The following is a 56,025-nucleotide window of genomic DNA, read 5'->3' on the forward strand; positions in this document are numbered from 1 at the left end:
CCGGATGTGAGGTTGTATAGGCCCGAGAACCGGGCCGGTAATTGCTATGGGCTCAGACCGTGGATCCGCCGACGAAGGAGAAATTCGATGCCACGCGATTGAACAATTGACAAAAATCCTGATGTGATGGGATACGGTCCCTGCATGCTTCTTTTGACTTTTAAAATCCTGAAAAATGATGACTTTGACATAAACGATCGGGACTTGAAGCAAGGCGCGCCACGTTGTCGGACGCCGTTCGTCTAGCCCGCCTTGGCGCTGACAGTGATTGGAATGGCAATCTACGGGCCTCGATTGCCATTTGCCTACCGGACGTTTAGCATCTATAATGCGCGAATGCTTGACCGTTCGTCCCAATCGTCTTCACCAGATATTCCAGTGGATGCACTGAGCGAAGTCCTGCAAGACTTTCGCTTGAGCGGCGTTAGCTATAGCCGCTGCGAGCTCCGGCACCCATGGAGCATCGCCTTTCCGCAACAACAGCTGCTTCGTTTTCACTTTGTCAGCCAAGGCCCCTGCTGGATCCATACGGCAGCGCTCGGCTGGCAGGAATTGCGCGATGGCGATCTGGTGCTGCTGCCGCAGGGCGTCGCCCATCGACTTGCCAGTGCGCCTGATGTTGCCGACGCCTCTCTCAACGGATGTCAGGTGACCAAGTTGGGGACCAATGTTTGCGAAGTGGTGCGAGAAGGGACAGGCGCAACAAGCACCCTTTTCTGCGGCTCCATGGCCTTGGGCGTTTGTGCCCTCAATCCCCTGATCAGTTTGATGCCGCCGATCATCAAGGGTTGCGACGTGGCCGGCAATGACCCGATCGTCGGCCCCCTGCTGGCGGCGATGACGGCGGAGGCAACCCATCCACAGATGGGCAGCGCCACGATCTTGTCACGAATGGCGGACCTGATGACCGCGCGGCTGATCCGCTGCTGGGTCAATTGCACCGGCACCTCGACAATCGGTTGGCTTGCCGCCATCCGCGACCCCAATATCGGCCGCGCCCTGGCCGCCATGCACCGAGACCCCGGCCATAACTGGACCGTGGAAAGACTCGCTGCCGTGGCAGGTCAATCGCGCTCGATTTTCGCGGAGCGCTTCAGCGCTGTGTTAGGGGAAGGCGCGGCACACTATCTCGCCCGTCTGCGGATGCAGCTTGCCCGCGAGTTGCTGGGCCAGAACGGTACGTCGGTTGCCGACGTCGCGACCCGGTTGGGCTATGAGTCCGAGGCGTCCTTCGCGCGCGCGTTCAAGCGCATCACCGGTGTCTCACCAGGCGTTGTGCGTCGCACAATTCCCGGACGAATGGACATGGATTTCGGATTTCAGGGTACATAACATCCGAAAAAACTCGTCTATGAAGGTCTCCAACTCTTGGAGACCTCTCAATGACAGATACATCATTCCAGCTTGAAGGCGCGGTGACAGACACCGACGCCCCTATGTCAGTCGCGTGGAGCCTGGCCACCTGGCTCGCGGTCCTTTCGATGGCGGCCACCAGCTTTGCCTTAGTGTCGGCCGAGTTCATGCCGGCAGGCATGCTGACACCGATGGCGCGCGATCTCGGCGTCAGCGAGGGCATGGCCGGACAGGTCGTGACGGCCACCGCTTCTGTTGGCGCCGTGACGGCTGTATTGAGCAATGTCCTGATTGGCCGCCTGAACCGCAAGACGGTGCTGGTCGGGCTGAGCGCCCTGGCGGTCGGCTCCAACATTCTGGCTGCGACTGCGACCGATTTTTGGCTCTTATTGTTGGGCCGAGCCGGGCTTGGCATCGCGCTGAGCGCTTTCTGGGCGCTGTCAGTCGCCGTCGTATCAAGACTGGTCGGCGCCAATGCCACAGGCCGAGGCATGGCGATCGTCACTCTTGGCGTCTCGCTCGCCACGATTGCCGCTCCGTCGATGGGGGCACTCATCAGCGACTGGTTGGGTTGGCGCAGCGCCATGGCCATGACAGCCGGGCTGGCTGCACTGGCCATGGCGCTGCAGTGGCTCAGTCTGCCGACCCTGCCTGCAACCACGAGCAACAGCCTTGCCGACGTCTTCCGGCTGACACGGCGGCGTGGCATTCAGATTGGCATGCTTGCTATCCTCTTGCTGATGACGGGGCACTTCGCCGGCTCGGTCTATGTGCGCCCCTTCCTCGAACAGGTTACGCTGCTATCCACCGGGCCGATTGCCCTGGCGTTGCTCGGATTTGGCATCGCCGCTGTGATCGGGAACATCGCCGGTGGTCGCATGGCGGACGCCAATATCCGCATTGCCCTTGCAGTCACCGCCGCGCTAATGGCCTTTGCGGCGCTTGCTTTGGTACTGTGGGGCGAGCATATCGGCGTTGCCTTCGGCTTCGCGGCGCTATGGGGCTTTGCCTTCGGCATGGCGCCGGTGGTTCTGCCGACCAATCTGTCCCGCGCCGCGCCCGACGCGCTGGAGGCGGCAGGCAGCCTGATGGTGACCTCATTCCAGGTGGCAATCACGATTGGCGCGGTTGTTGGAGGCTATATCGTCGACACTTATGGCGCGACGGGACCCTTGACTCTGACCGCCATCCTAGCCGCATCGACGGTCGTTCTGGCCCTGCTGCAGCCCCGGAGCTAATCTTGCTCCTGTTGCGCGGGTAGGCGCATCTGCACGGCGGGTGGCAATATATGGCTGCGCAATGACCGCCGTGCACAAGGGTATCGATCCCCGCGTAACTTCGCAAACCGTTGAGCGGAATTTGATTCCGTCCGGGTTTGCGGGGCAGCGACAAGTGTTCGCGCGGTGGACGCCTTGAAAGGGATCGAACCGACTCCCTTGAGACCTAGATCGCTTCATGGCCTGGTATTCGATTCCGTTTGAACGCTCCGATCGCGGCAACCACCCCTCCGGTCAAAAGCGCGATCCCGGCAGCCTCCGTCAAAGTGGGCAGCCGTCCATGCGCCGCGAGCCCGAACACTGATCCGAAAACAGTTTCCGACACGATCAGTTGCGCGCAAAGCGTCACGGGCAATCGTTTCGCCGCCAGGGTCCAGGCGAGCGCCCCTCCGACCGACGCAAAAATGGCGAGCGACACCCCCCATAGATACAACGCAGCCGCGGCATGCCAGGACAGGCCAAGACGAGGAACTTCGAATACGCCCATCATCTGGCCGATCGGAACGAACGCCAGCATTTCCAAACCGCCGCCGGCCATGATCAACGCGGTCCAGACGGCGCCGTCCATGCCCGGACGCTCCGCGAGCGCCGCCTGGTTTGCAAGACCGAACCAGGTCCAAAGGATGACGGCGGCAATGGCAAGGGGAATGCCGACCATAAGAGACCGCGAAGCCTGAAGTCCGACCGGTTCAAAAACGCTGATATTGACAAGGGTGAGACCGATCACCGTCAGGGCGAGCGGCACGACCAATCCACGCCATTGCAGGACCGGCTGGCGCAGATTGCCGGCAATGGCCAAGACGATGGGAACGAGCCCCAGAAATGCCGGCGCCACGACCGGTCCGGCAAAGATGGCGGCGCCGACAACCGTCAGGAAATAGCCGACATAGCCAATAAACCCGAGCCAGAAGGCCGTCAGCCAATCGCGCAGTGTTAAAAGGCGGACAAGATCCCACTTGAAGGCGAGAAATCCGAACCCGATGGCGCCTGAGATGACGAACCGGAAGACGGCGAAATCGAAGACCGAATAGTCGCCGATCACATAGGGAACGACAAAGTTCATCGACCACGCCAGGGCGGCCAGCAGCGCTGCCGCGATGCCGATCAGCATGGACCTGGTCATGATCTGCCGCCATCATTCATGAGACACCGAGGCAGATCGCGCCGCCGGCGACGATGACGCAGGCAACGATCCGCTTCATCGTCAGCGCCTCGCCGAGAAACACGCGCCCGATCAGCACGGCGAACACCACGCTGGTTTCCCTGAGCGCCGTGATCGGACCGGCGGGGCCAAGAGTAAAGGCGGCGATCACCGCGCCATAGGCGACAAGCGAGACCATCCCACCGCCGATCGCCGTCCAGGTCTCGGGCGAGCCGATATCCGCCCTCAACCGCCCGCGCATCAGCATGAAGGTTGCGGTCATCAGGATGCCGTAGATCAGGAAAATCCAGATGGCGTAGCTGCGTGCATTGCCGGACAGTCGCACGCCGATCGCGTCAACGGTGGCGTAAGCGGCGATGAACAGACCGGTGAGCAGCGCAAACAGGATCGAGGCTGTCGAGGCGCGTGTCCGGCCAAGCGACAGGCTCATGATGCCAATGGCGACGAGAGCGACGCCGATCGCGCTGCCGGGGCTGAGATGTTCGCCGGCAAAGGCCAGCCCGCCCAGCGTTACCAGCAGCGGCACGCTGCCACGCACGATCGGATAGACCTGGCCAAGTTCGCCATGCCGATAGGCCGAAACGAGAAAGACGCTATAGCCAACCTGGAGGCAGGAGGAGAAGAACAGATAGGGCCACGCCGCCGGCAAAGGAAGAGGAAAGACAAGGGCCAGGGGAACAGCGACCACGGCCATCGAAAGGCTCATCACCGTTACCGTCCACAGGCGATCGGCGCCGGAGCGCAGAAAGGCGTTCCATGTGGCGTGCAGGACTGCGGCGAAGAGGGCGAGCGCAATGACCGTCGTCGTCATCACTGTTGTGCCGGAATAGCAAGAATGCTCGATGCCGCCTGGCGGACATCGCGCATGGCGGCATCGCCCTGCCCCATCTGGGCAAGCAGTGTTGCACCTTCGAGCAGCATGAACAGCGCGGTTGCCGCACTTTCCGCCCGATCCGCCGGCATCTCCGCTTCGAGTATGTCCCGCAATCGTTGCCTCAGGCCATCCTTGTGGCCTGCCACCGCCTGAAACACCGGATGCCGGGCATCGCCGAATTCGGCCAACGCATGCGCGAACAGGCAGCCGTGGAATTCCGGGCTGCGGAACCAGCGTTCATACCAGTCGAAGATGGTGGCGATCTTCTCGTCCGCCGTGGCCACCGTCGCGGCAAGCTCGTCAAGCTGCGTGTTGAAACGATCCGTCCTGAATCGCAGAACCTCGACGATCAGACCGTCCTTGCTCGGAAAATGGCGATACATCGTCATCTTCGCCACCTCGGCATCCGCGATGATGCGGTCTATTCCCGTAGCGTGAAACCCTCCGCTCTTGAACAAGGCATAGGCGGTTTCGATGATGTGCTGGCGCTTGTCGCTGGTGGCAGCTGGTGACGGCATGAGGCAAACCCATGATGATGAGACAGGTCTGTATCATCCTGCGCTGTGTTTTTAATGCCGTCAAGAGCCGCCAGGTAACAGCATCTCTGCTGCGAAACTTTTAAGCGCTGGGACCGGCGCTTTTTATGGATTTTGCCTCGGCTCTCGCCATCGCCGACAAAGCCCCAGACGTCAGGTACCGGCGATCGGTTCCCACCTGCCGTCCCGGCCGGGTGAAAACTGGGGAATATGGGCAAGGCTGTGGACAAGGGGTTCGTCGGCGCCGAGCGTCGCTTTCCAATCGGCCGCCTCGGTCAGGATCACGCCGATGCCGACGACCTCGGCACCCGCCTTGCGCACGAGGTCCAGCGACCCTTTCATGCTGGAGCCGGACGCGACGACGTCGTCAACCACGACGACGCGCTTGCCCTTCAGCAACGGAACCGCCGCGCGGTCCAGGAGCAGGCGCTGCTCGCCCTTGGAAGTGATCGACGAAATCCGCTGTTCCAGCGCGTTCGCCAGATGGAGTTTCGGCGACTTCTGCAGGATGACATAGGCGTCGAGGCCGAGAGCGCGGGTCACGTCGATGGCAACCGGAATGCCGAGCGTCGCCGCACCGACGATGATGTCGGGCTTAAGCGGCTTCAGTTTGGCCGCCAGCGCATGTCCGACATGCTCGCCGAACTTCACACCGAGATCGATCACCATCATCAGCGAAATGGCAAAGTCCGACTTGATCGCCACGATCGGCAGATCGACGGGCCAGCCGGCGACATCGACCTTCCAGTTCTGTCCGGTTTTCGGGTTTGCGGGGTCAGTGGTCATCGGTTTTGTCCTTTATGGTCATGCGGGGTTCGACCATCAGGCCGACAATGCGCCAGGTGGTCCGTTTCTGCTTGAGGTCGAAGCCGTAAATGGCAAGTGAAAATGAAATGGCATGCGCCATGCGAATAGCCTGGACCAGAAGCGGGATGCCGCGCGCGAGCGCAAACCGCAGTTTCGTTGGCAGGCTCACGTCATCGATCTCCATGCCGCGGGCACGCTGGGCATCGGCGATGCGCTCGAAATCGTCGCGCAACATCGGAATGATGCCGAAGGTCAACGACAAGACGAGCGTCACGATCGGCGGCAGCCGCGCGGCACTCGCAGCCGCCAGGATAGAGCCGGGCGTGCTGGTCTCCATCACGAAAAAGAAGGCGGCCGTCGTCGTCACCAGGCGCGCGGCCATGCCAGCCGCGATCGGCAGGGCTTCGGCCGTCGTTGCGCCCTGCAGCCACAGGTTCACCAGCCAGCTGACAATGACCATGCCCGACAGCAGCAGGGCGCCCTTGATGTAGCCGCGCAGGCCAGGGACGCCGGCAAGCCACAGGAAGGCGACGGTGAGACCGGCAAATGGCACGCCGAAGCGCCAGCCGGGCACCAGCCAGGCAACCAGCATCACGACAAAGGCAAAGGCCAGCTTGATGAAGAAATTGATTTCGTGCAGCCGGTTCATCAGACCTCTCCGGCCATCTCGCGATAGGGTGCAGGCCAGCCAAGCTGGCGGAAAGCCGGACTGTCCCAGCCCTCGTCAAGCCCGCCATCAAAGGCGATCACGCCGTCGTCGAGGATCATCATGCGTGTCGCCAAATCGTCTACGAGTTCCAGATCGTGCGAGATCAGCATGACGGATCGACCGCTTTCCTTGAGGGTGGCGATGAAAAGTTCGAGCATGCGCCGTCCCTTCAGATCGCGGGCCAGCAGCGGTTCGTCGACGATGGCGATCAGCGCGCCGGCCGCATCCGCGCAGGCAAGGCCGAGCAGGGCCTGCTGGCGAGCCGACAGGACGAACGGATTGGCCTCGGCAAAGCCCGACAGGCCGTAGCGCTCGAGCGCCGCCGCAGCCCGCGCGAGAACGTCTGGATCCGTCGAGCTGGCACTTGCGGCGGTGATGGCGAAGATGACCTCACCGGTCACCGTCATGTTGAACAAGATATGCCGCATGTTCTGCGGGATATAGGCGATCCGGCGCGCCCTGGCGGCCACGGTCCACGCCTGCGCATTGGTCCCGTCGAGGACGAGCGAGCCGGATGCGGTCTTCTCGAGGCCAAGCATCGCCTTGAAGAGGGTCGTCTTGCCGGCGCCATTGCGACCGATCAGGGCCAGGACCTCGCCGGCCCGAATGTCGACATCGACACCCCTGAGAACCGGCTGTCCGTCGGGCCGGGCAAGCCGCGTGGTAAGGCCCCGCGCCTCCAGCAACGACCGGCCGAGGATGGCCGGCGGGCGCAACTTGCGTTGGCGCAGCGGCGGCAGGAGGCCCGCGTCGCGCCAGGCCTCGTCGAGCGGCACAATCTCGGCAGGGGCAACGGGCCGCGACAGGTGGCGGTCCGACAGCAGCGCGATCCGGTCGATCACCGACAGGAGTGCCAGCGGATCTTGCTCGGACACCAAAAGCGCCGAGACGGAGCCCGCCACCGTTTGCAGAAGCGCCGCAAGCCGCGCCCGCGCGGCGGGGTCGAGGCCGGTGGTCGGCTCGTCCATCACCAGAATCAAGGGGTTTGCGGCAAGGGCCGCGGCGATCGCCACCATACGCCGCTCGCCACCCGACAGCGTCAGCACCCGGCGCCCGCGCAGCGCCTCGATCTTGAAGGCCGTGATCAGCGTGCGCAGCCGCTCGCGGATCGCATGTCTCTCGACGCCCCGGTTTTCGAGAGGAAAGGCAATGACGTCCTCGACGCAGAGATCCCAGAGCTGGTCGTCAATGTTCTGCGACACGAAGGCGATCGTGGAAAAGAGCTCGGTCTTGTCAAACGCCGCGATCGGACGGCCCATCAGCGTGACCTCGCCGGCATAATCGGGGAGCGGCAGCAGGCGCGGGATAAGGCCGGCGACAGCGGCAAGAAACGTCGTCTTGCCGCTGCCGGCCTCGCCGCAGATTAAGAGCCGCTGGCCCTCTTGCAGATGGCAGTCGGTCTCGGCGATCACGGGATCGGGACCACCGAAACCGAGACGAAGGCTGTTAATCTTGAGCACGGGATCTTTCCGGTTGGTCTCAGAAGCGCTTGAAGCCGGCCGGATGGGCGCTTTTCAAGATCTTCATGGCCGGGACGATCAGCAGCGGCGTACCGATGACCATGGGCACGATGTCGGACAGGCCGATATAGCCGAACGCCCACCAGAACGGGAAGATGCCGAGATAGGCAAGACTTGCCGACACGGCAGCGACCATGACGATGCCAACGGCAAGGCATGCGAGCGCAATCTTCACCAGAACGCTGCGGTCGAAGGCGGTCTTTGCCGGATCGAACAGGAAGCCCGGAACAAGGCCGGTCAGGCCGACCATGATCCCGTCGACGATCAGCGAATGGGCAGGAATGAAGGTGCCGGCGAGAAGCGACCAGACAATGGTGCCGAGATAGCCGCAGATGAAGCCGCTGCGCCAGCCGAGCAGGATGCCGATCAAAGGCGGAAGAAAGGCGAAGATCCGCCATTGGATGACGCCAGGTACCAGCTGGATCGGATTGGCATAGGCCCAGAGTACACCGGTGGCGGCAGCCGCCACGATGGACAGCACGAGCGGAAAGAGGGTGTTTCCTTCGCTGTGCGAGAGAGTGGTCTGTTGCATTTTCTTAGTTCCCCTTACGTTGAGATGGACAGGTCTTCGGGCATGGCGCCAGCCCTGGGGACCTCCCTATTGGTCTGTCGAAGGTGGTTGGGCTGATGAGCCGTCCGCCTTCCTCCTTTCTCATCGATGGTCCGCTCAGGTTCGGTCTGCCCCTGAAAGACCCTCGCTTTTTCTGTCTTCGTCACGCGTTCGAGAACACCGGTCTCCCTCGTGTCCCCTGACAAACTCTAGCCGGCCGACCGTAATCCAGCGTTTCGACTATCTCGATCGAACGCGGGGCTTTTCGCTGGTCGCGCCGCATATTCCGTTGTGGCATCCGGCACGGCGATGCCGTCGACGATATCGAACTGAGGGATGTGACCCAGGCTGGTCACGAGGTCCGCATCCCGGCCCAGCGCATCGCGCCAGGCGTGTCCCTCCGCAAGGATCGTGCCGGCACCCGCAACCTCGGCACCGGCACGCCGCACCAGCCGGATCGCCGCCGCCATGCTGGAACCTGTGGCCACCACGTCGTCGACGACCAGCACGCGCTTGCCTTGCAGGCGAGCGATCGAGCGCCTGTCGAGCAGCAGCCGCTGCGACCCGCCGCTCGTGATAGACCTGACGTCCTCGACCAATGCTTCGGCGAGGTGAAATTTCGGCGACTTCTGCAGGATGACATACTGGTCCAGTCCGAGACGTCGCGACACCTCGATTGCCACGGGGATGCCGAGCGTCGCGCTGCCCACGACAATGTCCGGCTTCAGCGCGGCAAACCGTGCCACCATCGCATCGCCGACCAGATCGCCGAAGCGCACCCCCATCTCGATCACCATGAGCAAGGCGATGGCGCGCCGGTCGCTGAGCGCGATGATCGGCAAATCGAACATCTCGCCGGCAATCTCGACGCTGAAGGTCTCAGGAGTGATCGGGTTCATGTCGGTCCTTCATCTGCAAGCCTCTATAGACAATCGGGAAGACGACTTTTACAAACATCAAGATCCGTCCGGTGCGTTTCCTTTTTTTCAACACAGGTCCGTCGATCTGCCATGAGCAGGCTGCTTTTCTCCCGTTTTGCCCAGTATCTCGAGGCCATCGCCCGGCTGGGATCGATCCGGAAGGCGGCGGCGGAGCTGAACGTATCCGCCTCTGCCATCGACAAGCAGCTGATCCGCGCCGAGGAGGAACTGGGGGTCGCCCTGTTCGAGCGGCTGCCGCGCGGCATGCGCCTGACCGCGGCGGGTGAGATCCTCATTCATGGCGTCAGGGGGTGGCGCAAGGATTACACCCGCATCACGTTCCAGATCGAACAGTTGAAGGGCCTGCGTCGCGGCGAGGTCAAGATTGCCGTTTCGCAGGAGACCGTGTTCGACTTTCTTCCCGGCGCAATGGCCAGGTTCATGCGCGACCATCCCCGGATCCGCAACACTGTCCTGGTTGTCGAATCCGACCAGGTTCGCCAGCTTGTCCTCGACGGGCTTGCCGATTTCGGGCTGACGTTCAGTCCGCAGCCGCTGCCGGGCGTGACCGTCACCCGCTCCGCCCCCTTTCACCTGCGCGCCGTCCTGCCGGCGGGCCGGGTATCCGCAGCGGAGACGACGCTCTCGCTTGAGGCATTCTTTCAGAATCCGACCATCATACCCGATGCCAGCACCCATCTTCGCGATGCCGTCGATGTAGCCGCTGCGCGGACCGGCACGCGGCTCCAGCCCGTGCTGACGACCAATAGTCTCGACCTCATGCGGTCGATGGTTCGAGAAGGAGCGGGATTCGGCCTGATCGCGCTGTCACAGGGCGCCGAGGCCCGACGGAACGACGGTCTAGTCTATCTGCGCCTCAGCGACCGCGGCCTTCCGCCGCTCACCCTCTCCCTCATCATCGATCCGCAGCGCAGCCCGTCGATGACGTCGATCCTGATGCGCCAGTATTTCGAGGCCTATTTCGACGATCTGGAAAAAGAGTCCGAAACGACCTGAGGCGTTTTCCAAGGTTGCCGAGCGTGGCTTAAAGCCATGGGCTCAGAAGCAAGGCCTTGATAGGATGCGACGCTGATCTTCAACCCGCTGGATCAGCGCGTCATGCAAAGTGCAGAGCCGCTACCCCGTCACATTGAGATAGACCGCATAAAGCGCGCGCGTGGCGCAGATGTAGAGCCGATTTCGCGCTGGCCCACCGAAGGTAAGATTGGCGACGGCTGCGGGAATGCGGATCTTTCCCAGCAAGTCGCCATCGGCCGTCAGGCAATGCACGCCGTCGGCGGCACTGGTCCAGATATGACCGTGCCGATCGATCCGGAAGCCGTCGAAAATGCCGCGCGGTGCTTCCGCAATCAGGCGGCCGGCCGAAAGCTTGCCGCCCGAGACCGTATAGGCCAGCAGCCGCGATGGCTTCGAGCCGCTGTCGGCCACATAGAGGATCTTCTCGTCCCAGGAGAAGGCCAGCCCGTTCGGCTGCACCAGATCCGACAGGACAACGGAGACCGCGCCGGACGGGTCAATCCGGTAAACATTGCGGCTACCGATCTCGCTGTCGAGACGCGCGCCTTCATACTCGGTCGAGATTCCGTAGGTCGGATCGGTGAACCAGACCGAACCGTCGCTCGCCTCCACCACATCGTTGGGCGAATTGAGCCGCTTGCCGTCATAGCTGTCGGCCAGCACCGTCAAGTGGCCATCATGTTCCCGGCGGGTGACGCGCCGCGTCAGGTGCTCGCAGGAAATCACCCGGCCCTGGCGGTCGAGCGTATGGCCATTGGCGAAACCGGACGGCGCCTCGAAAACGGAGACAGCACCGTCGCATTCGTTGAAGCGCAGCACACGGTTGTTGGGAATGTCGGAAAACAGCAGATGCCGCGCCGCCGGCACATAGACCGGGCCTTCCAGCCAACGCCCGCCATCGTACAGCTGATCGACATGCACATTCGGCAGGATCAGCGCCTCGAAGCGCGGATCGATCACCTCGAACCAATCCGTATACATGCTCTCCTCCCTCCCTATCTTCTAGAGCTGACGCATCCAGCCAAGACCGTCTTCGGTGCGCGCGGCCGGCCGGTATTCGCAGCCGATGAAACCGTCATAGCCAAGCGCATCGATCTCGGCGAAGATCATGGCATCGTTGAGCTCGCCCGTGCCCGGCTCGTGGCGCTTCGGGACAGAGGCGATCTGGATATGGCCGATGCCGGGCATCATGGATCTCAGCGCCATGATCACGTCGCCATGCAGGATCTGCCGGTGATAGACATCGAACTGCAGCTTTACGTGAGCTTGATCGATCGAATCGATGAAACCCTGCGCCCGATCGAAGTCATTGAGAAAATAGCCGGGCATGTCGCGCTTGTTGATCGGCTCGATGACGAGCCCGATGCCGGCCTCTCCGGTTTTGTCGGCAGCGATCGTCAGGGCCTCGCGATAGCGGGCCTGGGCGCCCACGTCCGCGCTGTCGGCAATCCCCGACATCATGTGCAGCAGGGGCGAACCGATGGTCTTGGCATAGCGCACCGCCAGATCCACCGAGGCGATGAACTCGTCGCGGCGATCGGCAAGGGCGGCCAGGCCGCGCTCGCCCTTGTTCCAGTCGCCTGCCGGCATGTTGAACAGGGCCTGTTTCAGCCCGGCGCCCACCAGCTTTTCGGCAACCACTTCAGCCGCGAAATCATAGGGGAAGAGATATTCCACGGCCTCGAAACCGGAATTCCTCGCCGCCTGGAAGCGCTCCAAGAACGGATATTCGTTGAACATCATCGAAAGGTTGGCAGCAAACCGCGGCATATCAGGCGTCCTCGTCCATGCCGGGCAGGGTCAGGCCCGAGACCTGGGCAAGCAGCCGCGCCACCGAACTGTCATCGTCGCGACCCATGCCGGCCCCTTCCGTCATGATAAAAAGCTGCAGCGCGGCGCTGGCGATCGGCAGGGGAAATTTCTGGGCGCGGCCGATATCCGAGACGATGCCGAGATCCTTGGTGAAGATCGACACGGCGCTGTGCGGCGTGTAGTCGCCGGCCACGACATGGGGAATGCGGTTTTCAAACATCCAGCTATTGCCGGCGGACTTGGTGATCACCTCGTAGACCCTTGAAATGTCGAGATCCATGCTCTTGGCAAACGTGATGGCCTCGCAGGCCGCGGCGATGTGAACACCGGCCAGCAGTTGGTTGACGATCTTGAACGAGGAGCCGATGCCCACCGCATCGCCCAGTTCGTAGACGGTCGCGGCCATAGCATCGAGGGCCGGTCGTGCCGCGGCAAAGGTTTCGGCCGGACCGGAGGCCATGACGGTCAACTGGCCGGCCTCGGCCTTGACCGAGCCGCCGCTGATCGGAGCGTCGAGATAGAGCAGACCCTTTTCTGCAGCCCACGCCGCGAAGGCCTTGGCCTGGGCGGGCGCAATGGTCGCCGACGAAATGATCACGGCGCCGGGCTTCATCGCAGCTGCGGCACCATTGTCGCCGAACAGCACGGTTTCCGTCTGGGCGGCATTCACCACCACGACGACGACGATGTCCGCACCAGCGACCGCCGCGGCAGGCGTGGAAAACGGCTTTCCGCCGGCATCCGCCAGGCTGGCAAGCGCCTGCTCGTTGATATCGCAGCCCGACACGGCAAGACCCGCCCGGAGGAGAGACCGGGCCATCCCCAGGCCCATGGAGCCGAGGCCGATGACGGCGAGATGAGAGTGACCGGACATCAGCTGTATTTCCTTTCAAATCTGCGAATCAGCAACATGGACAGTATGATCAGGCCGAAGACAATCTGCCTGAAGGCTTCCGGCATCTGCAACACCGACAGGATAGACGACAGAAGCGTAATGAATAGCGCGCCGACGACCGTGCCGGCATAGCTGCCGCGCCCGCCGAGGATCGAGGTGCCGCCGATCACCACCGCGGTGATGACCGGCAGGAGATAGGCATCGCCCATACCCTGATAGGCCTGGTTGGCATAACCGGCCAGAAGGATGGCGCCGATCGCCGTGAACACGCCCGCCGCAACAAATGTCAACGTGGTGACCAGCCGGACGCGGATGCCGGAGAGATAGACCGCCTTCTCCGAATTGCCTGTCGCAAACAGATAGCGGCCATAGATGCTCCGCGACAGGAGCAGCCAGATCACCACCATGACGGCAACCCAGAACAGGAAGGCGTTGGGCATACCGGCCGTCTTGTCCAGCGCCAGCGACACCGAAAGCGGCGGGGCGATACCCCGTGGCTTGAAGCCGCCGGTAAAGAACACCACCGCCCCCATCAGCATGGAGTTCATCGCAAGCGTCCAGACCATCGATGGCAGGCGCAAAACGGCGACGCCGATGCCGTTGATCAGGCCGATCAAGGCGCCGGTCAACAAGCCGATGGGAATGGCAAGGGCTGCCAGTTCAGGCGACGAGGAACCGCCGACCGTCGTCGTCACGACCGCCACGGCCGTGATGGCCGAGGGCACCGAGAGATCGATATGGCCGAGCAGGATGACCAGCGTTGCCCCGGCGGCGATGACGCCGAGAAAGGCGGCGATCTGCAATTGCTGCAGCAGGTAACCGGGGCTCAGAAACGCCGGATAGATGGCGCCGCCGATGGCCAGCAGCACGATGCAGCCGGCAACAACAACAGGGATGGCCGGATCGGCGAACAGCCGGCCCATCAGGCGCGTCGTGGGGGATGTCGAGGTCTGTGTCATTGGGCAAACAGTTTCAAACGGTTGCGAACACGCAGCAGGCCGAGCGAGCCAAGCGCAATGGCAAGCGCCAGGATCAGGCCTTCGAAAAAGGGCTGGGCGAGCGGCGGCAGCCCGGAGAAGAACATCAGCGCCGCCACGGTCTTCAGCAGCAGCGCACCGACCACCACGCCGACCGGACCGCCAATACCACCGGCCAGCGACACGCCGCCGAGAACGATGGCGGCGATCGAGTTCAGCGTATAGGTCGGGCCGATGCCGGCATCGCCGGTCAGCGTCACCATGGCCACATAGAAGCCGGCCATGCCGGCGCAGAGACCACCCAGCGAATGGGCGGCGATGCGGGTCCTGGTCAGCGAGATGCCCGTCAGTTCGGCGGAATGCTCCGACGATCCAAGGCCATAGAGCGACAGGCCGAAGGCGGTGTAGCGCAGCATGATGGAGAACACGATCACCAGCACCGCGATCAGCACCAGCGACGTCGGCACGACGCCCACCGCATAGGTCAGGGCGTCGGATAGATCGGAATTGACATCGCCGCCAGGGGTCGGCCGCAGGAACAGCGCGATGCCGGAATAGACGGCACCGGTCGCCAGCGTCGCGATGATCGGCGGAATGCGGCCGAGCGTCACGACCAGCCCATTGACGAAACCGCAGGCAAGGCCCGTGGCCAGCACGGCGACCACGCCGAACCAGACCGAGGCTCCCTCGCCCGCCAGAACATAGGAGGCGACGACATTCGACAGCGCCACCATGGCGCCGACCGAAAGATCAATGCCACGCACCAGCACGACGAAGAACTGGGCAAAGGCGGCAAAGACCAGCAGCGCACCCTGGTTGGCCCAGATGGTCACCACATAGGTGGAGAGCCCGCGCGGATGGGTGGCGATGTAGAGGATGAACAATGCCACGAAAGCGGCGGCGGGAATGAGAAAGCGCAGGTTGCGCTGCAGGATCGCCATGGTCATGCCGCTTCTCCCTGATGATGCGACGAGCCGAGGCCCATGGCCGCCGAGATCAGGTTTTCCGGCGTCAGCGTTTCCGCCGAAAGCTCGCGGGCAATGCGGCCCTGGTAGAACACGGCGACACGATCGCACAAATGCACCAGTTCCTCGTAGTCCGTCGACTGGAGGACCACCGCCACGCCGGAGCCGGCCAGGTCGCTCAGCAGCTGGTAGATCTGCGCCTTGGTCTTGACATCGATGCCGCGGGTTGGGTCGAGCAGCAGGATGCAGCGCGGATTGAGCGCCAGCCACTTGGCCAGCAGCACCTTTTGCTGGTTGCCACCCGAGAGCGAGGCGACCGGGTCGCTGAGCTTGCCATAGACCAGATCCATCCGGTGCAGCAGCGCCTCGTAATGAGCCTCGCGCACGTGGTTGTCGGTGTGGAGCAATCCGTCGCGGCCGAGACCCGCCAGGCGCATATTGTCTTCGATCGAGAGGCTTGGGATCATGCCCTCGGTCTTGCGATCCTCGGGAATGAAGGCAATCCCGATCTCCTCCGCCTTGGAGCGGAAGGGCGAGCGGTGGTCATAGGCCTTGCCGGCAATTTCCAGCGAACCGGTGCAGCCCGACAGCGTGCCGAAAACGGCCTCCAGCACCCGCTGCTGGCCCTGCCCTTCCAACCCGCCGAGACCGTAGATCTCGCCAGGACGAACGTCGAAGCTGATATCGTGCAACTCGCCGGCCCAGGACAGGTTGCGCACCGACAGCATCGGCGCAACGTCGGCCGCGATTTCGGGGCGTTTCGCCGGAAACAGCTGCTCCATGGACTGGCCGATCATCAGCGCAACGATGCCTTCATGGTCAATGCTGCCGGCCGGAAAGGTTTTTACATGGCCGCCGTTGCGGAACACCGAGATCCGGTCCGCCAGCGCATGGACCTCGTGGAAACGGTGGGAAATGAACAGGATACACGTGCCTTCGTCGCGCAGGCTCCGGATGACGGAGAACACTTTCTCCACCGCATCGGCCCCCAGCGCCGAGGTCGCCTCGTCGAGGATCAGCAGGCGCGGCTTCTGGTAAAGCGCCTTGGCGATCTCGACCAATTGCCGTTCTGCCAGCGTCAGCTCGTTCACCGGGCTGTCGAGCGCGATACGTTCGGCACCGATCAGGGCGAGGCAAGCGGCGGCTTGCCTGTAGGCGGAGCGGCTGAGCAGGCCGAAACGGCTCTTCGGTCGGCTCAGCACGATATTGTCGCCGACCGTCAGGGCCGGCATCAGGGAAAGTTCCTGAAACATGCAGACGACGCCGTGATCGGCCGCATCGCGGGTTCCGGAAAATCGGACCGGCTTGCCGTCGAGCCGCATCTCGCCGGCACTCGGGGAAATCACGCCGGACAGGAGCTTCATCAGGGTCGATTTGCCCGCGCCGTTTTCGCCGAGAATGGCGTGGATCGTTCCCGCCTCACAGGCAAAATCGACGTCTCGCAGCGCCTTTACGGCACCATAGGTTTTCGATATGCCGCTGAGCGTGATCAGGGGTGTGGTCTGTGTCATGAAAACATCCGGTTTCGACGCGGAACGACGACACAATGCCTCCGTCCCGCGCCGTGGGAGGATCAGGTATTGTCCGGCGTCTGGCCGAGCAGCTCTTCCGGCGTGAAGACCGGGAAGCAATTCGGATAGCCCGTCGTTGTGTAGAAGGTGTCGGGCAGGTTCGGGAAGAAGTCCGTGCCTTCCTTCAGGTCCTCGTTCGGCTTGCTGGGGATCGGCAGGAACACTTTCTGCGGCAGGGCATTGCCTTCCAGCAGCGACACGGCGGCCTCAAGCGCCACGGCCGACATGACCGGCGCCTGGGCGGCGGTGACGCCCGGATACTTGCCTTCGGCGATCAGGCGACGGGTGCCGTTGCCGGCGTCACCACCGAAGGGCACGACCGGATGGCCGGCGTTCTTCATGGCATTGAGCGCGCCGATCGCGCCTTCCTGCACCATGACACCGTCGAAATTGCCGTTGGTGGCGATGGCGTCGGCGGTCACCTTCTGCGCCGTGCCGGCATCCCAGTTGCCGACGACCTGCACGACCTTGAGGCCCGCATGCTTATCGAGGACCGAGCGCATGCCTTCATGGTTGTCGCGGTCGGTGGCGTTGCCCGGCAGGCCGGACACTTCGAGCACGGTGCCTTCGACCTTGCCCTTGGCCTTCTGAATGGCGTCGACCACGGCCTGGGCCTTCATGGCACCCAGTTCGAACTGGTTCTCGTTGATCTGCACGATTGCATCGGTGTCGAGCACGTTGTCGAACGGCACGAGCACGGTGCCGGCCTGTTCGGCGCGCTTGATCACGGCCTTGAAGGCGGTCGGGTTGACGGCGATGAAGCTGATCGCGTCGTAGCCGGCCGCGATGAAATTATCGATTGCCGCAATCTGTGCGGCGCTGTCATTGCCGACGGACACCACGGTGAATTCCGCAAGCTTTGCCTTGTTTTCAGGACGCGCAGCCCAGGCCTTGGCACCCTGGATCGCCGTCACGCGCCAGTCGTTGCCGGCAAAGCCGTTGACGAAGGCGACCTTGTAGGGTCCTTCGCGCTTTTCATACTTGATGACCTTGGCATTGTCCGGCGCCGCGCTGAAGCACTCGGGACGATACGTATCTTCGGCATGCGCGGACACAGTCGACAGTGCCGTAAAGGCGCAAAGCATCGAGGCCATGGCGACCACGGCTTTATTGGATCTTTTCACGGTATTCCTCCCAAAAAAGCGAAAATAACTCCCAAAAGCGCTTATCTCAGCGCTAACATCATTTTCTAAACACATCCTCTAGCCAAGATCAAGCAAAATATGTTAGCGCTGAGATAAGCCATAAACAGCACTGGTCGGGAGGGCCTCAAGATGCAACCGGAGACGCCGACGCTCGCCCATGTGGCGCGCCTGGCCAATGTCAGCGAGAACACGGTTTCGCGTGTGATCCGCAACAAGGGGCCGATAGCGGGCGAAACCCGCAGCCGGGTGATCTCGGCCATCGAGCAACTCGGCTATGTGCCGAACCGCGCGGCGGGATCGCTCGCCTCCTCGTCGTCCCTGATCATCGGAGTCATTCTCCCCTCGTTGTCCAACATCGTGTTTCCGGAGGTGCTCCAAGGCATCCATGCCGCTCTTGCCGACACCTCCTATCAGCCGATGATCGGCGTGACCGACTACGACCTCCTGCAGGAGCAGAAGATCCTGAGCTCCCTGCTGGCCTGGCAGCCCGCCGCCATCATCACCACCGGCTTCGACCACACCGAGACCAGTCTGCGCATGCTGCAGAACAATCGCATCCGCGTCGCCGAACTGATGGATATCGACAACACGCCCATTGATCTGGCGGTCGGACTGTCGCATCGCAAGGCCGGATACGAATCTGCCCGCCACCTTGTCGGCCGGGGCTACCGGCACATCGGCTATGTCGGCCACGACTGGACGGCCGACCGGCGTGCCTTTCTGCGCTATGAGGGCTTTCGCCAGGCGTTGCAGGATGCCGGCCAGAGCATCGTCGCCGAGGCGCGCTGCGCGGGCGGCAGCTCGACCCTTGCCGGCCGCGATACGTTGGCGGATCTGCTGGGACGCAAAACGACCGTCGACGCCATCGTGTTCTCCAACGATGACATGGCTGTCGGCGGCTACATGCATTGTCTCGGCGCGGGTCTTGATGTGCCCGAAGACCTCGCGCTGTTCGGCTTCAACGGCCTCGATATTGGCCAGGCCCTGCCCAAGCCCCTGTCGACCATCCGCTCCAACCGTTTCCTGATTGGCAGAACCGCGGTGGAGACGCTGCTGGCGCAGGCCGAGCGGCCCGCTGAACCACATATTATTGATACCGGCTTCGACATCATCGAAGGCGCGACCGCCTGAAGAATTGACGTGATTGGAGGAATGCCCATGCTGCTGGGAGCAATAGCCGACGACCTGACCGGAGCGACCGACCTCGCGCTGACGCTGTCGCGCGAAGGAATGCGGACGGTCCAGGTGGTGGGCGTGCCACCGGTCGGCTTCGACTACGGCGATGCCGAGGCTGTGGTCCTGGCCCTGAAGTCGCGGACCATCCCCGCCGCCGAAGCAGTCGCGATGTCCCTGCAGGCTCTGGAACGCCTGCAGCAGGTCGGCGCCCGGCAGATCATCTTCAAATATTGCTCGACCTTCGATTCGACCCCCGAAGGCAATATCGGCCCCGTCACGCAAGCCCTGCTGGCATCGCTCGGCGAGGAGCTGACCATCGTCTGCCCGGCCTTTCCCACCAATGGCCGCACCATCTACCGCGGCCACCTGTTCGTTGGCGACATGCCGCTTTCGGAAAGCCCGATGAAGGATCATCCGCTGACGCCGATGACGGATTCCAGCCTGGTGCGGCTGATGCAGGCGCAAACCACGCTTCCCGTCGGCCTGGTCACTCTGGACACCGTCACGCGCGGCCCCCAGGCCATCCGGGAGGCCTTCGCAAAAGCCAAGGCGGCGGGCACGAAAGTGCTCGTCATCGACGCCATCTCGGATGACGATCTGCGTTCGATCGGCGCCGCCGTCGACGATATGAAACTGATCACCGGCGGTTCGGGCATTGCCATCGGCCTGCCGGAGAATTTCCGAAAGCAACAGGAACTCACCCCAAGACAGGGACACGCAGACTTCGACGCACCCGCCGGACGCGCCATCATGCTGGCCGGCTCCTGCTCCAAGGCGACGCGCGGCCAGATCCAGGCGGCGATCGAAGCCGGCACGCCCACGTTCAAGATCGATCCGCTGGCGATCAACGCCGGCACGCTGACGCCCGCCCAGGCCATCGAATGGGCTGACCAGATCACCGGGGCCGTGCCCCTGATCTATTCCAGCGCCGATCCTGAGATCGTCCGTGCCGCGCAGGCCAAGCTCGGCCGCGACCGCGCCGGCGAACTGGTCGAGCATTTCCTGGGATCCGTTGCCACTGCGTTGCGCGACAAGGGTTTCACCCGCTTCCTGGTGGCAGGCGGCGAGACCTCAGGTGCCGTGGTCGGAGCGCTCGGCGTCTCCGCCCTGTTTATCGGCCCCGAGATCGATCCGGGCGTGCCCTGGACCCGTAGCCTGGGCGACGCAAAACCCGTGGCTCTGGCGTTGAAATCCGGCAATTTCGGCGCGGACGATTTCTTCTCAAAGGCCTGGAGGCTGCTGAAATGACCGCCATTCTGTCCGAGGAAACCAGGCTGCGCGACGAGATCGTCGAGGTCGGAAAATCTCTGTTTGATCGCCTGTTCACCTTCGGCTCGACAGGCAATATCAGCGCCCGGCTTTCCAATGGCGACCTGCTGATGACCCCAACCAATGCATCGCTCGGCACGTTGGATCCGGCGCGTCTGTCGACGTTTTCGGCCGAGGGCGTGCATATCGGCGGTGACAAACCGACCAAGGAAGCCTTCCTGCACCAGTGCATGTATTGTGAACGCCAGACTGCCGGCGCTGTCGTACATCTTCATTCCACCCATGCCGTGGCCGTCAGCATTCTCGACGGGCTCAACCCCGACGATCTTCTGCCGCCGCTGACCGCCTACTATGTCATGCGCGTCGGCCGCCTGCCGCTGGTGCCCTATTTTCCACCGGGCGACGCCGCACTGGCCGAGGCGGTCGGGCTGAAAGCGCGAGACAGCCATGCGGTCCTGCTGGCCAATCACGGGCCCGTCGTTGCCGGCAAGACCCTGCGGGAAGCCCAATATGCCACCGAGGAGCTTGAAGAAACAGCCAAACTTTTCCTGATGTTGAGGGGCAGCGCGATCCGGCCATTGACGGAAGCGCAGGCCAGCGCGCTCAGGTCATAGGACAGCCAAGGACAGACCTGGGAAAAGACCGAAGTGACCGCCACTGCGTTCCTGCTAATCGGCGCAGGTTCCAAGTATCGGCACCATCAGGCTGACATGCGTGTCGATCCGCTCGAGCACCTTCTCCGGGATTGTATTGCGTTCCGGTAGTGTCCACCAATGCTGATTGACGAGTTCAACAACATTGACGACCGCCTTGAGCACGGCGGCTTCCGGCAACCGCGCACGATGGGCAAAAGCTTTCCATCGTGGCGCGCCCAGCGCCTTGAACGAACGCTCTCCGGCAAGCGACAGGGCCATGGTGTCTGCCGGGAGATAGGGAACGGTCGAGAGCATGTCATAGACCGGCGCCAGCGCCGGCTTGTTGCCAGCATCCGGGTAGATCACCGACCAATTCTTGAGATGCATGTCACCATTGCCGGTGATGACCCCCAGGGCCAGCCGGCGCACGAATTCGAGCGCAGCAGCAGAGGATATGGCCACGCCCAAGGCAGCGGCTATATCATGATAGGTGGCGCCTTCGTATTTCCTTGAGGGATAGATCCCGAACACCTGGGCGAAATCCTCGATATGGATGCGCTCGCCACCAGCGCCGCGATCGAAGCGCTTGACGAGCAGAACCTTGCCATCCGACAGCGTGTTGAATTCCTCCGGAATTCCTGCAAATTCGGATTGATCCACAAGTTCACGTTCGGGCACGTCCGTGCCGATCGCTGCCGCCAGAGCGAGGTTGGCATACTCGTTTTCCGAAACACCAGGAAAGGATGTCGACGGGAACTTGGCGATGTACGAACCGAGCTCATCCCCAAGCGGCAGTGTCAGCCCGCCACCCTTGCCGGTGTTCTTGATGACAGAGAGCTTCATCTGCACGCCTGCAAGCGAAAACCGGGCCTTCGGTTTGGATTTTGATCCATCATCGACAACGGCGATCGTCCCGTCGCTCGGGACGACACGGACGGCACCTGGCAGATCCGACCCGAGCGCAGCCAGCAGATCGAAATCATTTCCTGCCCGCACGCTGTCTGCGTGGTGTTTCTCCATCGCCTCGCGTAACTTATCCTCGGGAAGCAGGTTGGCAAAGAATGCCGGCAAAGCCCTGGAAACAGGCTTGGGATCCTTGCGCAATCCGCCCGTGGCGGCTCGAAAAGAAAGGCTGAGAACAGGAAACCCACCCGTCGCCCGATAGGCTTCGTCCAAACTGAACGCGTTGAAATCGCCAGGCGTCCTGACCATCGTGCCGACCTTTAGATCGTTCAACAGCACGTCAAGCGACGTAATGCTTTTGGGACTATGAAGCCTCTCAACCATCCGTGTCCCCTTCGGGACTGGAGACAAAGGCGGGCAAATCATCGTCCGCATGGGGGCGCAGCAGCGCCTCTACTGCGGGGACCATCGACTGCGGGATCAGCATGAGCTCCAGCCCGAGCGCTCGTGCGATATTGATCAAGGTTGTGGCACGTGCCGCGGCGCTCCCCGTCTCGATATCGCGGTAGCGGGGACGCGATAGTCCCGCCATGTCGGCCACCTGCTCCTGGGTCATTGCCAAGGCGATCCGCGCCTCCTTCAGAAGACGGCCGATTTCGAGCAAAGCGCTGGACTCAGATTTCATGGGGATATCTATACGTATCATTTTAGATTTCTTTGATCCGTATAGATATCATTCCTCAATTTTTCGTCAAGGAAAAGAAACGAAGACGGATCATTCATGTCAAAATGATATGTTTGCGTATCTTCTCCACTTTCCTCTCACCCTCGGCGCCGGGTCATACGGGCAGCAGATCATTGAGCACGGCTGCCGACGCAGTGTGGTCTCGCCCCTTTAGGTATCTGGTCGCGCGAGGAGGCGGGCCGGTGAGAACAAGGTCGGCTGCAGGCCGAGTCTCGCGAGCCGCGCCGGCGGAGCGCCGTCCAGAAACAGGCCTGCTGCCCATTCGGACAGTGCCGGCGAGGTCAGGATGCCGCTGCCACCCTGGCCGGCCAGCCAGAAAAAACCCGGGTCCCGGCTGTCGAAGCCGACCACCTGGTGTTTGTCCGGCGCAAAGGAACGCAAGCCCGCCCATTTGTGCGAAATGGTCCTGATCGGAAGCGTTGTCGACTGTTCGAGGAAATGCGCGGCATAGGCGACATCAAGATCCTCGGGCTGCGCGTCGCAGGGATCGCTGGGCGTCGCATCGGCCGGCGATACCATCAGCTTTCCGGCTTCCGGCTTGAAATAGAAGCTCTCGTCCAGTTCGTTGACGCCCGGCATGCGGGCCAGATCGTATTCGGCCGGCACATCGACGGTAATCGCCGTGCGGCGATGCGGCACGATACCAAGCGGACCAAGGCCCGCCATTGCAGCCAGCCGGTCGGCCCAGGCGCCCGCAGTATTGACGATCGTTCGGGCAAGGACCGGACCTTGCGGCGTGTCGAGCCGGTAGATACCGTTCTCCCGGACAACGGCCGAGACCGGATGGCCGGTGCGGAGATCGGCGCCATTGCGCCTGGCGATCCGCAGATATCCCTGCAGGATGCTCTCGACCTCCATGTCCCAGCAGGCGGGATCGTAGAAGGCGCCGGCCATGTAGTCGCGCCGCAGGAACGGCACCATGTCCATTGCTTCGTCGAGCGACAGCATCCGGGTGTCGGGCGAGGTCTGCCGCACCTCCTGAAAGGCAGCGTCCAGTTGCGGCAGGCGATCGCCTGTCGCGATCACCAGATTGCCACGCGGGGTCAGGAGCGGCACATCGGCAAAACCGGCGGGTGGAGCGGCCAGGAAGTCAAAGGACGCATCGGCCAGGAGGCCGGTGGTTTCGTTCTGGAACTGCCGCGAAAATTCCGCCGCCGACCGTCCGGTCGAATGATAGCCGACCTGCGCTTCCGCCTCGAGCAGCACGAGCGACCGGCGCCCGGCCACCCGATAGGCAAAGGATGCGCCGGCGATGCCGCCTCCCACGACGGCAACGTCGAAAATCTCCATGGTCTTCTCCTCCGGCGCCGGTTTTCAGCGCGCAATGTCCCTGTCGAGCGGAAAGATCGGCCGCGTGATCTTCTTGTAGGGCAGTCGGGCATAGTCGAGCGTGCAGAGCGCGCCGCTGTCGCAGACTACCACCTTGCTGGCGATCGGCTCAAAGGCGGCGCGGAAATGCTGCATGGATTTGAGGCCGACGACGCGCTTCTTCGCCGGATCGATGCCGAAGGCGCGGAACTGCTGCAGGTCGAGCATCTGCAGCGGCACGCTGGTCACCAACACCTCGATGCCGTCGACCACCAGCACCACACTGGTGCCAAAACTCTGCTCAAGGCCGCCGACCATCGGACCATCGCCAACGAAATGTCCGTTGCTGACCAGTAGGATCGTGCCGGTTACGCTCAGCGGTTCGCCGCCGAAGCGCGGATCGGTCTTGCCGCCGATGGCGATGGTCACGGTTGCCCCTTCTCCCTTGGCAGCGAGTTCTGCGGCAGCCTCGGGATCGACCATCGGGCCGAAGGCGGCATCATCGACGCCGGCGTCGAGCATGGCCTTCAAGAGATTGGTGGAATCTCCGTAGGAACCGCCGCCCGGATTGTCGGCATAGTCGGCGATGATCAGCGGACCGTTCGACTTCGGATAGGTGCGGGCCATCTCCGCCACGGTTTCCACTGGGTGGAAGATATTCATCACCTCGTGGCGCTTGGCCCAGATATCGTCGGCCAGGGTTTCGGCAAAGGCCTGGTGGCGGGTCGGATCGCCGTTATAAGTGACGAGCACGGTCGGGCCGACTTCGGCAATATCGGCTTCCGGAAAGGCGCCGTTGATGCTGACGGCCAGAGCGCCCGGCTCGCTTGCCTCATAGGCGCGAGCCTTGGCAATGCGCTCGACCATGGCGCCGATATCGGTGCGTCCGCCGTTGGCCTCTTCGAGCATGGGCAGTTGGATGCGCAGCGTCTTCGGCGAGATCTCGCCCTTCATGGTCCGGTCGAGCAACGTGCCGGCATGATAGGCCGTCTCGCGCAGGTCGATATGCGGGTAGGTCTTGTAGGACACCAGGATCTGCGCCAGCGCGCACATGCGCTTCGTCACATTGGCATGCAGGTCGAGCGTCACGGCGATCGGCAGATACGGACCGACGATCGTGCGTAGGCGCTCCAGCAGTTCGCCTTCGCCGTCGTCGGTGTGTTCGGCGACCATGGCGCCATGCAGGCAGAGCAGGATGCCATCGAATGTCTCTGTATTGACCGCCTCGATGATCTTGCCGGCGAGAAACTCATAGGCTTCCACCGTGACCGGCCCGGACGGCTCGGTCCAGGCGCTCACCGAATGGCGCATGTCCCAGCCGAATTCCTTCTGGCACTGGAGGGCACCGGCCAGCCCGGTGTTCGACTGGCTGCGTTTGGCGATCGCCTCGTCGCCGACCATCAGGGTTTCGCGCTGGAACTCGGGAAGGCCGGTCTTTCGAATGCTGAACGTATTGGATTCATGCATGAATTCGGCAGTCAGGACTTTAAACGGCATTCTCGGTCTCCGGTATGATGGGCGCCGTCCCCTTGACGTGGCATGCCACGGCGTGCGGTCCGGCAAGGGATGTCAGATGAGGCAATTGGCTATGGCAGCGATCCTCGACGAGCGGACAGCGGCTGGCAAAGGCGCAGCCTTTCGGCTCGTCGTAGCCGCTTGGAATTTCTCCGCGGATGCGCGGAATGTCGCGGCGGTGGTGCGGGTCGGGCACGAAGGCGCTGTCGAGCAGGGCGATCGTGTAGGGATGGGTGGGCGTTGATCCCCGCGGCAGAACCTCAACAATACGGCCGAGATACATCACCAGAATGCGGTCGCAGAAATACTGCACCAGCGCCAGGTCATGGGAGATAAAGATATAGGTGAGATCGAGCCGGTCGCGCAGGTCCTGCAGCAGGCCGATGACCTGCGCCTGGATCGACACGTCGAGCGAAGCCGTCGGCTCGTCGAGCACCACCAATGATGGTGAGAGGGCCAGCGCCCGGGCAATGCCGACGCGCTGCTTCTGCCCGCCGGACAGCTGATGCTGGTAGCTATCGGCAAGATTTCCCGGCAGCGAGACCATGGCGAGAAGTTCCGCCACTTTCGCGTCCCGCTCGGTCCGGCTCATGGCAATGCCCTGCACATCGAAGGGTTCGAGCAAGGCGTCGCGGATCGACTGGCGCGGATCGATCGAGGAATAGGGATCCTGAAAGACCATCTGGAAACGGCGCCGCAATCGGGCGAGCGTGGCCCCCTTGAGCGGTCGGATATCCTGGCCGTCGAAGAGGATTTCACCGGCGCTCGGCTCGATCAGCCGGGAAACCAGACGCGCCAGGGTGGACTTGCCGCAGCCGGATTCTCCGACGACGCCGAGGATTTCGCCGCGTCTCAGATCGAAGGACACGTCGGTGACGGCGCGGAAGCGCCGTTTCCTGGCAAACAGGTCGCCGCCGCTGGAAAAGACGCGGGATAGCGCGCGAATAGACAGGAGCGGCGTCATGCGCGATCCTCCTCGGCCAGGAAGCAGGCCACGGAGCGTCCGGCCTCGATCACGCTCGGCGGGCTGGACGTGCGACAGATGTCGATGGCCAGCGGACAGCGTGGATTGTAGCGGCAGCCGTCCGGCATGGCGCTGGCCGACGGCACCATGCCGGGAATGCCGGCGAGGCTGCGCGGCGTCATGCCGGGCTGTGGAATGCAGCCGATCAGCGCGCCGGTGTAGGGGTGGCGCGGCGCATCGAAAATGGCATTGACCTCGCCGTATTCGACGACCTTGCCGCAATACATTACCGCCACATCGTCGCAGATCTGGGCGACCACGCCCATGTCGTGGGTGATCAGGATCAGCCCCAGGCCTTTCTCCCGCACGAGTTCCGACAGAAGCGCGATGATCTGCGCCTGGACGGTCACATCAAGCGCCGTCGTCGGCTCATCGGCAATCAGCAGATCGGGGTCACCGGCCAGCGCCATGGCAATGACGATCCGCTGGCGAAGGCCGCCGGAGAGCTGGTGCGGAACGAGATGGTAGGTCACATCAGGCGACGGGATGCGCATGCGCGCCATCAGGCCGATGGTCTTCTCCTTCGCTGCCTTGCGGTCGAGGTTCAGATGCAGTTCGGCCACCTGGTCGACCTGGCGGCCGACGCGCATCACCGGATCGAGCGAGGTCATCGGGTTCTGGGTGATGAGCGCGATGCGCCCGCCGCGCAGGTTGCGATAAGCCGTCTCGCTGATGCCGGTCAGGTCGGTGCCGTCGAAGAGGACGCGTCCGGAGGTGATGCGGCCGCCCATCAGCGGCAAAAGCCCCATGACGCTCATGGCGGTCATCGACTTGCCGGAGCCGGATTCGCCGACCAGGCCCAGGATACGGCCGCGCTCGACGGCAAGATCGACGCCCGCCAACGGCTCCAGCGGGCCGAAACCGATATGCAATTGTTCGACTTTGAGCAGGGGTGCCATCAGCTTCTCATCCTCGCCTTGACGTCAAGGGACTTCAGCACGCCCTGACCGAACAGATTGATGAAGATCACCGAAGCGGCGACGAAGATGCCGGGCCAGAGAATGACCCAGGGGGCGTTGAAGAGCTGGGCCGAACCCGTGCTCATCATGCCGCCCCAGCTTGGCACCGGCGGTTGCGCGCCCATGCCGAAGAAGCCGAGCGTCGCCTCGAGCAGGATGGCGTTGCCGGTCGACAGCATGGCGACGACGACGACGGGGGCGATCGCATTGGGCAAGAGCCGGCGCATCATGATGTGCAGCGGACCGGCGCCCATGCTGCGGCTGGCCTCGACGAAGGTCTGGCGCTTCAGCGTGATGATCTGCGTACGGGTCAGGCGGGTGAACTGGGCGAGATAGGCAATGGCGATCGCCAGCACCGTGCTGCCTGATCCCGGCCCCAGGATAGCGACGATCAGCAGGGCCAGCAGGATTTCCGGAAAGCACCAGGTGAGGTCTACCGCCGACATCATCATCCGGTCGAAGCGGCCGCCGATATAACCGCAGACCGCGCCGATCATGATACCACCGACCAGGGAGAGCGTAATCGAGACGACCGAAACGGAGAGCGATGTTCGCGCGCCATAGATGACGCGCGACAGCATGTCCCGGCCGAATTCATCCGTGCCGAACCAGTGCGCCGCAGAGGGCGCCTGGTTGGCGATCGACAGGTTCTGAGCGTCATAGGCATAGGGCGAAATCCACGGCGCAGCGATCGCCGCGATAGCCAGCAGGACGAGGGCCACGCCCGACAGGGCAGCGCCCGGTGTCGGAGCAAGCGTAGCAAGCCGCGACAGGGTGGAGATGTGCGTGTTCGAACTCATGCGGCCGCTTCCTCTCGCTGGCGCGGATCCATCGCGGCCTGCAGAAGGTCGCCGAGCAAGGTACCCAGCATGACCGCAATGGCGAGGAACAGCAGACAGCCCTGGATCAGCGGATAATCACGCTGGCCCAGCGCCCGGATCAGCAGCGACCCAAGTCCCGGCCGGGCAAAGACGTATTCGACCGTCACCGAGCCGCCGACGATCAGGCCGATACGCAGGCTGAGAATGGTGATGACGGGAACCAGCGCATGGCGCAGCACATGGGCGATCTGGATGCGAAACCGCGACAGGCCCTTGGCATGCAGCAGCAGGACAAAATCCTCGCGGGCCGTCTCGATCATCGCCACGCGGGTCACCTGCGCGACCAGCGCCATGCCGCCAAGCCCGACGGTCAGCACAGGCAGGATCAGCGAGGTCCAGTGGCGCGCGCCGGACACCGGGACCCAGCCGAGCTGCACGGCAAACAGCATGATCATCAAGAGGCCGAGCCAGAAGGTCGGAACGGTGGAGCCGAGCAGGGAGACACCCATCAGGGCGTGATCGACGACACGGTCGCGGAAGGTGGCGGCGAGCGCACCGGCCAGAATGCCGAACACCGCCGAGAAAGCGAGCGCCAGACTGCCGAGCGCCAGGCTCGGCCCGAGATTGGCCAGGATCAGGTCGGCCACGGGGCGGCGCATGACGATCGCCGTCCCGAGGTCGCCTTGCGCGACATTGCCGAGCCAGGTGAGATATTGTTCGATCAGGCTGCGATCCAGTCCGTAGCGGGCGATAATCGCCGCCCGCTGGTCGGGAGAGGAGCCGGTCCGGATCAGGTTGTCGACCGGATCGCCCGGTACGAGATGGACGATCAGGAAGACCACGCCGGAGACGACGAAGAAGACCGGTATCATCGCCAGAAGGCGTCTGAGCGCATAACCCATCATGTCCGTCGTCCCCGCACCATCATTCCTTGACGTCGATGTCGAGGACGCTCTGCGCGGAGAATTGCGGCCCGTTGATCTTGGCCGGCACGGTGACGCGGTCCTTGTTGTAGGCCAGCGTCTGGACCGGTTCGTAGATCGGAGCGAAGGGCACCTGGCTCAGCACATACTCATGATAGGTAATGAAGTTGGCGATGCGCTCTTCCGGGGTCTTGGAACCGGTCAGCGCCTTGACGCGCAACTCGTCGGCCTTGGGATCCTTCCACATCGAAACGTTCGGGTAGCCCAGACGCTCGCCGGAGAAGAACCAGTCGAGAATGTCGGCATTGTTCCAGCCGTAGCTGCGAATGGCGAGCTGCTGGGTGCCCTTCTTGTATTCGGCGCGGATCGAGCTGGTATCGAAGACGGTAATCTCGGCATTGATGCCGACCGCCTTCAGCTGCGCCTGGATGACTTCCGTCAGTCGCTTGAATTCGGTGTCGCTCTGGGTCCACAGCGTGACCGTCAGCGGCTTGCCGTCCTTGGAGCGGCTTCCATCGGCGCCGGCCTTCCAGCCCGCTTCTTCCAGCAGGGCCTTGGCCTGTTCGGGGTCGTAGGAAATGTCGAACTTCGGATCGACCTTGGATTCCGGCAGCGAGGCGATCAGGAAGTTGTGGGCGGCAAGACCCTTGCCGCCAAACAGCTTGTCGAGGATTTCCTGCTGGTTAACGGCAAGCGCCGTGGCCTTGCGAACCTTGAGGTCCGTGAAGGGTTCGACCGTCGTGTTGATCGGCATGTAGAATGTCCCGAAGCCGGGCATGCTCTGCACGGTGGCGTTCTCCAGCGTCGCATATTGCGGCAGGATATCGCTTGGAACGTCGAGAACGGCATCAACGCCGCCGGTCTTCAGCTCGAGGAAGCTGGTCGAGGAATCGGCGATTTCGCGAAGCGTCAGGCGATCGATCTTGGCCGGCCCCTTGTTTGCAGAGGCAGCACTGCCCCAAGTATAATCATCATTGCGCACGAGAACGGATTCGACGCCGGTGGTGAAGCTTTCCAGCTTGAAGGGACCAGTGCCGACGGCCACCGTCACACCGTAATTGGCACCTTCGGCATCAAAGGCTTTCGGGCTCGGGACACCCATGAAGGCGCTCGACAGGTTGTAGAGCAGGTTGGCGTCCGGATGCTTCATCAGGAAACGCACGGTCAGGTCGTCGACCACCTCGACCTTGTCGATGCCACCGACCAGATATTCATTCTCGGTGCCGGCGAATTTCGGGATCCACCAGGCAATCGTCTTGGCGTTGAAGGGTTCACCGTCATGAAACTTGACGCCGTCCTTCAGATGGAAGGTCCAGGTCATGCCGTCCGGTGTGGATTCCCAGCTGGTGGCCAGATGCGGATAATAACCCTGGTCGGCGCCCTGAACGACAAGCCGATCGTAGATCAGCGCGTCGGCGAGCGTCATCAAGGTGCCGCGGATCGGGTCGTGGTTGGCAGCGCCCGCTTCCGAAGACGGCAGCACGAAGACGGCTTCCGCCGCCATGAGCGCCGATGCCGGCATCACGCCGCCACAGGCGAACGTCAGCGCCACCATCGTGCCTTTGAAGTCCCATTTCATGTTGGTCATCGTCTGCGTTCCCCTTTTTTAGCTTTGCATGACGGGTGGAAAGTTGGTTCTGTCAGTCTTCCAGGGTGCCTCCGGCATAGCCCGTGAAGGTCTTGTAGCAACTGACCATCTGCCCGAGCCGATCCTCGACCTCGGCGCCCAGCTCGCCGAACACGCCGTTCACGGCGAGCTGCACCAGCGACACCAGCGGGCTGAGCGAATCCCAGAACTGGTTGAGCGCGGTCGGCACGGCAAAGACTTCGCTGGAGACGGATGGCGCCCAGTCGCAATAGGTGTCGGTCAGGATGGTGACGGCAATGCCCCGCGCATGGGCCGCCTCGGCCAATTGCTTGCTCTGGCGCGAATAGCGCCGGGTATCGATCACCACCAGCATGATGCCGGCCGGGTCGGTCAGCAGCACATCGACAAAATTGCCGGCCGCCAGATCGACGATATGGACTTCGTCGCGCAGATACTGGAGCTGATGGGCCATTACGGCGGCGACGCCGCGTTCCGTCTGGAAACCGGCGCAATAGACCTTGCGTGCCGTGCTGAGACGAGAAATGAAGCGGGCGAATTCCGGCGTCTGGGCCAGTTCGTAGACCCGGACAAGAGCGCCGATCTCCATCTCGAGGCCGGTTGCCAGCTGGTCGTTGCCGGACCGGGACCGGGCGGCAAAATCCTTCAGCCGATCGCCGACCAGCCAGGGGCTGTCACCGAAATCGTCCTTCAGATCGGCCTTCAGTTCCTTGAAATGCGTATAGCCGATCGAGCGGCAGAAACGCCCGACGGTCATCTCGCCGACGCCGACCTTGGCCGCGATGCTGGCCGCCGTCTCAAACGGCAGTTCGCTCAGGTTCGACAGCATATAGGTGGCGATGGCACGGCCCGCCGCCGTCGAATTCCCAAGGCTGTCGAGCAGGCGTTCCTTGACCGTCGCCATCATGGCTCCATGCTGGTATGGTATATTTATATCTCTGATGGTAATTGGTATATATTTATATCACGACGTCAATAGCCCCTGTTCAACAAAGTCTCGAGGTGTTCCCTGGCGAAGCCGGAATTGGCCTATGCAGGGAGCCGCCTCCCCGTTTGGAATAGACCGACCTCACCAGGACGTCGGCACGGGATCGAAAATGAGATAAACCAGCGGGAGGTCACCAAGCCTTTTGAGCAACGCTCGTCGAGACTGTCGCCGACCGCCTTTCGGGATCGCTGACAAGCGGAGTTCCGGCGGCTCCCACCAAAAAATCTATCGGGGCCACTGAACTGCCAAAAGTGTCGACACATTGGTAGACAGACGAGTTTTTCCTGATCTATAGTGGTCTCAATCAGACGAGGGGATCGGCATGGACGAATTTGATGTCATCGTTATCGGAACAGGATCGGCAGCATGTTCGGCGGCGCTGCGGGCTGCCAAAGGCGGTCTTCGCGTCCTGGCGATCGAAAAAAGTGCCAAGCTCGGCGGCACCTCGGCAATGTCGGGATCCGGCGTGTGGATCCCGGCAAACCATATCGCGGCAGCGGAGGGTGTGTCCGACAGCAAGCAGGAAGCACTCGACTACCTGAGGGCCGTGCAGCCGCCCGACTGGGCCGATAAGGAAGGCGCCCGTCATCGTGCCTTTGTCCAGAACGCGCCGACGATGCTGAAGTTCTTGTCCGACAACACGCCGATCGATTTTCGACTGATTGACGAGCCGGATCCGTATGTCGAAGCATCCGGGGGCAAGAAATACGGGCGCATGCTGTCACCCATGCCGCTGAGCCGGCGGCTGGTCGGCAAATATGCCGGCAAGATGCGGCGCTCCACCCTTCCGCATCTCTTCACCTATCAGGAAAACGTCAATCTCGACCTCTATCACCGCCCATTTCACGCCATCTTCAAGACGTGGCCGAAGCTGGTCTGGCGCTGGCTGAACAATGCCGGCGCACAGGGCACGGCGCTGATGACCGGCCTCATCAAGGGTTGCCTGGACGCTGGCGTAGAGTTCCGTCTTGAGACCCGGGCTCTAGGCCTGGTGCAGGACGATAGCGGCCGCATTGTCGGCGTCGAGGTCGAAAGCAAGGCGCGTCGCGAGACCATTACCGCGCGCCGGGGCGTGGTGATTGCCTCCGGCGGTTTCGAATGGAACAAGGAGATGCGGGAACGCCATTTCCCCGGGCCACTCGACCGCATCGGCACGCCGATGAGCAATGAGGGCGATGGCCAGATCATGGCGGAAGCCGTCGGCGCCCATCTCGACAATATGGATCAGGCCAATGTCTATGTCTGCCTTCCGACTCGCTACGAGGGCAAGCGCTATGGCCTGCCGATCAACTTCCTCTATGAGCCGCATTCCATTGTCGTGAACCGCGCCGCGAAGCGTTTCGTCAGCGAGGCCCATTTCAATATCGGCGAGGCGCTCGATGCCCGCGATGAGACTGGCGCGCCGGTCAACCTACCATGCTATCTGGTCGGCGACCATCGCTTCCTGCAATCCTCCTTCCCCTTCCGCTGGTATGCCTCATACGAACCGGACTGGGTGAAGAAGGCCGATACGATCGACGAACTTGCCGCCAAACTCGGACTTCCGGCAAAGGAACTCCAGGAATCGGTCGACCGCTGGAATTCCTTTTGCGCCAAAGGCAAGGACGAGGATTTTCATCGTGGCGAACCGGCCTGGGAGCGCAAGAAGGACGGCGGCAATGTCCGTCTCTACCCAATCGACAAACCGCCTTATGTCGGACTTTCGGTCAACCGCTCGATCATCGGCACCAAAGGCGGCGCACGCACCAACGAATTTGCCCAGGTGCTGCGTGCGGACGGGTCCATCATCCCAGGCCTTTACGCCGCGGGTCTGGCAATGGCCAATCCGATCGGCACGCGGGCCGTCGGTGCGGGAACGACACTTGGCCCGAACCTGACCTGGGGGTTCATCTCGGCCGAAACGATCCTCAGGCAGAACCTTTAGAACGACCAACCAAACATTCCGAAATGCCGCAGGCTGCTGCCGCGCAACAAGGAGAGGGAACGACAATGGAAGACGCCACCAAATCCGCCATCCCCGCCGGCGTTCACGTCTCCGGTCCGAATGAGCGGGAGAGTTACTGGCAGCCGGTGCCCGCCAACGGGTATGTGGATGTGGCGCTGGCGCCGCATATCGTGCCCATGGAATCCCCGTTCGGCATGGGAACCCAGTCCTTGGCGCCAGGGGGCTATGTGCGCGAACACACCCATGACCGCAACGAGGAAGCCGTCTACATAATCGAGGGCCATGGTCGGGCGGTGATCGACGGGAAGGAATTTCCACTCGTGCCGGACACCGCGATCTTCCTCCCCAAAAATGTCCGCCACATGTTCATCAATGACGGCGACACTAAGCTGCGCTGGGTCTGGCTGATCGTGCCGAACGGCCTTGAGGACTTCTTCCGCCAGATCGGCAAGCCGCGCAAGCCCGGCGATCGCGTTCCGTCCAATTTCCCTCGTCCGGAAAACGTGCTTGAAATCGAGCGTCAGACGGTTTTCGGCGCGGACCTGAAAGACAAGTTCGATCCCCTGAAGCAGATCTGACCGCCATGGCCTGCGACGAACCCGTGACTGTAGGATTAATCGGCTTCGGCGCACTGGCCCGTCAGGTCGTGGCAGCGCTCGACACACAGCCGATCCAATGGGTCGTCCTGCTTCGCGAAGGATCTTCGGCAATGCCGCCGGCCCCAGCCAAGATCGTGACGGCCCTCGACCGGCTGATCGCCGAGCGCCCGCAACTGGTCATCGAGGCGGCCGGTCAGTCGAGCGTCGGCGCCTTTGTGCCGACCATCCTGCGGGCCGGCATCCCGGTTGTCGTGGCGTCCGTCGGGGCGCTGGCCGACGGGGAGACGGCGCGTGCCATTCACGATGCACGAAAGCTGTCCGGAGCTCGGCTTGTCATCCCCTCCGGCGCGATCGGCGGTCTCGATTATCTGGCGGCTGTGTCAGCGCTTCCCGACGCGAAGATCAGTTACAGACTGAGAAAACCCTTGGCCGCCTGGCAGGACGAACTCGCAGCGCTCGGCTTGTCCGAGACGACAGAGCCGGTCATCTTGTTCGAGGGCAGCCCGGCGGAAGCGGCAAAGCTCTACCCCAAGAATACCAATGCCGCCTTTACCGCGGGCATCGTCGCCTATCCGGCGCAGCTTTCGGTGGCGGTCATTGCCGATCCCAGCCTTGCCTCCAACGTCCATGAGATCGAGGTCAGCAGTGCCGCCGGGCAGGCCCTGTTCCGGTTCGCCAATGCGCCGTCGCCCGATAACCCCAAGACATCCGCCGTCACCGCCCTCAGTCTGGCCGCCGTGGTACGGGACCTTCTAGAGAAGGGAAGGAAGCCCTAGTGCCCTATTTCGTCGCCCCCGATGGCTGCCGCATCTATTCCGAGACGTTCGGGGAATGCGGCCCGCGAATACTGCTCATTCCGGGACTGGGCGGCGATGGCCGCTTCTGGAGCGGCGTGATCGACGAGCTTCGAGGGGCTTTCCGGCTGACCGTCGTCGATCACCGGGGCGCCGGCCGCAGCGACCGGCCCGACGGGCCCTATTCCATCGGCCAGATTTCGGCAGACTGCGCCGCGATCGCGGCGCTGCACAGCGACCCCTTTCACGTCGTCGGGCATTCGACCGGCGGCGCGATCACCCAGACCCTTGCGCTCGACCATCCGGAGATCGGCCTGAGCTACACGATCAGCAGTTCATGGGCGCGCGCCGACGCACGCTTCCACACGCTGTTTCGCGCCCGAGCGGACCTTCTGGAGGCAGGCCTTGCTGAGGCCTACCAGCGCCTGACCCATGTCTTCGGTCACGAAGCCGCCTTTCTGGATGAGCATGCGGAACGCCTGGAGGCTGCCGTCAACGCAGCGCCTGGCGCATTGGCTCCCCTCGCCGTCACGGCCGCACGCGTGCGCATGCTGCTGGACCACGACCGGCTGGATGACCTCAGACAGATCGATCGTCCCGTTCACGTCATTGCCGCCGACGCCGACATATTGACCCCACCCTATCTCTCTGAGGCCATCGCGGCGGCCGTGCCCGGCTCCATCATGACCATGCTGACCGGTGCGCACTTCCATCCAAAAGACCGGCCCCGGCAATTCGCCACATCCATCCGCCAGTTCATCGAAACCGTCGCGATATGACCAAAACTGCCGCCCGCTCCTTGATCGATCCACGGATGACCGCCGGTCGCGGCCTGTTACAGGCCGGCCGCGACATGGCACGCCTCTGGCGCCTCGGGTCCTGCCTGTTCCTGTCCGAGAAGGGCGTCGGTTCAGAAGCGGAGTGGAAAACACGCTGCGCTGCCGAAGGGCGGGTGATGCAGCACGCCCATATCGGTTTTCGCGACGTCAACCGGACGATCGAGGCCATCCGGTCCGTCCATGCGGCCTGCGCCAAGTCCGGCTTTGCCGTCGATCGCTTCGGCATCACGCTGGACTGGTCAATGGGCTATCCGGAAGCCATGCGGGCAAAGGCTTCGCGCGGAACGGGGATCGTGCTGAGCGGCCCGGAGGATTTCGCCCGCATCACCAATGCCGCCCCGGCCGCCGCCCATTTCGGCGACTTCATGCTCGGCCTTCCAGGAGCGGTCGAAAACACGCGCGCGGCGATTGCCGCAGGTGCGACGGCGATCGGCAATCTCGGTCAATATTTCACCTTCCGGCTGCCCTACTGGGACGACGACGTCGCGACCACGGAGGCGACCGTCACCGCGCTCGGCCTGATTGCCGCGCAGGACGAGACGATCCTCGTGCATTCCAATCTCGACGACGGCTTTGCCGGCCTGTTCATCGACATGGCCTGCGCGCTCGGCATGGTGGTCATCGAGAAATACATCGTCGAAGACCTGATCGGTGCCCGCGTCTCCCATTGTTATGGCCACCATTTCAGCGACCCGCTGTCGCGCGCTGCCTTCCATGCCGGCCTCGTTCAGATCAATGACACGCCCGGCACGATGATCTTCGGCAATACGGTGGCCTATCAGTCGACCCCGGCCGGAAATTACGCCAGCCTTTCGAGCTATCTGACGGCAGATATCCTGGCGCTGGGGCGATGGCCTTCGGGCCATGCCGTCAACCCCGTGCCGGTCACCGAAAACCAGCGCATTCCGGATGTCGACGAGATCATCGACGCCCAGACCTTCGCCCATCGCCTTGCCTACCATGCTCCCTTCTACGGGCCGATCCTGGACTGGCCAAAGATCGAGGCGATGGCGGATAGGCTTGTCGAAGGGGGCCGCCGTTTTGCGGCAGCGGTGCTGGCTGGGCTTGCGGATCGCGATGTCGACACGGATGACCCCGCCGCGCTGATGCTGGCGATCCGCCGAATGGGGCCGAAACGCATGGAAGCGCTGTTCGGACCGGGCGCCGAGACGCCGCGCGGACGGCAGCCGCTCATCCATGCCGAGTGGGCGCGCGAACTCAATCACAAGGCTGCCGACTGGGTCGGACGCCAGGCCCCCCTGGATGCGCCCAGAAGGCCGCTGGTTTGTATCGGCACGACAGATGTCCATGAGCACGGCAAATATCTGGTCGAACAAGCCCTGGAGGGACTGGGCGCCGCCATCGTTGATGCCGGCGTCGCCGTCGATCCGGAGACCCTGGTGCGGTGTGCCATGGATGCGGGCGCGGACGTCATCGCCATCAGCACCTATAACGGCGTGGCGCTGTCCTATGCCAAGGCCGTCAAGGCGGTCATGGCGTCTCACGGCCTCGACCTGCCAATCCTGGTGGGCGGCCGCCTGAACGAAATACCGACGGATTCCAATTCCGGTCTGCCGGTCGATGTCAGGTCCGATCTCGCGGCCGCGGGGTGTTTTCCCTGTGCAGACCTGGACGAGATGCTGGCCGCCCTGCGCACCACCCTCCCGTCCGCCTGACGGCCTACCAGGCGGTCATTCCGCCATCCACGGTGAGAATGGACCCCGTTGCGAAGGAGGAGTCGTCGCTGGCCAGCCACAGGATCGCCTGGGCGATTTCGCTCGGCTGCGCCACCCGGTTCATCGGCGCGCGCGCATTCAAGGCCGCAACGAAGCCCTCCGGATCGTCATGGGTCTCCAGGATCTTGTCGAAATAGCTCGACCATGTGGTTCCGGGTGCCACCGCGTTGACGCGTATTTTCTGGGCGGCGTGGTCGAGCGCCATCGAGCGCGTCAATGCGGCGACGGCGCCCTTCGACGCGACATAGGCCGCCCGGTCGGCGAGCCCGACATTGGCGACATTGGAGGCCGTGTTGACGATGGCTCCGCCGCCCGCCATCAGCGGGATGACATGTTTCGAGCAAAGGAACACGCCTTTGACGTTGACGGCCATCAGGGCATCCCAATCCGAAGCCTCCGTTGTCAGCACGGAACCCCGGATGCCGTAACCGGCATTGTTGACGAGAATGTCGACGCGCCGGAACAGGCCGGCTGCGCATTGCGCCATCAACCGCACCGCGTCCTCGTCGGACACGTCGGTCGCGATCGCCGTGCCGCCTATGGCCGCGGCCACCCGTTCGGCGGCCGCTCCATCGCGATCGACGACGAGAACCCTCGCACCTTCGCGCCCGAACAGCTCCGCCGTTGCGGCTCCGATGCCGGCACCAGCGCCCGTCACGATGGCCGTCTTCCCCTGCAAACGCATTATCCACGCTCCTTTTCAGATTGTCCGGACTCTATTTTGCAGAAAGGCTTGCAAAGTGTCGACACTTTTGTATTAAATTTCTGAACGCATTTGGAGGCCACTCTGTGAAGAACACGCCCTCGACGGAAGACCACCTCGAAATCTATCGGAAGATGTTGCTGGTGCGGCATCTGGAAGAGGGCCTAGGTGCCCTTCACAAGGAAGGCCGAACCCGCGGTCCCATTCACCGCTGCGACGGCCAGGAGGCGGTCGGCGTTGCGGCCACTGCCATGCTGGAAACGGACGACAAGGTAGCAACGACCCATCGCGGCCATGCCGTCTATATCGGCAAGGGCATGGAAATGCGGCCTGTTATCGCCGAGATCTTCGGGCGCCAGACCGGCGCCTGCGGCGGGCGGGCCGGCCACATGCTGATCGCGGACGCCAGCAAGGGCGTGGTCGGCGGGAATGCGATTGTCGGGGCCGGCATTCCGGCGGCGACCGGCATGGCGCTGTCGATGCAGATCATGGGTCGGAAGAATGTCGCCATGTGCATCTTCGGCGACGGAGCGGCCCAGACCGGCATCTGCCACGAAGCGATGAACATGGCCGCGCTGTGGAAGCTCCCGGTCGTTTTCGTTCTCGAGCACAACCAGTTCGGTCTGACGGTGCACTCGGATGTCCAATCGTCCGTCAAGGACATTTCGGTGCGCGCCGCCGGCTATGGCATGCCGTCCGAGATTGTCGACGGCAACGATGCGATTACCGTTTATCGCGCCGTCTCCGGCATGGTCGACCGCGCCCGGCGCGGCGAAGGTCCTGGAATGATCGAGTGCAAGACCTATCGCCTGGAAGGGTTTTCCACCTCCGACATGGGCGGCTACCAGGCGCCCGAGGACATTGCCGCCTGGAAAGAACGCGACCCGCTGGCGGTGTCGAGACAAGCGCTTCTTGCCGAGGTAGGCGAAGCGAAACTCGCCGAGATCGAGGCAGAGGCGAAGGCTGAGGTCGATGCGGCTTTCGAAGCCGCGTTGTCGGATCCCATGCCGCAATTTGCCATTGACGAAGCATGCAACCCCTATAGCGAGGCATACTGATATGGCCCTCATGCGATATGCCGAAGCCTTGAATGCCGCGTTGCGCGAAGAAATGGCCGCAGACCCCTCCGTCTTCCTGTTCGGCGAGGACATCGGTCGCTACGGTGGCGTCTTCAAGGTGACCAAGGGGCTGATGGAGGAGTTCGGCGAGAGCCGGGTGCGCGACACGCCGATTTCCGAACAGGCGATGACGGCGATGGCGGTCACCGCCGCCATGACCGGCACGCGGCCGGTGCTGGAAATCATGTATGCCGACTTCATACCGCTGACGCTCGATGCGCTGGTCAACCAGGCGTCCATCTACAATTACATCTGGGATGGACAGGTCAAGATGCCCTTCGTTCTGAGAACCCAGGGCGGCGGCGGCGCGGGTGCCGGCGCCCAGCATTCCAAGGCTCTCGATTCCATGCTGGCGCATATCCCCGGCATCAAGGTCGTCGCGCCCTCCACACCCGCCGACGCCAAGGGCATGCTGAAGGCCGCGATCCGCGACGACCAGCCGGTTGTCTTCCTGGAGCACAAGCTGCTCTACAATGTCCGCGGCGAGGTGCCGGATGGCGATATCATCGTTCCGCTTGGCAAGGCGGCGACCATGCGGGAAGGATCGGATGTGTCGATCTTCGCCACATCGAAAATGGTGGTTGAGTCCGTCAAGGCTGCGGACCTGCTGGCGGCAGACGGGATTTCGGCCGAGGTGATCGACCTGCGCTCGCTGCGCCCGCTCGACGTCAACGCCATCGTCCGCTCGATCGCCAAGACCCACCATGCCGTGGTGGTCAATGAGGGCTGGCGCTTCTGCGGCTATGCAGCAGAGCTATCCGCCACGATCATGGATCACGCCTTCGATGAACTCGATGCCCCGGTCGCTCGTGTGACCCTGCCCGACATGCCGATCCCCTATTCCGAGCCCTTGGAAACGGCCATGCTGCCCAACGCCGACAAGATCCGCGCCGCTGTCCTTGCGACACTGAAGTGAGGGATAGCCAATGACACCGCATCCCATCAGTATCGAAAGTGCCGGCGGCGAGTACATGGAATCCGTCCTGGTGATGGCCTGGTCGGCCAAGGTTGGCGACAAGGTCAAGGCTGGCGACCTGCTGGTGACCGTCGAAACGGCCAAGGCCGCCACGGAAATCGAAGCGGACCGCGACGGCTGGCTGGCAGACATCCACTACCACGAGGGGCAAGAGGCGCCGCTCGGTGCGGTACTGGGAACGATTTCCGACACCGAGCCTCAGGCACATACCGACACGAACAGCACTCAGACGACGCCCGAGCCGGTCGAGACAGCTTTGCCGGAAGCTCAAAACCCGAAGACAGACGCCCCCTCCCCGACAAGCGGCGGGCGGATTATCGCAAGCCCGCTCGCCCGACGCCTGGCCAAGCAATCCGGGCTCGACCTCTCTTCCATAGCCGGGTCCGGCCCCAACGGTCGGATCAAACAGCGGGACATTCTGAAGGCAATCGACCAAACAAAGGCTGTGGCGACCGCGCCGTCCGTCCAGCGGATCTCAGAGGCGGTCCCGGTGGCAGCGCCGCCGGTCGTCGTCAGGCAGAGCCTGCCCATCGTGTTCCTGCACGGCTTCGGCGCCGACCGGTCTGCATGGCGACAGGTTTTGCCGCTCCTCGGCAACAACATCCGCGCGGTTGCCATCGACCTGCCGGGTCATGGCTCGAACGCCGAGCAAGGCGCCGAAAGCGTCGAGGATCTGGCCGCTTTCGTGTCCGACGTGATGGAAGCCCAAGGCATAGAGCAGGCGCATGTCGTCGGCCATTCGTTGGGCGGGGCAACCGCACTCGGCCTGACCTCTGTCGGTCGGGTTGCCGTTCGATCGCTGACCCTGCTGGCGCCGGGCGGCCTCGGCCCGGAAATCGCCGGCGGTTTCATCGGTGGGCTCACCCAATCGACCACCGCCGCCGCCCTGGAACGCTGGCTGACCTTCATGCTGGCGGAAGCCACGACCCTTCCGTGCGGCTATGCCAATGCCGCTCTGCGGCAGATGGAGAAAATCGGCAACCGGGCAGCCCTCGAAACGCTCGCCGGCCATCTGTTTTCGGGCGACACCCAGCTCTTCGACGGGCTGCCTGCACTCTCCCGGCTCGATGTGCCGACCCGGATCATCTGGGGCCAGTCCGACCGGGTCATCCCCAGCCGCCATGCCTTGCGGGCGCCGGGCTTTGCAGCGGTCCATCTTCTGCCGGGAGTCGGGCATGTGGCGCATATGGAGGCCCCTGCTCTGACCGCCCGGCTGATCATGGAGACGGTCAAAAGCGCGGACGCATAAATCCAGCCGACCGGCCATACGCACGGCCGGCCATCACGAGCAGACATCAAGGAGCACAGAATGATATTCGACCATCGCACCTATACGGCCAAGCCGAACATGCTGCCGAGCTTCTTGAAGCTCTACGAGGATATGGGCCTGCCGATGCAGCGCCATTATCTCGGAGAACCCTTCGGCTTCTTCCAGACCCATATCGGCGACCTGTCGCGCACCGTGCATCTCTGGAAATATGACAGCCTTGCCGATCGCGAAGCCCGCCGCGACCAGATGGAAGCCGATCCCGAATGGCAGGCCTATCGCCGTAAAGTGATCGAAACGGACTACCTGGCCGATATGCGCAACCAGATCCTGAAGCCCGTCTCCTTCTTCGTTCCCGGAAAGTAATATGCACATTCATTTCTCGGCCGAAGGCCAGACCTGGCCGATCAAGCTGACGGGCAATGCCGAGAGGACACGCAGCGCCCTGTTGCGCGCCCTTCCGATGGCCCTGCAACTGCATACGCCGAAGATCGCCGGAAGTCATATCTACTGGCACGCCCCCTTCGTCGAGGATGTCGAGGGTGCCACCCATGTCCTCGATGCGCCGGCTGGCGCCTTCCTCTACTGGCCGGTTCGCCAGTTCCTCGAAATCACCTTCGCGCCGCTTCAGGCGGAAACGGCCCATGTGACCTTGCTTGGCGTTCTCGATGCGCCGATCGAGGGCATCACCGCGCTTGCCGCCACGGTCAAGCGTGATCAGGGGCGGCGCATTGTTTCGGGTCGGTTGACGGCCGGCGAAGATGGGATGACGGCCCCGCCCTCCCCCTCTCCACTGCCTGAGGAGATGATCGCGGCGCACCGGCGGCTCTGGGCCGAAATGCCGGCCGATATTGCCCAGGTGACCAGGTCGCGCGCCATCATGCATCCGGCAGGTCCGGTCTTTGCCGCAGAAGGCGAAGCGCGCGTCTTGCACGAATTTCTGTGGTGGGCGCGTGCTGACATCGGCAAGCGGGATGAACCCGCCCTGCGCCAGGCCACAGCCCTTGCGCTGAACAAGACGGCAACGCGGTTGCGCGACTTCTGTCACATGACCGACACGCCGGCGCTCCTGTTTGCTTTGGAATCCCTCATGGATGGCCCCTTGCCGTTCCGTGTGCTGATCGATGAAGCGATCATCGTGGCGGGACGCATCGGCGCATGGCTCGATCTTCTCATTCCGTGGAACGACATCAACACCGCATTCAGAAACGCGCTCGATGGACGAGGAGACACATGATGAAGAAAACGATCGGCATCATCGGGTTCGGGGTCATTGGCCAGCGTTGGGCGGCAGCCTTCCTGCATGCCGGCCATGATGTCCGCGCCTATGATCGCTCCTCGACTCAGGAAGACGATTTCCGGCAAATTCTTCCAAGCCTTCTGGCAGACCTTGATGCCGTCCATGCCCAGACTACGACCGAGCCGGGCGAATTCCGGATGTGCGCGTCCATGGCGGACGCGCTGGCCGGCGTCGATTTCGTTCAGGAAAGCGGCCCCGAAATCCTGGAGATCAAGTGCAAGCTCCTTCCGGAAATCGAAAGCGGTGTGGCGGACCATGTCGTCATAGCGTCGTCGTCGTCCGCCCTGCTGGTCTCCGACATGCAGCGCGACTGCCGGCTTCCCGGACGCATCGTGCTGGGTCACCCGTTCAACCCGGCGCATCTGATGCCGCTGGTCGAGATTGTCGGTGGAACCCTGACCGATCCGGCCTCCGTACAGGTGGCCAAGACCGTCTATGAGGACATCGGCAAGAAGCCCGTCGTCATGAACCGCGAGATGACCGGCCATCTGGCGCTCCGCCTCATGGGAGCCATGTGGCGCGAGGCGATTGCCCTGGTGCGCGATGGCGTGGCGTCGGTCGAAGATGTGGATCGCGCCTTCGTCTACGGCCCCGGCCCCAAATGGACCCTGCAGGGGTCGTTCATCTCCAACCAGCTCAACGCGGCGGGCATGGAGGATTTTCTGCGCAAATACGGGCCGACCTATCAGGCCATCTGGGACACATTGCTGGACGCCAAACTCGATGAGGCAACCATCGCCGCCGTGACGAAGTCGACCGCTGCGGCCGTGGGTGACCGAAGCCAGGAGCAGTTGAAGTCGGAACGGGAGGCCGGACTGGTTTCCATTTTGAAGGGCGTCGCCGAGCACGGCGCGCTGTAAGCTATCGGCCAAGGAGAACCGGCATGGATTATCGCTGCGCACTGGTGACGGGCGCTTCCAAGGGCATTGGAGCCGCCATTGCGTCGAGGTTGGTGGGCGAAGGCCTCACGGTCTACGCGCTGGGTCGCAGCGAAGCCTCGCTCACCGAACTCGGCTTGCAACTGGGCGACCGGCTGCGGCCGGTAGTTGCCGACGTGCGCGACCACACCGCCATCGCAGAGAAGCTAGCAGGCGTTGACATCGACGTACTGGTCAACAATGCCGGTGGCATTTCCAGCGTCCGGCCGCTTCATGAGCAGACGGCCGAGGAGACGGAAGAGGTCATTGCCCTCAACCTCACCGCGCCCCTGCAGCTCATTCGCATGATGCTGCCGGGCATGATTGCCAGGCGGCGCGGGCATATTTTCAACCTGACCAGCACGGCGGCCTCGGCGGCGTTTCCCGGAACGACCGGCTATGGCGCGGCCAAGGCCGGACTGTCGCAGGCCGGCCGGATCCTGCGCTATGATCTTGCCGGAACGGGCGTCAGGCTCACGGAGATCGCCCCCGGCAGGGTGGAGACGCAGTTCTATCTTCAGGCCTTCGGCGGCGATGCAGCCACCCTGCAGGAGCGGATGTACACGCAGCAGCGCCCGCTCAGACCGGAGGATATCGCCGCAGTGCTTGTCTGCGCCCTCACCCTTCCGCCCCATGCCGATGTGGCGGAGCTGACGATTTCTCCAACCGATCAGGCAATCGGCGGTCACGTCTATCCCGCAGGCCCAAGCTCGTTGAGATAGTCCGCTAGCGTCTTTCCGCAGACGCTGTCAGACGCGCGAGAACGGCCTCGCAGGCCGCCTGCCAGGCGGCAGGCTGGCCTTGCTGATCAAGGACGGTCAATCCGAGTTCGGTAATGCCTCCGGGTGTCACCAGATCCTTGAGGATCGTCTCCATGGGCTCGGCGGTCTCTGCCATCATGCGGCCGGCGGCAACGAAGGTTTGAGCGACGAGCTGGCGCATCATCTGACGATCGGCGCCATGATCGCCGCCCCAGTGCACGCTCTGCCGGATCAGCTCCTGGGCCCAGCCGTAGATCGCCGCATTCACGGTTGCGATCTCGAACTCGTCCTCGCTGCGAAGCGCGATCGCCGGGCCGAGCCGGGCGATCAATTGGCGTGCCTCGGCCACATCAGGATAAAAGACGGTCGGGCTGGCGTTGATTTCGGTCGCCGTCATCGGCATGGCGCGCACGATGCGGGCGGGGATCGCCGGGAACTTTGAGAGTGCGACGCCGGCGCAAACGGATAGCACGATCTGACCGTCTCTCCAAGGCAGTCCCTCCAAGGCCGCCGGCGCATCTGCCGGACGAACCGCGAGAATGACGATGTCGGAACGCTCCACCAGCTCCCGGTTGTCCGCGCAGATGACTAGCCCGTATCTGGCCGCCAGCGCCTTCGATTTGCCGCGTGGCGAAAGCAATATGGTTTCTGGGCCACCTGATTTTATCAGGCCTGCAATCATCGCTGCGGCAAGATGGCCTACGCCAAGAATACCGATCATCCTATTATCCCCTCTCATCCATCTTGAGGTTGCATCGATCACCCTCTAGAAAGATCGAACTGCATATATAACTGTCGACAAGACCATTCGACGACGGACCATTTTCAAGATGAAAAATCCCCCTGAAACGAACCCTCCCGTTGCTCTTGTCGAGACAGCGGAGCCGGAAACCCGCCGATCTGCTGATAGCAGCGAGCGGGCCTATAACGCCATTCGAAAGCTTCTGGTCGAGTTCCACCTGAAGCCGGAGGAGCGGATCAATGAAATGCGGCTCGCCAAGAGCCTGTCGATTTCCCGCACACCGATCAGAGAGGCGCTGAACCGTCTGGCATCGGAAGGCTTCGTCTCTCTCACCCCCAATCGCGGCTTCTTCGTGCGAAGCCTCAGTACCGAGGGGCTGATCGACCTCTACGAACTGCGGTCGATCATCGAATGCGCCGCCTTTCGTCTGATGTGCGAACGGGCCGCCGACGAAGACATTGGCAGGCTCCGCGCCTACTGGGCCAACATCGTCGAGGGCTACCGCGATCAACCGCCGGACGACATCCTGGCGGAAGACGAAGGCTTTCATGTTCTGATCGCCGAACTTTCCGGCAATCCGGAAATCGTCAGTCAATTGCACGCGATCAATGCCCGCATCCGGTTCATCCGTCGCATCCAGATCGAACACCGCAGCCACGACAACAATCTGGTCGCATCCCACTCGGCAATCGTCGACGCTGCCACCAAACGGGACGCGGAGGAAGGCACGGAATTGTTGCGCAAGCATATCGAACTCACGGTTTCTGCCACACAGGAAGCCCTCAAGGATGCCCTGCTCCGGGTTTATTCGCGCGCTGATACGAGCACTCGGCCACGCCGCAGCCGCACCGGATCCGTCGCATGAATAAAACGGATAAAAATTGAACGCAATAGTGTCGACACTTTCTTGACGTGCTCTTAAATGTCTGCTTCCATAGCGTCCAACAGCAAGAAGACCGGAACTGGCCTGCTGACGCGATTGGACCGCAACAAAGGGGAACAACAATGAAGTTAATTGCCGCTCTCTCTCTCTCGACCGCTATCTTCGCCACGCCCGTCTTCGCCGAGGAGATCACGATTGGCCTGGCTGGTCCCACAACGGGTCCTCAGGCCTATTTCGGTACCACCTGGCATGACGGCTTCAAGCTCTACATCGAAAAGCTCAATGCAGCTGGCGGCGTGAACGGCGTGACCGTGAAGATCGACCAGCAGGACGACCAGGCCGACCCGCGCCAAGGCACCCTGGTTGCGCAGAAATTCTGCGATGAGGAAGAAGTCATCCTTGGACTGGTCAACTTCAACTCGGGCGTCGCACAGTCGACTTTGCCGATCTATGAAGATTGCTCGCTGCCGACGATGACCTTCGGCTCGAACCCTTCGCTGACCCAGCAGGGCTACAAATTCATGGTCCGCCCGGTTGCCAACGACTTTGCCGGCGCGCTGCTTCCCGCGGAATACGCGCTTCAGAAGCTCGGCGCCAAAACCGCGCTGATCGTCAACGACAAGCAGGTCTTCGGACAGGGTATCTCCGAAATCTTCGGCACGAACTTCACCACCGGTGGCGGCAAGGTGCTCGACACGCTGTCGATCGCCCCGACGGACGTCGACTTCAGCGCTATCCTCGCGCAGATCAAGGCGAAGAATCCCGACGTCATCTATCTCGGTGCCGTCATGCCGCAGCTGGCGCTTTTTGCCAAGCAAATGCACGAGCAGGGTGTCACCGCGACACTGATGGTTCCAGATGGCGGCTACACGCCGGAATTCATCTCTCAGGCGGGTGAGGCCAATGTCCAGGGCGCCACGGTTGCCGTCCAGGCTCCGCCGCTTGATGCAACGCCGGCGATCGCCGACTTCGCGGCGGAATATAAGGCAAAGTTTGGCCAGGATGCCGGCCCCTATTCGATCTACGGCTACGCACAGGGACAGATCCTGGAAGCCGTTCTGAAGAGCACCAAGGGTCTCACCCGCGAAGACATGAACGAAGCCCTGCACAAGGTGAAAGCCATGACGGCTATCGGCGAGCTTGAGTTTGACGAAAAAGGCGACCTGAAGGTCGCACCGTCCTATCTCTACAAGGTCGAAGGTGACAAGTTCACCTTGGTCGGTACGAAATAACCGACCATCCGATCGGGCCAGGTCTTCGGTCCGTGATGTTTCACCGCGACTGCCAACTCTTCAACCAGCTGGCAGTCGCGCTTCCTATCCCGCCTTCATGGCGTCAGCGGACGGGACACCCATGCTCGGAATCTTCATTCAACAAACATTCAACGCCCTGACGATCGGTGCGATCTACGCCCTGATCGCGCTCGGCTACACCATGGTCTACGGTGTCTTGCGCATGATCAATTTCGCTCATGGCGAGATGTTCATGCTGGGGGCCTATGCGGCATTTCTCGCTCTCGCCCTCTTCGTGGGCGACGTAGGAGACGTCGGTGCTCTTGTCCTCGCAGCGGTCTTTGCGGTAGCGGTGATTGGCGTCGGATTGGTGGGTGTCGGCATCGAGCGGCTCGCCTACAAGCCGTTGCGAAACTCCAATCGCCTTGCACCGATGCTGTCTTCCCTCGGGGTGTCGTTGTCTCTGATCACCGGCGTGCAGATTATGGCCGGCCCACAGCCGGTCGGATTTCCGAGCTTCTTTCCAGCAACCCGCATTGAGGTTCTCGGCGGCACGGTGACCCTCGTGCAGATCGGCATTCTGATCGCCTCCTTCGTGCTGATGACGGCGCTCCATTTGCTGGTCAACCGAAGCCGGGCGGGCATCATCGTTCGCGCCGTCTCCGAGAACCGCTCGACCGCGCAATTGCTCGGCATCAACGTCAACCTCGCCATCTCGCTGGTCTTCTTCGCCGGCCCGGTGCTGGGCGCGGCTGGCGGTATCCTCTATGCGAGCTACTACGGCATCATGTCTCCCACGATGGGTGCCGTCGTCGGATTGAAGGCCTTCACGGCGGCGATCCTCGGCGGGATCGGCTCCATCCCGGGCGCGATGCTCGGCGCCTTTATCCTTGCCTTCGTCGAAGTGGCCGGCACCGCTCTCCTGCCCGTTCTCTCCGGCGGTTTGCTCGGCACCGAGTATCGTGACGTGTTGGCATTCGTCATTCTCATTCTCGTCCTGCTGGTCCGGCCAGCGGGCATCCTCGGTGAGCCGGTCTCCGAGGAGAGCATGGTATACAAGAGGGAGTTTTGATGTCCGCCGTCGATACATCCCGTCCACCGCAGACGAAAAGCGGAAGGCTTCTGCCCCTGCTCATTCTGCTGACCGCCGTGGCACTGATCGTCGTCACGCCGTTCCTGCCCAATTATTATGTGCGCGTCGCCAACGGCCTGCTGATCTACATTCTGCTCGGCATCGGCCTCAATATCGTCATTGGCTATGCGGGGCTGCTCGATCTCGGCTTTGTCGCCTTTTACGCCGTCGGGGCCTATACCTATGCTCTTCTGGCGAGCCCGCAGTTTGACCTGCATCTGCCTTTCCTGCTGATCCTGTTGATCGCAGCGTGCCTCGGAGCGATCTCCGGCATTCTGCTTGGCCTGCCGGTCCTGAAACTGAGGGGCGACTATCTGGCGATCGTGACGCTCGGCTTTGGGGAGATCATCCGTATCCTGATCAACAATCTGGATTGGCTGACAGGCGGCCCCAAAGGCATCGCGCGCCTCGACAAGGCGTCGATTGCGGGTATCGAGCTGGCGAGACCCACCGAAATCTACTGGCTGCTGATCGTGCTGGTGCTGGCTGTCGCGACATTCGTGTGGCGGATGGAGAAGTCCATTCTCGGAAAAGCCTGGGCGGCCATCCGCGAGGACCAGGATGCCGCGCGCGGCATCGGAATCAACACCACCAATGCCAAGCTTGCGGCTTTCGCAACATCCGCGACCATCGGCTCGATTGCCGGCGTCATTTTCGCCGCCTCGCAACGGTTCGTCAGCCCGGACAGCTTTGCACTGCAGGAATCGGTCCTGATCGTCCTGATGATTGTCATCGGCGGCATCGGCAACATTCTGGGCATCGTCATCGGTGCGGCCATCCTCATCCTGCTTCCAGAAGTCTTGCGCGAATTCGCCGAATGGCGAATTCTGTTCCTCGGCCTGCTGATGATCATCCTTATCATCGTCCGGCCCGCCGGGATCGTGCCGCGCACATTCGGGCCGGAAAAACTCATTCGGGGGCTTTTCGGAAAATGACTCTCGTCTTTGAAAACCTGCGCAAGCAATATGGCCACCACGTTGCGATCGAGGATGTCTCGACGCAATTTCAGCCGGGGCTGATCCATGGCATCATCGGGCCGAACGGCGCCGGCAAGTCGACGCTGATCAACATGACCGCCGGCTCTTATCTGGTGTCCGGCGGCAAGATCATCCTGGACGGGCAGACGCTGAGCGGCCTGAAGAAATATCAGATCGCCAATTCCGGCGTCGCGCGCACCTACCAGAACATCCGACTCTTCGACCAGATGACGGTGCTCGAGAACCTGGAGGTGTGTTTCTACCCCACCCAGGTCGGACAGGTCTGGCGGGAAATCCTCTGGCCACCCTTTGCCGCGAAGCGACGGATGAAGCGCCGCGACGCCTGCATGGAACTGCTGTCCTTTTTCAATCTGCAGCACTATGCCGATCACGAAGCCGGCAGCCTGCCCTACGGACGTCAGCGCATGCTGGAAATCGCCCGGGCACTGGTGACCAATCCCCGCCTGCTGCTGCTCGATGAACCTGCGGCCGGCCTCAATCATCACGAGACCGCCGAGTTGACGGCCAAGCTTGCGGAACTGAAATCGCCGGACCGCATCATGATCGTCGTCGAACACGACATGGATCTGGTGATGAGCGTCTGTGACCGCATCGTCGTGATGCATCACGGCAAACTGCTCTTTCAGGGGACGGCTGAAGAAGTTCAGGCCAACTCCGACGTCCAACTCGCCTATCTGGGAACAGCCAATGACATCGACGACATCAAGGCCGCTGCTGAAGATCGCCGGATTAAGCTCGGGATACGGGCGCGTCGGCGTTCTTGACGCCATCGACCTGGAGGTCGACGAACGCGAAATCGTCGTGATCCTCGGGCCGAATGGTGCCGGCAAGACCACGCTTTTGAACTCGATCTCCGGCGTCGCACGCGCGACAGCGGGATCCATTGAATTCGACGGCAAGGATATTACCGGCGCAAAACCGGAACAGGTGGTGCGCATGGGGCTGACCCATTGCCCGGAAGGCCGTCAGATTTTTCAGCGACTGACGATCGAGGAGAATCTCGTTGCGGCCCATATCGGACGCGGCGGCAAGAGCTTCGAAGCCCTTCGAGATGATGTGTTCGCGATTTTTCCGATCCTCAAGGAACGGCGCAACGGCATGGCAAGCAGGATGTCCGGCGGCCAGCAGCAGATGCTCGCCATCGGTCGGGCGCTGATGGCCGAGCCTAAGCTTTTGATGCTGGACGAGCCTTCGCTTGGCCTGGCGCCGAAAATCATCCAGCAGATCTTTCACATCATTCTCGACCTGTCCAAATCCGGGATTTCCATCCTGCTGGTGGAGCAAAACGTGCAACTGGCGCTGCAATGCGGCGACTATGCCTATCTGCTGAACACCGGTCGGGTCCGTGTGCACGGCCCGGCCCAGGAACTCGCCGAACATTCCGCCATCAGCGAGCATTATCTCGGCGGCGCGACCGAGGAGACGATCCATGTTTGAGGTCGACTGGCAAACCCCGCATCTCTGGAGAAAGACGGCTCAGAACAGGGTGACCGCGCCGAAATTGTCGGGCGATCACGACACCGATATTCTGGTGGTCGGCGGTGGCTTTACCGGCATGGCAGCGGCCCTCGGCGCCCGCGACAGCGGCATGAACGTGGTGCTGCTCGAGGGCAACGAGATCGGATCGGCGGCGTCAGGTCGCAACAACGGTCTCGTCATATCCCACCATTCCAAGGCCTCGCCGTCCGAGTTCGAGACGGCTTATGGCAAGCCGCTGGGCGAACGTTACAACCGGATGGTGGCGGATGCGGCAGGCGTCGCCTTTGGCCTGATGCAGCGCTTCAACATCGATGCCCATCAGGTCCAGGAAGGCTGGCTGCAGCCGGCCCATACGCAAAAGACGCTGGCGCGGGCCCGCCAGTTCCACGATGAATGGAAGGCGTTTGGCGCCAACGTCTCCTGGCTCGACCGCGAGGAGGTTTCCGCCCGCATCGGCAGCCCCTATCTCGGCGGCTGGATGGTGCACAATTCCGGCCATATCAACCCGTTCGCGATGACCCTCGGACTTGCAGCCGCCATCGAGCGCGAAGGCGTGACGATCTTCGAGAACTCGCGCGCCACCCGCATCGAGCGCGTGGACAAGGGGTGGCGGGTTTTCACCGCGTCTGGAAGCGTGACTGCGCCGGAGGTCATTCTTGCCACCAACGCATTGACGGGAGACATCTGGCCGGGCCTGAAACGCACGCTGATCCCGTTCAAGGTGTTTCAGGCGGCCACCCCACCGCTGTCGGAAGAGCTCAGGCGCCAGATCCTGGTGGGCAACCCGGCCGTTTCCGACATGCGCAACGATCTTCGCTACTTTCATTATGACCGCGACAACCGGCTTGTCAGCGGCGCCACGCATACGTTCTGGTTCGACGAGGCCGAGCGCGGACGCGAAAAGGTCTCCCAGATCCTTGGAAAGGCGTTCAAGGCCTTCGGCGGCCCTCCCAAGATTGACGAATATTGGCACGGTACCTTCGCGGTTGTTCCGGACCGGCAACCCCGTCTCTATCGGCTCGCTCCTGGTCTTGTGTTCGGCGGTGTCTATTCCGGACGGGGTGTTGCGCTCGCGATGGCACTTGGACAGGAACTTGGCCGATGGGCCGCGGGCAGACGCTCCGACGAGCAGATGCCCCTTCCTGTCACATCCATGAAACCCATTCCCATGCATGCCATTGCGGTCCAGACGGCAAACAGGATGCATCACTGGAACCGATTGCGGGACAAGGCCGACGAACGCTCGAAGCAATAGCCCGACAACCTCCCATGCAAACATCTTGACACGGCATGTTAACGATAGCGTAACCATCGACAGCGGACTTTGTCGAGGCACAATCGGAGGACACCCATGTCGCTGCAGCTTTTCAGCCTGAAGGGGAAACGCGCCCTGATCACCGGCTCTTCGCAGGGAATAGGGCTGGCTCTGGCCAGGGGCCTGCAGGACGCGGGTGCTTCGATCGTACTCAACGGCCGTGATGAAACCAAGCTCAAAATGGCCGCCGAAAGCTTCGAGGCGCCGGTCGACATCCTCTCTTTCGACGCCACCGACCATCAGGCCGCCCGTAACGCCGTCGACAGTTTCGAGGCTGAAACCGGAGCGATCGACATTCTCGTCAACAATGCCGGCATGCAGTTCCGCTCGGCGCTGGAAGACTTTCCAGCCGATGCCTTCGAGCGCCTGCTGCGCACCAATGTGTCGAGTGTCTTCAATGTCGGCCAGGCCGTTGCCCGTCACATGATCGCCCGTGGGGAAGGCAAGATCATCAATATCGCCAGCGTCCAGACGGCGCTGGCCCGCCCCGGCATCGCGCCTTACACGGCCACCAAAGGCGCGGTCGGCAACCTAACCAAGGGCATGGCGACCGACTGGGCAAAGTATGGCCTGCAGTGCAACGCCATCGCGCCCGGCTATTTCGACACACCGCTCAACGCCGCCCTGGTCAGCGACGAGGCTTTTTCCAGCTGGCTGGAAAAACGCACGCCGGCCGGGCGCTGGGGCAGGATCGAGGAACTGGTCGGCGCCTGCATCTTCCTGTCGTCGAATGCCTCGTCCTTCGTCAACGGCCATACGCTCTATGTCGATGGCGGCATCACCGCATCCCTCTGAGCCAACGCAACTCACCCGCGTCACCATCGTCGGCATCGGCTGCGCGGCAGCTTGCCCCGGCCCGCTTGCAATGCACCTGGAAAAGCGATGTCGTGCCAAGAAGTTAACCAACAGCATGATCGGCGGGATGGCGCTGACCAGCACGGCCTTGGCGATACGGCCCTGCGGTTCGCCGAAATTGGCAACGTAACGCGCCACTTCGCCGCCGCCGGTGGAGTGTCCGATGTGAACCGCATTGCGCAGATCGAGCTTTTCGAAGACGGCGGCAGCATCGGCGGCATAGTGGTCGAGATCATGCCCCTCGCTCACCTGCTGCGACCGGCCGTGTCCGCGACGATCATGCGCGACGACCCGGTAGCCATTGAGGACGAAGAAGAGCATCTGCGCGTCCAGTCGTCGGAGGAGAGCGGCCAGCCGTGGTGGAAAACGATCGGCTGCGCGTCCTTCGGACCCAGTCCTTGTAGACGATTTCGACGCCGTCCTTGGTGGTGATGAAGTTCTCGGTCATTGGTATGGTTCCTTCGATTTGGAGTTCAGGTGAGGTTTCCGAGGCAATAAGCGGGATCGTCGCTGCCAGCGAAAGGGTGGCTCCCGCACGCATGGTCTGACCAGAAGAAGCGGCATAGAACGATAGGAATTTGGAGCGACCGCACAGCCAGGGGCAAAGGCCGGAAAGCAGGCCAAGACAGGTTTCGGTCTCTGCGCGCAGGGCAGCAGCCGGGATCAACGTCGCCAAGGCGTTTTGCGCTTTACGCCCATCGGCGACGTCTACCTGGCCTATATGGAACAGAGGTCCATTGATCGGCCCGAGCTCAGGGTCGCGGCCACATCACCCAGACTTCGCGCGGCCTCTGCTCCTGGGCCCTAGGTCGAAAAGGCCAGTTTAATGCCCTCGCCCCGGAATGTGCATATCGCAGTTATCGATGACGATGACTCCTTCCGCGCTGCGACGCAATTGCTGGTCAGGTCGCTGGGATTCGATGTTGCCGGTTACGAGTCGGCAGAATCGTTTCTCGACAGGTGTTCCGACAGGAATGCTGACTGCATCATCTCAGACATCAACATGCCTGGAATGACGGGAATTGAACTGAAGCAGCGACTGAATGAAGAGGGGGTTGACGTCCCGGTGATCTTCGTTTCAGCGCAAACCGATCCCACCCTGCCCCGCCGTGTGATCGAGTGTGGCGGGCTCGTGCTGCTGCAGAAGCCGTTTCATGGCCAGAACCTGATCGATGCCATACATCACGCCATCGGAGACCTGTCGCAGGATTGAGGTCGCGCTCCAAGGAAGAGACGGCCAAGCGAAGACTGCCGTTTGGGGATCAGGACCCTTACATAGCAAGACAACCCGCTCCGCCTGTCGACAATGTCGCCAGACGGAGCGGGCTTCGAAGGCGCCATTCTCACGTGCAGGACAGGGCTGCAACCAAGCCCCTCAAACTGTCGGCACGGTACCGCCATCGATGGTGTATTCCACGCCGGTGATCGATGCCGCGAGATCCGAGGACAGGAATGCGATCAGGTTGGCGACTTCTTCCGGCTTGGCGGGCCGACCGAGCGGTATACCGCCGAGGCTGTCCATGATGATCTTCTTGCCACCTTCGTAATCGGTGTTGGCCTGCGCTGCCAGGCGCTCCGCCAAATGCACCGATCCTTCCGTTTCGATCCAGCCCGGCGACACGCGCACGACCCGCACACCGCGTGGCGACACCTCCTTTGAAAGCGACTTGCTGTAGGTCGAAAGCGCCGCCTTGGCGGCGGCATAGGCAGTCGTCGATTCGGGCAGCGGCAGAACCCCTTGGATCGAGGTCACATGAATGACGACACCATGCCCTTGAGCTACCATCTGGGGCACGAGTTCCCTGTCGATACGCACGGCGGGAAACAGGTTCGAGTTGATCTCGTTCTGCCACTCGGCATCATCGAGTGCCGCAAATCCGCCGCCGGGAGCAGAGGAGCCACCGAGCATATGAACGATGACATCGACACCGCCAAGCCGCTGTCGAACCGCATTCGAGACCGCGATGGCTCCGTCCGCCGTTTTGAGGTCGGCGGCGATGAACTGTTCCTCTGGCAAATCATCAGGACGCGAACGTGCCGTGACAAGCACGCGGGCTCCCAATCTGCGAAACAGGTCTGCCGTGGCCCCTCCCGTACCCTTCGTGCCACCGGTAATCAGCGCACGCCTTCCATCCAGTGTGAGAATCCCGGTCATCAGCCAATCTCCAGCTCAGTGATCTTGTCCTGTTCCAGGACGAACCGGAATCGAAGTTCTGCCGGACTGTTGGGAAAGTTGCCGCTGACATTGGCCAGCACGGAGATCCCACGGCCATCGTCGGTCGCACTGATCGGCTCCGCCGAGTGACTGTATTTGCGCTTTGCCTCAAGCCACCAAAGACGGATCGGCTCTGGGCCTTGGTAGGTCTCGCCTTCGTCGTGCACGACAGCAGTCTCGGAGAATGCACTGACTAAGGCACCGGCGTCGGTGGATTTTTCAGCATCGAAATAGGC

The 56,025-nt window shown here is 62.5% G+C and carries 56 protein-coding genes and 1 pseudogene (1 of these 57 only partly in view); 27 read left to right on the forward strand and 30 right to left on the reverse strand.

The window, feature by feature from the left end; genetic code table 11:
- Window positions 1-336 precede the first annotated feature (336 nt).
- Both HGO38_RS18030 and HGO38_RS18035 read left to right on the forward strand, forming a co-directional pair.
- Window positions 337-1,332 carry an AraC family transcriptional regulator gene (locus tag HGO38_RS18030; RefSeq protein WP_250957482.1) on the forward strand — a complete coding sequence of 332 codons (996 nt, stop codon included), beginning with the start codon at window positions 337-339 and terminating at the stop codon, window positions 1,330-1,332.
- Between the two features lie 50 nt (window positions 1,333-1,382).
- A complete protein-coding gene (locus HGO38_RS18035; RefSeq protein ID WP_250957299.1) occupies window positions 1,383-2,591 on the forward strand; it encodes an MFS transporter in 1,209 nt (402 codons plus the stop codon).
- Between the two features lie 205 nt (window positions 2,592-2,796).
- Here the strand turns inward: HGO38_RS18035 and HGO38_RS18040 are convergent, their stop codons facing one another.
- The 8 genes from HGO38_RS18040 to HGO38_RS18075 form a co-directional block, all read right to left on the reverse strand.
- Window positions 2,797-3,753, reverse strand: coding sequence for a DMT family transporter (locus HGO38_RS18040; protein WP_250957300.1), 957 nt, complete (start codon window positions 3,751-3,753; stop codon window positions 2,797-2,799).
- A 16-nt stretch (window positions 3,754-3,769) separates the two neighbouring features.
- The gene (locus HGO38_RS18045; protein ID WP_250957301.1) at window positions 3,770-4,603 is read right to left on the reverse strand and encodes an EamA family transporter; all 834 of its coding nucleotides are present in this window, start codon (window positions 4,601-4,603) and stop codon (window positions 3,770-3,772) included.
- Window positions 4,603-5,184: a TetR/AcrR family transcriptional regulator gene (locus HGO38_RS18050; protein WP_250957302.1), complete on the reverse strand. Its 582-nt coding sequence runs from the start codon at window positions 5,182-5,184 to the stop codon at window positions 4,603-4,605. The genes HGO38_RS18045 and HGO38_RS18050 overlap by 1 nt, the downstream gene beginning before the upstream one ends.
- A gap of 171 nt (window positions 5,185-5,355) precedes the next feature.
- Window positions 5,356-5,988: a phosphoribosyltransferase family protein gene (locus HGO38_RS18055; protein WP_250957303.1), complete on the reverse strand. Its 633-nt coding sequence runs from the start codon at window positions 5,986-5,988 to the stop codon at window positions 5,356-5,358.
- On the reverse strand, window positions 5,978-6,658 hold the full coding sequence (locus tag HGO38_RS18060; protein ID WP_250957304.1) for an energy-coupling factor transporter transmembrane component T family protein: 681 nt from the start codon (window positions 6,656-6,658) through the stop codon (window positions 5,978-5,980). The genes HGO38_RS18055 and HGO38_RS18060 overlap by 11 nt, the downstream gene beginning before the upstream one ends.
- On the reverse strand, window positions 6,658-8,178 hold the full coding sequence (locus tag HGO38_RS18065; protein WP_250957305.1) for an ATP-binding cassette domain-containing protein: 1,521 nt from the start codon (window positions 8,176-8,178) through the stop codon (window positions 6,658-6,660). Before HGO38_RS18065 ends, HGO38_RS18060 begins: the two co-directional genes overlap by 1 nt.
- A gap of 19 nt (window positions 8,179-8,197) precedes the next feature.
- Entirely contained in the window at window positions 8,198-8,770 is a 573-nt protein-coding gene (locus HGO38_RS18070) for an aminotriazole resistance protein (protein ID WP_250957306.1), read from the reverse strand.
- Window positions 8,771-8,997: 227 nt separating this feature from the next.
- Window positions 8,998-9,687: a phosphoribosyltransferase family protein gene (locus tag HGO38_RS18075; protein ID WP_250957307.1), complete on the reverse strand. Its 690-nt coding sequence runs from the start codon at window positions 9,685-9,687 to the stop codon at window positions 8,998-9,000.
- 111 nt (window positions 9,688-9,798) lie between these two features.
- On the opposite strand from HGO38_RS18075, the gene HGO38_RS18080 reads away from it, so the two are divergent.
- Window positions 9,799-10,725 carry a LysR family transcriptional regulator gene (locus HGO38_RS18080; RefSeq protein ID WP_250957308.1) on the forward strand — a complete coding sequence of 309 codons (927 nt, stop codon included), beginning with the start codon at window positions 9,799-9,801 and terminating at the stop codon, window positions 10,723-10,725.
- 120 nt (window positions 10,726-10,845) lie between these two features.
- Here HGO38_RS18080 and HGO38_RS18085 read toward each other — a convergent pair whose 3' ends face one another.
- The 7 genes from HGO38_RS18085 to HGO38_RS18115 form a co-directional block, all read right to left on the reverse strand.
- Window positions 10,846-11,727, reverse strand: a complete 882-nt coding sequence (locus HGO38_RS18085; RefSeq protein ID WP_250957309.1) for an SMP-30/gluconolactonase/LRE family protein — start codon at window positions 11,725-11,727, stop codon at window positions 10,846-10,848.
- Between the two features lie 21 nt (window positions 11,728-11,748).
- The gene (gene otnI, locus HGO38_RS18090) at window positions 11,749-12,516 is read right to left on the reverse strand and encodes a 2-oxo-tetronate isomerase (RefSeq protein ID WP_250957310.1); all 768 of its coding nucleotides are present in this window, start codon (window positions 12,514-12,516) and stop codon (window positions 11,749-11,751) included.
- Window position 12,517: 1 nt separating this feature from the next.
- Window positions 12,518-13,432: an L-threonate dehydrogenase gene (ltnD, locus tag HGO38_RS18095; protein WP_250957311.1), complete on the reverse strand. Its 915-nt coding sequence runs from the start codon at window positions 13,430-13,432 to the stop codon at window positions 12,518-12,520.
- Window positions 13,432-14,412 carry an ABC transporter permease gene (locus HGO38_RS18100; protein WP_250957312.1) on the reverse strand — a complete coding sequence of 327 codons (981 nt, stop codon included), beginning with the start codon at window positions 14,410-14,412 and terminating at the stop codon, window positions 13,432-13,434. Before HGO38_RS18100 ends, ltnD begins: the two co-directional genes overlap by 1 nt.
- The gene (locus tag HGO38_RS18105; RefSeq protein WP_250957313.1) at window positions 14,409-15,377 is read right to left on the reverse strand and encodes an ABC transporter permease; all 969 of its coding nucleotides are present in this window, start codon (window positions 15,375-15,377) and stop codon (window positions 14,409-14,411) included. The genes HGO38_RS18100 and HGO38_RS18105 overlap by 4 nt, the downstream gene beginning before the upstream one ends.
- A complete protein-coding gene (locus HGO38_RS18110) occupies window positions 15,374-16,906 on the reverse strand; it encodes a sugar ABC transporter ATP-binding protein (protein ID WP_250957314.1) in 1,533 nt (510 codons plus the stop codon). The genes HGO38_RS18105 and HGO38_RS18110 overlap by 4 nt, the downstream gene beginning before the upstream one ends.
- Before the next feature lie 62 nt (window positions 16,907-16,968).
- A complete protein-coding gene (locus tag HGO38_RS18115; RefSeq protein WP_250957315.1) occupies window positions 16,969-18,090 on the reverse strand; it encodes a sugar ABC transporter substrate-binding protein in 1,122 nt (373 codons plus the stop codon).
- Window positions 18,091-18,240: 150 nt separating this feature from the next.
- Here HGO38_RS18115 and HGO38_RS18120 point away from each other — a divergent pair, with 150 nt between their 5' ends.
- The 3 genes from HGO38_RS18120 to otnC are packed head-to-tail and all read left to right on the forward strand — an operon-like array spanning window position 18,241 to window position 21,170.
- Complete coding sequence (locus HGO38_RS18120) at window positions 18,241-19,242, forward strand: LacI family DNA-binding transcriptional regulator (protein WP_250957316.1); 1,002 nt, start codon at window positions 18,241-18,243, stop codon at window positions 19,240-19,242.
- A 27-nt stretch (window positions 19,243-19,269) separates the two neighbouring features.
- A complete protein-coding gene (gene otnK, locus HGO38_RS18125; protein ID WP_250957317.1) occupies window positions 19,270-20,535 on the forward strand; it encodes a 3-oxo-tetronate kinase in 1,266 nt (421 codons plus the stop codon).
- Entirely contained in the window at window positions 20,532-21,170 is a 639-nt protein-coding gene (otnC, locus tag HGO38_RS18130; protein ID WP_250957318.1) for a 3-oxo-tetronate 4-phosphate decarboxylase, read from the forward strand. The genes otnK and otnC overlap by 4 nt, the downstream gene beginning before the upstream one ends.
- A 54-nt stretch (window positions 21,171-21,224) precedes the next feature.
- Here otnC and HGO38_RS18135 read toward each other — a convergent pair whose 3' ends face one another.
- From HGO38_RS18135 to HGO38_RS18180, 10 genes are all read right to left on the reverse strand, one after another.
- Window positions 21,225-22,478: a type II toxin-antitoxin system HipA family toxin gene (locus HGO38_RS18135; protein ID WP_250957319.1), complete on the reverse strand. Its 1,254-nt coding sequence runs from the start codon at window positions 22,476-22,478 to the stop codon at window positions 21,225-21,227.
- A complete protein-coding gene (locus HGO38_RS18140; protein ID WP_250957320.1) occupies window positions 22,471-22,779 on the reverse strand; it encodes a helix-turn-helix transcriptional regulator in 309 nt (102 codons plus the stop codon). The genes HGO38_RS18135 and HGO38_RS18140 overlap by 8 nt, the downstream gene beginning before the upstream one ends.
- 210 nt (window positions 22,780-22,989) lie before the next feature.
- Window positions 22,990-24,129: an NAD(P)/FAD-dependent oxidoreductase gene (locus tag HGO38_RS18145; RefSeq protein ID WP_250957321.1), complete on the reverse strand. Its 1,140-nt coding sequence runs from the start codon at window positions 24,127-24,129 to the stop codon at window positions 22,990-22,992.
- Window positions 24,130-24,153: 24 nt separating this feature from the next.
- Window positions 24,154-25,644 carry a M81 family metallopeptidase gene (locus tag HGO38_RS18150; RefSeq protein WP_250957322.1) on the reverse strand — a complete coding sequence of 497 codons (1,491 nt, stop codon included), beginning with the start codon at window positions 25,642-25,644 and terminating at the stop codon, window positions 24,154-24,156.
- Complete coding sequence (locus HGO38_RS18155) at window positions 25,634-26,626, reverse strand: ABC transporter ATP-binding protein (protein ID WP_250957323.1); 993 nt, start codon at window positions 26,624-26,626, stop codon at window positions 25,634-25,636. Before HGO38_RS18155 ends, HGO38_RS18150 begins: the two co-directional genes overlap by 11 nt.
- A complete protein-coding gene (locus HGO38_RS18160; protein ID WP_250957324.1) occupies window positions 26,623-27,585 on the reverse strand; it encodes an ABC transporter ATP-binding protein in 963 nt (320 codons plus the stop codon). The genes HGO38_RS18155 and HGO38_RS18160 overlap by 4 nt, the downstream gene beginning before the upstream one ends.
- Window positions 27,585-28,445, reverse strand: a complete 861-nt coding sequence (locus HGO38_RS18165; RefSeq protein ID WP_250957325.1) for an ABC transporter permease — start codon at window positions 28,443-28,445, stop codon at window positions 27,585-27,587. The genes HGO38_RS18160 and HGO38_RS18165 overlap by 1 nt, the downstream gene beginning before the upstream one ends.
- Window positions 28,442-29,371, reverse strand: coding sequence for an ABC transporter permease (locus HGO38_RS18170; RefSeq protein WP_250957326.1), 930 nt, complete (start codon window positions 29,369-29,371; stop codon window positions 28,442-28,444). The genes HGO38_RS18165 and HGO38_RS18170 overlap by 4 nt, the downstream gene beginning before the upstream one ends.
- Window positions 29,372-29,390: 19 nt before the next feature.
- On the reverse strand, window positions 29,391-30,977 hold the full coding sequence (locus HGO38_RS18175) for an ABC transporter substrate-binding protein (RefSeq protein WP_250957327.1): 1,587 nt from the start codon (window positions 30,975-30,977) through the stop codon (window positions 29,391-29,393).
- Window positions 30,978-31,029: 52 nt separating this feature from the next.
- A complete protein-coding gene (locus HGO38_RS18180) occupies window positions 31,030-31,899 on the reverse strand; it encodes a MurR/RpiR family transcriptional regulator (RefSeq protein ID WP_250957328.1) in 870 nt (289 codons plus the stop codon).
- A gap of 406 nt (window positions 31,900-32,305) precedes the next feature.
- Between HGO38_RS18180 and HGO38_RS18185 the strand changes: the two genes are divergently transcribed.
- The 5 genes from HGO38_RS18185 to HGO38_RS18205 all read left to right on the forward strand — a co-directional run bounded on the left by HGO38_RS18185 (window position 32,306) and on the right by HGO38_RS18205 (window position 37,836).
- Window positions 32,306-33,907, forward strand: a complete 1,602-nt coding sequence (locus HGO38_RS18185; protein WP_250957329.1) for an FAD-binding protein — start codon at window positions 32,306-32,308, stop codon at window positions 33,905-33,907.
- A 65-nt stretch (window positions 33,908-33,972) separates the two neighbouring features.
- A complete protein-coding gene (locus HGO38_RS18190; RefSeq protein WP_250957330.1) occupies window positions 33,973-34,506 on the forward strand; it encodes a cupin domain-containing protein in 534 nt (177 codons plus the stop codon).
- 23 nt (window positions 34,507-34,529) lie between these two features.
- A complete protein-coding gene (locus HGO38_RS18195; protein ID WP_250957331.1) occupies window positions 34,530-35,303 on the forward strand; it encodes an aspartate dehydrogenase domain-containing protein in 774 nt (257 codons plus the stop codon).
- A complete protein-coding gene (locus tag HGO38_RS18200) occupies window positions 35,303-36,100 on the forward strand; it encodes an alpha/beta fold hydrolase (protein ID WP_250957332.1) in 798 nt (265 codons plus the stop codon). Before HGO38_RS18195 ends, HGO38_RS18200 begins: the two co-directional genes overlap by 1 nt.
- Window positions 36,097-37,836, forward strand: a complete 1,740-nt coding sequence (locus tag HGO38_RS18205) for a cobalamin B12-binding domain-containing protein (RefSeq protein WP_250957333.1) — start codon at window positions 36,097-36,099, stop codon at window positions 37,834-37,836. The genes HGO38_RS18200 and HGO38_RS18205 overlap by 4 nt, the downstream gene beginning before the upstream one ends.
- A gap of 4 nt (window positions 37,837-37,840) precedes the next feature.
- Here HGO38_RS18205 and HGO38_RS18210 read toward each other — a convergent pair whose 3' ends face one another.
- Entirely contained in the window at window positions 37,841-38,581 is a 741-nt protein-coding gene (locus HGO38_RS18210; RefSeq protein WP_250957334.1) for an SDR family oxidoreductase, read from the reverse strand.
- 104 nt (window positions 38,582-38,685) lie between these two features.
- Here HGO38_RS18210 and HGO38_RS18215 point away from each other — a divergent pair, with 104 nt between their 5' ends.
- The 7 genes from HGO38_RS18215 to HGO38_RS18245 are packed head-to-tail and all read left to right on the forward strand — an operon-like array spanning window position 38,686 to window position 44,899.
- Window positions 38,686-39,657, forward strand: a complete 972-nt coding sequence (locus HGO38_RS18215) for a thiamine pyrophosphate-dependent dehydrogenase E1 component subunit alpha (protein ID WP_250957335.1) — start codon at window positions 38,686-38,688, stop codon at window positions 39,655-39,657.
- 1 nt (window position 39,658) lies between these two features.
- On the forward strand, window positions 39,659-40,633 hold the full coding sequence (locus tag HGO38_RS18220) for an alpha-ketoacid dehydrogenase subunit beta (protein ID WP_250957336.1): 975 nt from the start codon (window positions 39,659-39,661) through the stop codon (window positions 40,631-40,633).
- 10 nt (window positions 40,634-40,643) lie between these two features.
- Window positions 40,644-41,942 (forward strand): alpha/beta fold hydrolase, encoded by a 1,299-nt coding sequence (locus HGO38_RS18225; RefSeq protein WP_250957337.1) that lies wholly within the window; start codon window positions 40,644-40,646, stop codon window positions 41,940-41,942.
- A gap of 60 nt (window positions 41,943-42,002) precedes the next feature.
- On the forward strand, window positions 42,003-42,326 hold the full coding sequence (locus tag HGO38_RS18230; protein ID WP_250957338.1) for an NIPSNAP family protein: 324 nt from the start codon (window positions 42,003-42,005) through the stop codon (window positions 42,324-42,326).
- A gap of 1 nt (window position 42,327) precedes the next feature.
- Entirely contained in the window at window positions 42,328-43,197 is an 870-nt protein-coding gene (locus HGO38_RS18235; protein WP_250957339.1) for a hypothetical protein, read from the forward strand.
- Complete coding sequence (locus tag HGO38_RS18240; RefSeq protein WP_250957340.1) at window positions 43,119-44,120, forward strand: 3-hydroxyacyl-CoA dehydrogenase NAD-binding domain-containing protein; 1,002 nt, start codon at window positions 43,119-43,121, stop codon at window positions 44,118-44,120. The genes HGO38_RS18235 and HGO38_RS18240 overlap by 79 nt, the downstream gene beginning before the upstream one ends.
- 23 nt (window positions 44,121-44,143) lie before the next feature.
- A complete protein-coding gene (locus HGO38_RS18245; RefSeq protein ID WP_250957341.1) occupies window positions 44,144-44,899 on the forward strand; it encodes an SDR family oxidoreductase in 756 nt (251 codons plus the stop codon).
- Between the two features lie 4 nt (window positions 44,900-44,903).
- Here the strand turns inward: HGO38_RS18245 and HGO38_RS18250 are convergent, their stop codons facing one another.
- The gene (locus HGO38_RS18250) at window positions 44,904-45,659 is read right to left on the reverse strand and encodes a pyrroline-5-carboxylate reductase family protein (RefSeq protein ID WP_250957342.1); all 756 of its coding nucleotides are present in this window, start codon (window positions 45,657-45,659) and stop codon (window positions 44,904-44,906) included.
- 109 nt (window positions 45,660-45,768) lie between these two features.
- On the opposite strand from HGO38_RS18250, the gene HGO38_RS18255 reads away from it, so the two are divergent.
- From HGO38_RS18255 to HGO38_RS18290, 8 genes are all read left to right on the forward strand, one after another.
- A complete protein-coding gene (locus HGO38_RS18255; protein ID WP_250957343.1) occupies window positions 45,769-46,545 on the forward strand; it encodes a GntR family transcriptional regulator in 777 nt (258 codons plus the stop codon).
- A 140-nt stretch (window positions 46,546-46,685) separates the two neighbouring features.
- The gene (locus HGO38_RS18260; RefSeq protein ID WP_250957344.1) at window positions 46,686-47,795 is read left to right on the forward strand and encodes a branched-chain amino acid ABC transporter substrate-binding protein; all 1,110 of its coding nucleotides are present in this window, start codon (window positions 46,686-46,688) and stop codon (window positions 47,793-47,795) included.
- Between the two features lie 121 nt (window positions 47,796-47,916).
- Entirely contained in the window at window positions 47,917-48,867 is a 951-nt protein-coding gene (locus HGO38_RS18265) for a branched-chain amino acid ABC transporter permease (RefSeq protein ID WP_250957345.1), read from the forward strand.
- Window positions 48,867-49,862, forward strand: a complete 996-nt coding sequence (locus tag HGO38_RS18270) for an ABC transporter permease subunit (RefSeq protein WP_250957346.1) — start codon at window positions 48,867-48,869, stop codon at window positions 49,860-49,862. The genes HGO38_RS18265 and HGO38_RS18270 overlap by 1 nt, the downstream gene beginning before the upstream one ends.
- Window positions 49,859-50,689 carry an ABC transporter ATP-binding protein gene (locus HGO38_RS18275; protein WP_250957347.1) on the forward strand — a complete coding sequence of 277 codons (831 nt, stop codon included), beginning with the start codon at window positions 49,859-49,861 and terminating at the stop codon, window positions 50,687-50,689. Before HGO38_RS18270 ends, HGO38_RS18275 begins: the two co-directional genes overlap by 4 nt.
- Window positions 50,613-51,362, forward strand: coding sequence for an ABC transporter ATP-binding protein (locus HGO38_RS18280; RefSeq protein ID WP_250957348.1), 750 nt, complete (start codon window positions 50,613-50,615; stop codon window positions 51,360-51,362). Before HGO38_RS18275 ends, HGO38_RS18280 begins: the two co-directional genes overlap by 77 nt.
- A complete protein-coding gene (locus tag HGO38_RS18285; protein WP_250957349.1) occupies window positions 51,355-52,659 on the forward strand; it encodes an NAD(P)/FAD-dependent oxidoreductase in 1,305 nt (434 codons plus the stop codon). The genes HGO38_RS18280 and HGO38_RS18285 overlap by 8 nt, the downstream gene beginning before the upstream one ends.
- 96 nt (window positions 52,660-52,755) lie before the next feature.
- The gene (locus HGO38_RS18290) at window positions 52,756-53,514 is read left to right on the forward strand and encodes an SDR family oxidoreductase (RefSeq protein ID WP_250957350.1); all 759 of its coding nucleotides are present in this window, start codon (window positions 52,756-52,758) and stop codon (window positions 53,512-53,514) included.
- Window positions 53,515-53,625: 111 nt separating this feature from the next.
- Here HGO38_RS18290 and HGO38_RS18295 read toward each other — a convergent pair.
- Window positions 53,626-54,022: pseudogene (locus HGO38_RS18295) on the reverse strand (alpha/beta fold hydrolase); the annotation flags it as partial.
- Window positions 54,023-54,400: 378 nt separating this feature from the next.
- Between HGO38_RS18295 and HGO38_RS18300 the strand changes: the two are divergent.
- Window positions 54,401-54,787 carry a response regulator transcription factor gene (locus HGO38_RS18300; RefSeq protein ID WP_250957351.1) on the forward strand — a complete coding sequence of 129 codons (387 nt, stop codon included), beginning with the start codon at window positions 54,401-54,403 and terminating at the stop codon, window positions 54,785-54,787.
- A gap of 162 nt (window positions 54,788-54,949) precedes the next feature.
- Here HGO38_RS18300 and HGO38_RS18305 read toward each other — a convergent pair whose 3' ends face one another.
- On the reverse strand, window positions 54,950-55,729 hold the full coding sequence (locus HGO38_RS18305; RefSeq protein ID WP_250957352.1) for an SDR family oxidoreductase: 780 nt from the start codon (window positions 55,727-55,729) through the stop codon (window positions 54,950-54,952).
- Window positions 55,729-56,025, reverse strand: partial view of a nuclear transport factor 2 family protein gene (locus HGO38_RS18310; RefSeq protein WP_250957353.1) — the 3' portion only. The gene runs 24 nt beyond the window's last position; the window shows 297 of its 321 coding nt (coding positions 25-321); the start codon falls outside the window, past its right edge; it ends in the stop codon at window positions 55,729-55,731. The genes HGO38_RS18305 and HGO38_RS18310 overlap by 1 nt, the downstream gene beginning before the upstream one ends.

Source organism: Rhizobium sp. CG5 (genome assembly GCF_023701945.1).
GTDB lineage: Bacteria > Pseudomonadota > Alphaproteobacteria > Rhizobiales > Rhizobiaceae > Allorhizobium.

Bases quoted from the DNA above. Each gene is read 5' to 3' on its own strand.
- HGO38_RS18030 (WP_250957482.1), top strand. From the start codon at position 337: ATGCTTGACCGTTCGTCCCAATCGTCTTCACCAGATATTCCAGTGGAT.
- HGO38_RS18035 (WP_250957299.1), top strand. From the start codon at position 1,383: ATGACAGATACATCATTCCAGCTTGAAGGCGCGGTGACAGACACCGAC.
- HGO38_RS18040 (WP_250957300.1), bottom strand. From the start codon at position 3,753: ATGACCAGGTCCATGCTGATCGGCATCGCGGCAGCGCTGCTGGCCGCC.
- HGO38_RS18045 (WP_250957301.1), bottom strand. From the start codon at position 4,603: ATGACGACGACGGTCATTGCGCTCGCCCTCTTCGCCGCAGTCCTGCAC.
- HGO38_RS18050 (WP_250957302.1), bottom strand. From the start codon at position 5,184: ATGCCGTCACCAGCTGCCACCAGCGACAAGCGCCAGCACATCATCGAA.
- HGO38_RS18055 (WP_250957303.1), bottom strand. From the start codon at position 5,988: ATGACCACTGACCCCGCAAACCCGAAAACCGGACAGAACTGGAAGGTC.
- HGO38_RS18060 (WP_250957304.1), bottom strand. From the start codon at position 6,658: ATGAACCGGCTGCACGAAATCAATTTCTTCATCAAGCTGGCCTTTGCC.
- HGO38_RS18070 (WP_250957306.1), bottom strand. From the start codon at position 8,770: ATGCAACAGACCACTCTCTCGCACAGCGAAGGAAACACCCTCTTTCCG.
- HGO38_RS18075 (WP_250957307.1), bottom strand. From the start codon at position 9,687: ATGAACCCGATCACTCCTGAGACCTTCAGCGTCGAGATTGCCGGCGAG.
- HGO38_RS18080 (WP_250957308.1), top strand. From the start codon at position 9,799: ATGAGCAGGCTGCTTTTCTCCCGTTTTGCCCAGTATCTCGAGGCCATC.
- HGO38_RS18085 (WP_250957309.1), bottom strand. From the start codon at position 11,727: ATGTATACGGATTGGTTCGAGGTGATCGATCCGCGCTTCGAGGCGCTG.
- otnI (WP_250957310.1), bottom strand. From the start codon at position 12,516: ATGCCGCGGTTTGCTGCCAACCTTTCGATGATGTTCAACGAATATCCG.
- ltnD (WP_250957311.1), bottom strand. From the start codon at position 13,432: ATGTCCGGTCACTCTCATCTCGCCGTCATCGGCCTCGGCTCCATGGGC.
- HGO38_RS18100 (WP_250957312.1), bottom strand. From the start codon at position 14,412: ATGACACAGACCTCGACATCCCCCACGACGCGCCTGATGGGCCGGCTG.
- HGO38_RS18105 (WP_250957313.1), bottom strand. From the start codon at position 15,377: ATGACCATGGCGATCCTGCAGCGCAACCTGCGCTTTCTCATTCCCGCC.
- HGO38_RS18110 (WP_250957314.1), bottom strand. From the start codon at position 16,906: ATGACACAGACCACACCCCTGATCACGCTCAGCGGCATATCGAAAACC.
- HGO38_RS18120 (WP_250957316.1), top strand. From the start codon at position 18,241: ATGCAACCGGAGACGCCGACGCTCGCCCATGTGGCGCGCCTGGCCAAT.
- otnK (WP_250957317.1), top strand. From the start codon at position 19,270: ATGCTGCTGGGAGCAATAGCCGACGACCTGACCGGAGCGACCGACCTC.
- otnC (WP_250957318.1), top strand. From the start codon at position 20,532: ATGACCGCCATTCTGTCCGAGGAAACCAGGCTGCGCGACGAGATCGTC.
- HGO38_RS18135 (WP_250957319.1), bottom strand. From the start codon at position 22,478: ATGGTTGAGAGGCTTCATAGTCCCAAAAGCATTACGTCGCTTGACGTG.
- HGO38_RS18140 (WP_250957320.1), bottom strand. From the start codon at position 22,779: ATGAAATCTGAGTCCAGCGCTTTGCTCGAAATCGGCCGTCTTCTGAAG.
- HGO38_RS18145 (WP_250957321.1), bottom strand. From the start codon at position 24,129: ATGGAGATTTTCGACGTTGCCGTCGTGGGAGGCGGCATCGCCGGCGCA.
- HGO38_RS18150 (WP_250957322.1), bottom strand. From the start codon at position 25,644: ATGCCGTTTAAAGTCCTGACTGCCGAATTCATGCATGAATCCAATACG.
- HGO38_RS18155 (WP_250957323.1), bottom strand. From the start codon at position 26,626: ATGACGCCGCTCCTGTCTATTCGCGCGCTATCCCGCGTCTTTTCCAGC.
- HGO38_RS18160 (WP_250957324.1), bottom strand. From the start codon at position 27,585: ATGGCACCCCTGCTCAAAGTCGAACAATTGCATATCGGTTTCGGCCCG.
- HGO38_RS18165 (WP_250957325.1), bottom strand. From the start codon at position 28,445: ATGAGTTCGAACACGCACATCTCCACCCTGTCGCGGCTTGCTACGCTT.
- HGO38_RS18170 (WP_250957326.1), bottom strand. From the start codon at position 29,371: ATGATGGGTTATGCGCTCAGACGCCTTCTGGCGATGATACCGGTCTTC.
- HGO38_RS18175 (WP_250957327.1), bottom strand. From the start codon at position 30,977: ATGACCAACATGAAATGGGACTTCAAAGGCACGATGGTGGCGCTGACG.
- HGO38_RS18180 (WP_250957328.1), bottom strand. From the start codon at position 31,899: ATGGCGACGGTCAAGGAACGCCTGCTCGACAGCCTTGGGAATTCGACG.
- HGO38_RS18185 (WP_250957329.1), top strand. From the start codon at position 32,306: ATGGACGAATTTGATGTCATCGTTATCGGAACAGGATCGGCAGCATGT.
- HGO38_RS18190 (WP_250957330.1), top strand. From the start codon at position 33,973: ATGGAAGACGCCACCAAATCCGCCATCCCCGCCGGCGTTCACGTCTCC.
- HGO38_RS18205 (WP_250957333.1), top strand. From the start codon at position 36,097: ATGACCAAAACTGCCGCCCGCTCCTTGATCGATCCACGGATGACCGCC.
- HGO38_RS18210 (WP_250957334.1), bottom strand. From the start codon at position 38,581: ATGCGTTTGCAGGGGAAGACGGCCATCGTGACGGGCGCTGGTGCCGGC.
- HGO38_RS18220 (WP_250957336.1), top strand. From the start codon at position 39,659: ATGGCCCTCATGCGATATGCCGAAGCCTTGAATGCCGCGTTGCGCGAA.
- HGO38_RS18225 (WP_250957337.1), top strand. From the start codon at position 40,644: ATGACACCGCATCCCATCAGTATCGAAAGTGCCGGCGGCGAGTACATG.
- HGO38_RS18230 (WP_250957338.1), top strand. From the start codon at position 42,003: ATGATATTCGACCATCGCACCTATACGGCCAAGCCGAACATGCTGCCG.
- HGO38_RS18235 (WP_250957339.1), top strand. From the start codon at position 42,328: ATGCACATTCATTTCTCGGCCGAAGGCCAGACCTGGCCGATCAAGCTG.
- HGO38_RS18240 (WP_250957340.1), top strand. From the start codon at position 43,119: ATGGCTCGATCTTCTCATTCCGTGGAACGACATCAACACCGCATTCAG.
- HGO38_RS18245 (WP_250957341.1), top strand. From the start codon at position 44,144: ATGGATTATCGCTGCGCACTGGTGACGGGCGCTTCCAAGGGCATTGGA.
- HGO38_RS18250 (WP_250957342.1), bottom strand. From the start codon at position 45,659: ATGATCGGTATTCTTGGCGTAGGCCATCTTGCCGCAGCGATGATTGCA.
- HGO38_RS18255 (WP_250957343.1), top strand. From the start codon at position 45,769: ATGAAAAATCCCCCTGAAACGAACCCTCCCGTTGCTCTTGTCGAGACA.
- HGO38_RS18260 (WP_250957344.1), top strand. From the start codon at position 46,686: ATGAAGTTAATTGCCGCTCTCTCTCTCTCGACCGCTATCTTCGCCACG.
- HGO38_RS18265 (WP_250957345.1), top strand. From the start codon at position 47,917: ATGCTCGGAATCTTCATTCAACAAACATTCAACGCCCTGACGATCGGT.
- HGO38_RS18270 (WP_250957346.1), top strand. From the start codon at position 48,867: ATGTCCGCCGTCGATACATCCCGTCCACCGCAGACGAAAAGCGGAAGG.
- HGO38_RS18275 (WP_250957347.1), top strand. From the start codon at position 49,859: ATGACTCTCGTCTTTGAAAACCTGCGCAAGCAATATGGCCACCACGTT.
- HGO38_RS18280 (WP_250957348.1), top strand. From the start codon at position 50,613: ATGACATCGACGACATCAAGGCCGCTGCTGAAGATCGCCGGATTAAGC.
- HGO38_RS18285 (WP_250957349.1), top strand. From the start codon at position 51,355: ATGTTTGAGGTCGACTGGCAAACCCCGCATCTCTGGAGAAAGACGGCT.
- HGO38_RS18290 (WP_250957350.1), top strand. From the start codon at position 52,756: ATGTCGCTGCAGCTTTTCAGCCTGAAGGGGAAACGCGCCCTGATCACC.
- HGO38_RS18300 (WP_250957351.1), top strand. From the start codon at position 54,401: ATGCCCTCGCCCCGGAATGTGCATATCGCAGTTATCGATGACGATGAC.
- HGO38_RS18305 (WP_250957352.1), bottom strand. From the start codon at position 55,729: ATGACCGGGATTCTCACACTGGATGGAAGGCGTGCGCTGATTACCGGT.